Consider the following 57,671-nt stretch of genomic DNA (forward strand, 5'->3'; position numbering starts at 1 on the left):
CATGAGCACAGAGACTAAAACAGCACTAGCCACCCCGCAACCGGAGGAACATAATTCCTGCTTAGAAGGGGGCGGGAAGAAAGTGTCTCACAGGTGGGGTTAATGCCGACCAAGGGGAAGAAAAGCGCACGCGAGAACTAGCCGACGCAGGAGCCGGTTGGGATGGCGTCGACAAGCTGCGTGACGTCACCCACGTGGCCGCGCACCTCGTCCGCAGTGAGCGCATAGCCCGTATCGGAATCCTCCACAGAGGCACCAAACACCACGCCGAGCACCTGGCCCTCCGGGGTGATCATCGGGCCGCCGGAATTGCCCTGCCGGATGCTGCCGCGCACCGTGTAGGCATCGCGCTCCACGCGGCCCGTGGAGTAGATATCCGGCCCAGCGATGGTAAGGCGGTCGCGCACGCGCGCCGGTTCTGCAGTAAAGGGACCCGACTGCGGGAAGCCCAAGACGATGGCATCGTCCCCCGTCACAGCCGCGTGCTCCGCCCACGGCAACGGCTCTAGGTCCAAGCCCGGGCTATGCAACACCGCAATGTCCACATCCGAGTTGTAGTAAACCACATCCGCTTCCTTGAGCCCGAGCACGGTATCAAGACGCACCTTATCCGTACCCGCCACAACATGGGCGTTCGTGATGACGTAGTCCGGTTCCGTAACGAAGCCCGAGCCCATCAGGCGGCGCGAGCACGCCTCGGCATCACCCAGCACGTGGATAACGGATGGCCGCACGCGTTCCGCGAGCTCAGGATCCCCAATATGTACCGCGGGCGCATCCACCTCAACGCCCGAGCCGGAACGCTCCCAGGGCGAGACCAACGGCGGCAGCCCGGACTCGTTGAGGAGCGCAGCCAAGCCATTCGGCAACGCCGCCAGGCGCGAAGGCGCCACCGCATTCAGCGAGCTCAGCACGCGCGATTCACGCAGCGCCTGCCCCGGCTGGCCTCCCAAATTGGAGGCCAGGGGCAAGGACACCAACCAAATCACCACGATGGCCGCCGCAGCTTGGAACACCGCGCCAATCGACGAATCCACGCGCTGCCCCGACCGCGTACGCATGCGGTCCCGCAGCGCCATGCCAAGCGACGTCCCCACCAGCTGCCCCAGCCCCACCAGCAAAATGAGCACGCCGACGGCCAGCAAGAAGCGCACGGCCGCCTGGTCAGTCAGGCCCATCGCCAGCGGGGCCAGCACGGTTCCCAGCACCAGTCCCGCGATGATTCCCACCGCCGCGAGGACCGCTGCCAAAGCCCCCTGCCGCCAGCCCACGCGCACGGCGAGGAGCACGGCAATCACGATCAGAACGTCAACGACTAAGGACACAGAGGGGATACTTTCTTAAGGGCTGAAAGGAGCAGAACTAGCCTATCTTCTCATTATTCGAAGAGCGATCGAGTGAGTCACGCAGATCATGAACCAGATTCTTATCCCATTCCACGCTCCAGCCCGCGTGGTCCATGAGCCCGGATAGCACTCCCGCAGTAAATCCCCACACCAGGTATCCGCGTGTCCGAAACGCCGGCCCCTTCCACCGGCTAAAGCCCACCATCAGGCGGTTGGCAGGATCCACCAGCTCCCGCAGCGGGACGGTAAAGACGTCGTCGGTTTCTTCCGGACTCGCCGGCCACACGGTGCCCGGTTTATGCCAGTACGCCAAGACAGGGCTCACGGTGTTGCCGGTCGCCGGGATATCTAGCTTGCCCCACTGTTCAAGAGGGGTAACGGTGGAGCGGTCGAGGCCGGTTTCTTCTTCGGCTTCGCGCAGGGCGGCGTCGACAAGCGAAGTGTCCTCTTCATCCTTGCGCCCACCAGGAAATGCAATCTGGCCGGAGTGCGAGCGCATCGAGGGCGAACGGTGCGTGAGCAGCACCTCGCCATCCTCAAAACTCGTACCCTTCAGCAGCACCAACACTGCCGATTCGCGGCGGCGCCGAGCGGCCGGGAGGTGACGGATGAGGTGCTCTTGTACCTTGCCGGCATCAACCCCGAGCGCGGGGTGCAGCCACTCAGGGGCGTGCGCAGGAAACAGTCGGCTCATTTAAGAACCTCCTCGACGGCCTCCTCCAATTCTTTGGCGGAGGTAAAGGGTTTAATAAACTTCTCTTCCACCTTGCCATCGCGCACCACGAGGGTGATGGGGATGACGCCCGGCAGCCCGAGCTCGCCAGCAAAGGTCCCATCCTCGTCCTGGTAGCTGGGAATATCGACCTGCAGATCGCTCAAAAGCGCCGCACCGTTGGCGGCGTTGGCGTCCGCATGCACGCCGACGACATTCCACGTGGAGTGCGAGCGCGCAAGGTCTTCGAAGAAGGGCAGCTCCGTGCGGCACGGTTCACACCACCATGCCCACACCGTGACGATCTGGACGTCTTTGGCCGCCGCTGTACCGGCCGCGCCCAGGCAGGGAAGGTCCACACCAGCGATCGGCCCTTCGGGGCACTTGGGACGCTTGGCTACCTCTTGCTCCTGTACCTCGGGGACAGGGACTTCCGGCTCATCATCCTCAAGGAGATTCACCACGCCGACGAATGCGAGTGCTGCCAGCGCAACAATGGCAACGATGCTCGCCTTCACGTATCCAGGCCACCGAGAATATTGGCTCATTGCTCCACCTTAACCCCGCGACGGGCACCATGGCGCAAGGACGCAGGCCGCGCACTTCGGCTTCCGGGCGGTGCACACGCGCCGCCCGTGGAGGATGAGACGGTGTGAAAACACTGTTTGCTCCTCTTCGGGCACGCGCTTGGCGACGTCCCTCTCAATCGCCCGCGGCGTCTTTGCCCCAGTCAGACCGAGCCGCTGGCTTAAGCGCGTGACGTGGGTGTCCACCGTGATCCCCGGTAGCCCAAAGGCATTTCCGCGCACCACCAGTGCGGTTTTGCGGCCAACTCCTGGCAGGGAGGTGAGCTCGTCGATCCCTTGGGGCACCTGCCCGTCGAAATCCGCAACAAGCTTCTCCCCGATGCCCAGCAAGTGGCCGGCCTTCGCGCGCTGAAAGCCGAGTGGGCGGAGAATGCGCTCGAGATCGGAGCGGTCCGCGGCTGCGTAATCCGGTGCGGAGGGATAGGCAGCGAAAAGCTCCGGGGTCACCTGATTGACACGGGCATCCGTGCACTGCGCGGAGAGAACCGTCGCTACGAGCAGCTCCAGCGGGGAGGTGAAATCCAACTCACAGTCGGCGTCGGGATATTCCTCCGCGAGGGCTGTACGAATATGGACAATGCGCGCTGCCTCGGTATCGTCGTCATGCGGTGTGGAAAGGTCAGGGGACATAGAAGTAACTCTAGTGACGGCGGTTAGAATGGGAAGCATGATTTCACTCGTCCTCTTCGTGCCGCTGTGCCTCGCGCTCTTTGCCATTCTCATGGAGAAGCTAGAAGCGACGGCCTTCGAGGATTAACCACGGCGTGTGATTATTTTTCACGTTGGTGGAAATAGTGACTAATTACACTGTATGATGTTGTGCAGTGCCTCGTGGCGCACTGGAGTCTAGGTGCGTCAACATAAACCAAACCAGCTTGTGTCCCAGTGTATTCCGGGCTGCGCAGGCTTTAAGGAGTAACAGTGGAAGGCGTACAGGATATCCTCTCCCGCGCTGGTATTTTCCAGGGCGTCGATCCGGTAGCAGTACAGAACCTTATTGAGCAGATGGAAACCGTCCGTTTCCCGCGCGGCACCACCATTTTTGAGGAAGGTGAGCCGGGAGACCGCCTCTACATCATTACCTCGGGCAAGATTAAGCTCGCCCGCCACGCCCCGGACGGCCGCGAGAACCTGCTGACCGTGATGGGCCCGTCCGACATGTTCGGCGAGCTCTCCATCTTCGATCCGGGCCCGCGCACCTCTTCCGCCGTGTGCGTCACCGAGGTTACCGCCGCCACGATGAACTCTGAGATGCTCAAGCAGTGGGTAGCCGATCACCCGGCGATTGCCCAGCAGCTGCTGCGCGTGCTGGCCCGCCGCCTGCGCCGCACCAACGCCAACCTGGCGGACCTCATCTTCACCGACGTTCCAGGCCGCGTGGCTAAGACCCTGCTGCAGCTGGCGAACCGCTTCGGTGTACAGGAGGGTGGCGCGCTCCGCGTGAACCACGACCTCACCCAGGAAGAGATCGCCCAGCTCGTCGGAGCTTCCCGCGAGACCGTGAACAAGGCGCTGGCCACCTTCGCTCACCGCGGGTGGATCCGCTTGGAGGGCAAGTCGGTGCTCATCGTTGACACCGAGCACTTGGCCCGCCGCGCGCGCTAGGTCTTCAAGGCCGAACCTACATATGCTGCCTCCGGGCGGCTTTGGCCCAATGCAAAATCCCCCGAGAATTTCTCGGGGGATTTTCCTATGCGGTGTTTTACTTCTGAGCCGCGAGGTACTTCAGCGCAGTGCGCGTAGATTGCTCGGCGGCGTGGCGAAGGACCGGGTCGACGTCGTCATACATCTCATCGACGAGCGTCTTGACGTCGACATCCTCACCAAGGCGCCCGCGGACCTCCTTAATCTGGTCCAGGCGGTGGTGACGGCGGTCAATGTACTTACGGGCAACCGCGGAGGTGTCCTCCAAGTCCGGGCCGTGCCCTGGGAAAAGCGCTACATCCTTGCCACGCTCTTCGAGAAGATCCAATGTCTTCAGGTAGGCGCCCAAATCACCATCGGTCTCAGACAGCAGCACGGTGTGGCGGCCTGCGATGGTATCGCCGGTCAGAATGCCCTCCAGCATGGAGTTCTTCGCTTCCGCCGACCACACGAAGAAGCAGGTCGAATCTGCGGTATGGCCCGGGGTATGGACCACCTCAAGCTGAGGGGTAATGCCGTCGACGGTGATCACTTCACCGTCGACAAGCGCGTCCCCTCCGTTGCAGTAATTCGGATCGAAAGAGCGGATGGGGGCGCCGGTGAGCTGGCGCAGACGCTGGGCGCCCGATGCGTGATCATCGTGGCGGTGGGTAAGAAGAATCAACGCCACCTCGCCCGCTTTCGCGGTCACAACGTTGAGGTGACCTTCATCCTCCGGGCCCGGATCGACCACAATGGCGCGGGAATCTTCTCCGGCGCGGATGATCCACGTATTGGTGCCCTCCAAGGCGGTGTAGCTGGGGTTATCACACAGCACGACACCGACGGACTGGCTCACGGGACGCAGTTGGCTATATGCAGGATGCTCCATGGTTCTAACCCTATCCGATTACTCAGCGATTTCTACGATGATTTCAATCTCAACGGGGGAATCCTTCGGCAAGACCGCTACCCCCACCGCAGAACGCGCGTGGATTCCAGCGTCCCCGAAGACCTCACCGAGGAAATCCGAGGCACCGTTGATAACTGCGGCCTGATCCGTGAAAGAGGGATCCGAAGCTACGAAACCGACTACCTTTATCACGCGGGTAATGCGGTCAAGCCCCACGAGGCCATCGATTGCAGCCAATGCGTTCAGCGCCGCCGTGCGCGCCAATTCCTGCGCCTTGTCGAGGCTTACCTCTGCGCCGACCTTGCCGGCGGCAGGCAATTCTCCGCCCACAACGGGCAGCTGGCCAGATGTCCAGACCTGGTTGCCCACCTGGGTAGCCGGGATGTAGGACGCGAGAGGAACAGCGACGGAAGGCAGCTCGACGCCGAGCTCTTCAAGGCGGGCAAGCGCACCCATTAGGATTCCTCCAAAGGGCGCTTGAAATAGGCGACAACGTTCTCCGGGTTCATGCCCGGGGTGATGGTGACGAGCTCCCAGCCGTCCTCACCCCAGGAATCGAGGATTTGTTTCGTCGCGTGCGTAAGAACCGGCGCGGTGGCATATTCCCATTTAGTCATGGAATCAATGCTACTAAATACCGATGAGTTCGCCACCCTCAGCAAGGTAGTGGGCCCAGCTAGTGATGTGCGGGTTCTTGCGCAGAAGCGCGCGGCGCTGGCGCTCCGTGAGGCCGCCCCACACGCCAAACTCCACGCGGTTATCCAGAGCATCCGCGCGGCACTCATTGAGCACCGGGCAGTGGCGGCAAATCACCGCAGCTTTTCGCTGCTCAGCACCTCGCACGAACAGTGCATCGGGGTCACCGTTGCGGCACTTAGCTTGGGTAACCCACTCACCACGCTCAGAAGTTAGCGAGGCATTCTTTAGCATTGTGGACCGTCCTGCACCTTTGACACTGACTGTCACGGCTAGGTAACTCCTTCCAAGCTCACCCCCGTCGAAGCTGAAGATCGTGAATAACCCTCTACTCGACGGAATATTATGTACCATTGGTAAGTCTATTCACAGACCGGTATCCCTGTCTAACAGGTCACACTTTAGGGGGGTCTCCCGGATCTGCACCTGAACCACTAGTGTGTGGAGGGTGACTGTGATCAAATCCCTGGGAAAGCTCGTCCTGTCCACAGCACTGGTCGGCGTCCTCATCGCGCTGGCCATCGCCCCCGTCGCCGGCGTTAGTGGCGTTGCCGTGGCCAGGACGAACGACACGATGCAATCGGACATCCAGGATCTCACCAACGGCGAGGCCCCTGGTGTGAGCACCATCTTGGATGCCAAGGGCAACACCCTTGCCTATATCTACGAGCAACGCCGCCATCCGGTGCAGCCGGATGAAATCTCGGATGCCATGAAGCAAGCGGTCGTGGCCATCGAGGACCGCCGTTTCTATGAGCATGAAGGCGTCGATCTGCAGGGCAATCTGCGCGCTTTGTGGACCAATTTGTCCGCAGGCGGCGTCTCCCAGGGTGCATCGACGCTGGACCAGCAATATGTAAAGAACTATCTCCTCTTGGTCAATGCAACGACCGACGAGGAACGCCAGGCCGCGACGGAACAGTCCGTAGCCCGCAAGCTGCGCGAGATGCGCATGGCCACGGATATCGACGCCAAGCTGTCCAAGGATGAGATTCTGGCTAATTACCTCAACCTCGTGCCCTTTGGTAACCACGCCTATGGCGTTGAGGCTGCGGCCCGCACCTACTTTGGTACCAGTGCCGAGAACCTCACGGTGCCGCAGGCAGCGATGCTCGCCGGCATGGTGCAGTCCTCGGAGTATCTCAACCCTTACACCAATGAGGAAGGCGTCATCGAACGCCGCAACATGGTGCTCCAGGCCATGGCCGACACCGGCTCCCTCTCCCAGGAGGACGCCGATTCCTTTGCCCAGGAACCCCTGGGTGTATTGGATAGCCCCGATACCCTGGCCAATGGCTGCATCGGCGCGGGCGATCGCGGTTTCTTCTGCGACTACGTGCTGGAATACCTCGACGAAAAAGGCATCGACCGCGAGCACCTGACACGCGGTGGCCTGACCATCAAGACCACGCTTGACCCCGATGTCCAGGACCAGGCGCTCAACGCGGTGCGCAGCCATACCGCCCCGGATGCGGAAGGCGTGGCGGAGGTCATGAACGTCATCCAGCCCGGCACCAGTACCCGCAAGGTGCTGGCCATGGTCTCGTCGCGCACCTACGGGCTCGACCTCAACAACAACGAAACCCTCCTCCCCCAGCCGAATTCGCTAGTGGGCAACGGTGCCGGTTCGGTGTTCAAGCTCTTTACTGCCGCGGCCGCCTTGGAGGCAGGCTACGGCATTAAGGACAAGCTGGCTGTGCCTAAGCGCTACGAGGCGGAAGGGCTAGGATACGGCGGCGCTGCTAACTGCCCGCCCAACAAGTACTGCGTGGAAAACGCCGGCAGCTATGCCCCCACGATGACTATGCAGGACACGCTGGCCTACTCCCCCAATACCCCTTTCATCCAGCTCACCGAGCAACTGGGCGTCGAGCGCTTGGTCGACATCGCCGTCAAGCTCGGCCTGCGTTCTTATGAGGAACCCGGCAGCTACGACGGCGAGACTTCCATCGCCAACCACATCAAGGAATCCAACCTGGGTTCCTTCACACTCGGCCCCACAGCAGTGAACGCGCTGGAGCTGTCCAATGTGGGTGCGACGGTGGCCTCGCAAGGCATGTGGTGCGAGCCGAACCCCATCGAGGAAGTCACGGACTCCCACGGCAACGAGGTCTACCTCAAACACACGCCGTGCGAGCGCGCAGTGGGCAAGGAAGTAGCCAAGGCCCTGGAAAACAACATGACGGCCGATACCGAAAAGGGCACCGCTGCCGACTCGGCACGCGCTGCCGGCTTCAGCGGTCAGGCCGCCGCCAAGACCGGTACCACGGAGTCCAACCAGTCCTCGGCTTTCTTGGGCTTCAACTCGGCCGTCGCTGCCGCACCGTATATCTACAATGACGGGACCACCACGAGTCCGCTGTGCACCGGCCCCGTGCGCCAGTGCGCCAGCGGCAACCTCTTTGGCGGCAAAGAGCCGGCGGCAACCTTCTACACGATGGCTGCGCGCGTTCCCGCGGCCCAGAAGGGCACGGTGCCGGACTATGACCGCGCCTACGACTCCGGTACGGTATCGCCGCTTATCGACGGCCTGAAGGGCAAGTCCGAAAGCCAAGCCCGGTCCGCTCTGGAGAAGGCCGGCTTCGTAGTGAAAACCACCGAGGTTCCCGCCCCCGGTGTGGGCTACGGCAAAGTGGTTCGCGTCATCACCGGCCCATCCGGCGCAAAGAAGGGTTCGGAGGTCACGCTCCAGCTTTCCGACGGCTCCGCAAGCGACTCCTCTTCCGCGAACTCGGACCAAGCAGCTTGGGACTCCACCTACGGCGCACCCCCTGCCCCAAGCGGTGACGGCGCCGGCACTGGTGGCGGCCAGCCCTCGCAGTCTGAGCCGCTATTCAGCCAAGAAGACGTCGACCGCTTCACGAATGACGTGCGGAGCTTCTTCGGGCTCTAGTGCCGAGCGCTAAAGCGTGAATATCGAGCTAAAGCGTAGAACGGACTAGAGCGGGCGCGCTAGGGCGGGAACACTAGCGCGCGAGAAGGCGGGCTCTAGTTAAGGGCGGCCTTCACTGCGGTAGACAGGCGCTTGCCGTCGGCGCGGCCGGCGGCCTTAGCGGTGGCCACCTTCATGACGTTGCCCATCTGCTTGATGGTCACCGGCTCGCCGGAATCCTTCTCAACCTCGGCGATAGATTCAGCGACGAGGGTGTTCAGGGAGTCGTCGTCAAGCTGCTCTGGTTGGTAGGCCTCGAAGAAGGGGACGTCAGCAAGCTCTTCCTCCGCCAGCTCCGGGCGTCCATTTTCTGCATAGACCTCTGCGGATTCGCGGCGCTTCTTAATCTCACGAGCGATGACCTTGAGGATGTCCTCATCGGTAATCTCATGGCGAGAACCAGTCGTTTCCTCCGCCTGGATGGCAGACAGCAGAGAACGGATGGCGCTCGTACGGGCCTTGTCCTTGGCCTTCATCGAGGTCTTGAGGTCAGCACGGATAGTTTCTTTCAACTCACTCATGCCCTTCAATCTACGCCTGCCGGCCCAGGTAGTGTGGTGAGGGTGAAGATTTACCCTGTCCTTGGCGGACTCGCCGCCGCTGGTCTGGGCACTGCCGCATGGGCGCATTCAGAGCTCACCAAGTTCGAGCTCAAGGAGTACACCCTGCCGCTACTGGAGCCCGGTACGCTGCGCGAGGAGTCCGAGTTTCGTATCCTGCACGTGTCCGACCTCCACATGATTCCGGGCCAACGCACCAAAATCGAGTGGGTCTCGGGGCTTGATGCCCTTGACCCGCACTTGGTGATCAACACCGGTGACAATCTCTCCGACGAGCGCGCCGTCCCCGAGGTACTCCGCGCCCTGGGCCCGTTGCTGAGCCGTCCGGGCATGTTCTGTTTTGGCACCAACGACTACTGGGCGCCGCGCATCCCGAATCCCTTCAACTACCTGGTTGGGAAGAAGAACGAACCTTCCTACGTGAACCTGCCCTGGAAGGGCATGCGCGCGGCCTTCCTCGAGCACGGCTGGCACGACGCCAACCAGGCCCGCGTAGAGTTCAAGGTCGGCGACGTCCGCCTCGCTGCCGCCGGCGTGGATGACCCACACCACGACTTGGATGACTACTCAGAGATTGCCGGTGCGCCGAACGAGGACGCCGACCTTTCCCTGGCACTACTGCATTCCCCGGAACCCCGCGTCCTGGAGAAATTCGCCGCCGACGGCTACCAGCTGTCCCTGTCCGGGCACACGCACGGCGGCCAGCTCTGCCTGCCTTTCAAGGTAGCGGGCTCGCGCTCCATCGTGACCAATTGTGGCATCGACCGCGTTCGCGCGGAGGGCCTGCACCGTTTCGGAGAGATGTACATGCACGTCTCCAACGGACTGGGCACCTCGAAGTTCGTTCCCTTCCGCGTGTTCTGCCGCCCGTCGGCCACTCTCCTGCACATCACCGAGAAGGCCGCCTAGGGATACCCCCTCCACGCTGCCGTTTTGTCCTTTCAGGCTGGGGTGCGTTACAGTAATCCGGTACCGCTTAGAGCGAGACACCGGGATATGGCGCAGCTTGGTAGCGCGCTTCGTTCGGGACGAAGAGGTCGCAGGTTCAAATCCTGTTATCCCGACCACAAACCCGCAGGAAACTGCGGGTTCTTTTGTGTTTTCACCGAGCAGCAGGCGCCGACGGGCAGAGCCGCCTGCCCCGCCTAGAAACTCGAAGAACCACCGGAACCGGAAAAGCCCGAGCTAAAGCCACTATTGACGCCACCGCTGCTGGAGGAGCTTTCGCGGGCGGTGGTGGCATCGCTGTCCCAGGTGCTCACAACGTAGAAGGGCACGTAGCCGTGGTAGCCGGAACCGGCGAAGAAATTGGAGTCATAGATACGCGTGCGCTCCGGCCGCTCATCGGCCTCGTTGCGCTTCTGCAGCTGCGCCTGCAGGTGCTCCGAGAGCAACGCCGTGCGGTCCAAGAGCTCCAAGTAGCGCTCCATGAACTGCGGGTGGTTTGGCTCCTTGGACAAGGCCACGGCGGCGTCCTCCAGCTCCTTGGTGTGACGCTCAAGCGCCGAGTCGATATCCGCAGCCAAGTATCCTGCCTGGGCCAGGTCTTTGCCCAACTCGTAGAGCTCGAAGCGGCGGGCATCGACATCAGCGCCTTCGATTCGGCGCAGCTTTTCAATGTTGACTTCGGCGGTTTCCACGCGCTCACACAGTTCGCGCGCGTGAGCGATGGGTGCGGCATGCGAGCGGAACTGGTCATCCGGCGCGTCAGCCGGTATCGACATCAGCGAGCCTACCTGGGAGTCGATAGCGAGGAAGTCATCGCGCAGACCCTCCCAGTCCTCACGTAGGCGCTCATCTACCAGCCCCGATTGCAGCGAGTGTGCCCGGATATCGATCTCCCTCAGGCGCTGCGCCACATCGGTATAGGTCTGCGACACGTAGTCCCAATCCTCGCGCGCCTGCTGCGCCTTCTTCTGCCGGCTGCGACGAGCACCGCCGACGATGCCCGCGCCCGCGCCACCAACGCTCAGTCCCGCCGCCCCCAGGCCAATGGCCGCCCCAATGCGCCCATTTTTCGCGCTCTCATACTGGGTATCCGCAGCACGGTCCACATCGATCGCTGCCGCCGCACCCGCAAAGAGACCAGCGGGAATGTTGTCATCCCGCACGCCCGGCTTAATGGCTTCAATGGACTGCTCCAAATGGCTGTCACCCTTGCGCAGCTTCATCCGATCGGCCACGTCCTCACCCGCGAAGACGAAGGCCTGGCGCGGGTCAAGGCCTACGCCGACGAAGACCTGACCATCGGCAAACTTGTCCTTGCCAATGAGCTCCGGGTGATGATCGCGCAGGTACGCCTCCACGGAGTCGTTGACGTTTTCTTTGTTCTTGGCAAAGACCATGTAGTGCAGCCCCCTGGACCACGTCGGGGGCGGCGATCCGGGAGACATCGCCGAGCATGCGCTCTTCTTCCTCCGGGGAAAGCACATCGTCTGGGTCCATGATGTCGGCCTGCACCTCACGCTGCGCGGGCTGCATGAGAAAATCGGAGCGCTCCGGCTCATCGAAGACCGCCAAGCTCGTACCCACACCGATTCCCCCAAGCAGCAACCCGCCCACCAGGGCCGTACCAATAATCGCGCCAACGGAGGTTATTTTGGGGCCGCGGCTGGCAGCAAAAGGTTTGATATCGCGGGAGTCGGTCACGGTGAGCCTCCAATTCCGGAGCGGTCGTTTCCGCCAACTTTACCCCCACAATTGGAAACGACGCGGTGCCCCTACAGCAGCCGCGTCGCCCCTATTCCCTATCACTCACAACGGATTGGAGAAACCGTTTGCCTACCCCCTAAGTAGGCTTTGTGAGCGCCTCTCACTCTAGCACTCTTTTCATTCACAGCGGTAGCAAAATCTGGAAATGCACGTAACGTATCTTGACACTTATGCGATGTGCCGTCCGCAGACCTGTGAGCTAGGCCTTTTCTTTGCCTTCCCGCCCGGCGGGTGCGCCTACGAGCACGAAGGCCGCGACCGCGATCACCCCCAAAATAGCCAGGGCTGTCCACAGCTGCGGGGACTGCCCACCATTGCCCGCCACGGTAATGGCGGAGGTTGCCCATTGCATGGGGAAGAGGTGCACGAGCGCGCTCATCGCGGCGTTGAGATCGGTGCCGGTCGACGCCGCCTTCCACGCCCATCCCACGACGCCGACCTGTGCGACAGCAAGCACACTTCCCAGGAACCAGCCGCCCGCACCAAGCCAGCGCACCAGCGCGAACACCATGCTTGCCGACGCCACCCCAGCCCCCGCCGCCGCAAGCCCCGCCCAGGCCACCGCGGCCGCGGTCACGCCGGTAGCCAAAAGAGCCACGAGCAGGCCCACGACAACACCGATGAGCACCGCTCCGCCGAGCAGCACGAGGATACGGCGGTCGACACGCGTGAGCAGAGCACCAATAACGCCCCCGCCCAGAACCGCAATAGCCGCAAGGAGCATAGCGACGATGGGGCTCAGCAGCTGAGCGGGCTCGGCACCGGCCTCAGCGGGCCCGGCGACGGTCGGCATCGCACGCTGCGCTCCCTGCACCTTGGTCTGATTCTGCTTGGCCATGCCGTCGACCTTTTCTGCTCCTTCCACAAGCTTGTCCACGCCCTTAAGAGCCTCATCGACCTTGGCATTGAGCTCGCCAATGCCAGCATTGAGCTGTTGTGCGCCCTCCGTGGCTTGGTAGACACCATCGTGATAGGCATAGCCGCTCACGGACAACTGGTTGGAAAGCTCGCGCGAGCCATCCTTCAACTGCGTCAGTTGGTCCTGAATGGACTGATCAAATTGGAAGTTCTCCACTTGGCTGCGCAGATCACCGAGCTGCGCGCGGATGTTCTTTGCCTCCGCCGAGTTATTCCCTTCCAGGTCTTTGAGGGTGCCGTCGATTGCCTGCAGGATCTGTCCGCGAACCACCCCGAGACCGATGACTTGGTCGACGGCTCCGCCGACGCCGTCAGCCAGCTCAGTAGCACCGTTGCCCAGCTGCGCGGTGCCGGACTGCAGCTGCACAAGCCCGTCATAAAGCTCTTGCGAGCCGCCAGCCAGCTTGTCTACTCCGCCGCCGAGCTCACCGGCGCCATCCTGCAGCTCGCCGGTGCCATCGGCAAGCTGCTGCGCGCCATTAGCCAGGAAGCCGGCCTGGGCATTGGCTTCGGAGAGGGCTCGGGCGACGTCGTAAAGCTCAGCCGGATCGATGGTGCCATCGCTGGGCGCACCCGCCTGTTCCTGGGACCAGGTCTCGGCTGGTTGCCATTCGGATACGGCGGCGACGGCCGCGCCGATGATGAGCGGCAGGATGAGCACGAGGGTGAGGATAAGAGCGCGGGCGCCAATTTTCCGGTTGGCATCTGCAGGGCTGGCTAGGCGTGAGGTCATGTAAAAGAAACTATCGTTCACGCTGCGCAAAAGCGGTCAGGCGCGCGGAAAAGCCCCGCCAGGAACTAGCTTTAATGAACTAGACCGGCGGGGCTTTTGAAGCCACGAGATTAACTCACTGAGGTGGTATTACTCCTTTTCAGCGAAAAGCTCGCGCACGCGCTTGCCCAGCTGCGGGGAGACAGCATCCCAGTAAGCGTAAACGCGCTCCTCGGTCTCCGGGGACACGCCTGCCATGGCATTGGTGATGTTGTCTGCCAGACGCTCCTTGGCACCATCGTCGTAGACGTTCTCGTACAGGTCGGTGGCCTGTATGGTGTCATTGTCTTCAGCGTGATGGACGTAGGGCGCGCGAACCAGGTCGATACCTGCCGGGTCCGGGTTTACGTAGAGGTCCGGCGCGGTGGTGGTCTCCTGCTCCTTGAAGCGCAGGTTCTCATCACCGTCGAGGTAGCCGCCGCCCTTGGCGTGACGGTTCGGGGAGTAGACCGGATCCTCCGGAGCGTTGAACAGGTACTGCATCGGCCCCTCATGCTCATAGGTGTTGACCTGGTTGAGCGGCTGGTTCACCGGCAGCTGCTTGTAGTTCGGTCCAATGCGGTAGCGCTGCTGGTCGGAGTATGCAAAGACGCGTGCCTGCAGCATCTTATCCGGGGACAGGCCAATGCCCGGGACGATATTGGAGGGATCCAGGGCAACCTGCTCAATCTGTGCGAAGAAGTTGCGCGGGTTGCGGTTGAGCACGAAGTATCCGACATCTACCAGCGGGTAATCCTTCTTGGACCAGGTCTTGGTCAGGTCGAAGGGGTTGAAGCGGTACTCCTCAGCCTCCGCCACCGGCATGATCTGAACCTTGACGTCCCAGACCGGGAAGTTGCCTTCCTCGATGGCGTTGTAGAGGTCCTCGCGGTGGTAGTCCGCGTTCTTACCAGCGATCTCCGTGGCTTCGGCGTCGGTGAAGTTCTCCACACCCTGGCGAGTCTTGAAGTGGTACTTCACCCAGAAGGCATCGCCGGACTCGTTGACCCACTGGAAGGTGTGGGAGCCGTAGCCGTTCTGGTGGCGGGTGGTCTTCGGGGTACCGCGGTCACCCATGAGGTAGGTCACCTGGTGGGTGGTCTCCGGGTTGCGGGTCCAGAAATCCCACTGCATGTCAGCATCGCGCAGGCCGTTGGCGCCCAGACGCTTCTGGGAGTGGATGAAGTCGGGGAACTTGATGCCATCACGAATGAAGAAGACCGGGGTGTTGTTGCCCACGATGTCGTAGTTGCCGTCCTCAGTGTAGAAGCGCAGCGCGAAGCCGTGGACGTCACGCCAGGTATCCGGGGAGCCCTGCTCGCCGGCAACGGTAGAGAAACGGCCCATCATCGGGGTCACGGTGCCCTTCTGGAAGAGCTTTGCCTTGGTGTAGGCGGAGACATCCTCGGTAACATGCAGCTCACCAAAAGCGCCGTGGCCCTTAGCGTGCGGGGTGCGCTCCGGCACGCGCTCGCGGTTGAAGTGCGCCAGCTTCTCAATCAGGTGGATGTCATTGAGCACTACCGGGCCGTTCTGGCCAACGGTGATGCTGGTGTTCTCAGTAGCAACCGGCTGACCGGACGGGCGGGTAGTGTTCGGGCCGCCCGGGGCGCGCTGCCCCTTGTCTAGAACCTTGTCTGCCGCGGACTCATTCGAAGCGTTAGTCATGGGGTTAATGCCTCCTAGATCGGTTGATAATTTGCTTTACATTATCAATCACGGACCTTTCATAGACTACCCATAAAAAATGACCTGCGCAACAGTTTTTAAGGTTGCCAGAGGTCATAGCCTTAACACCGAGGTGTCCAAATCCCACCTCCCCGACTGGTAAGTTATGGGAGGTGAAACGACACTCCGAGCGCGACGATGCGCGCGTCACCGACCTCGCCCTCAAGGCAGGCCGCGGCGATCGCGCAGCCCTCACGGAGTTCATCAAGTCCACCCAGGATGATGTCTGGCGCTTACTCGCCCACCTCGGCGGCCCCGACATCGCAGACGATCTCACCCAAGAGACATATCTGCGCGTCATCGGCGCACTCCCCCGCTTCGCCGCCCGTTCCTCAGCGCGCACATGGCTGCTTTCGCTTGCTCGCCGCGTATGGGTAGACAACATCCGCCACGACATGGCCCGCCCACGCAAGTCCAGCACCGAGTACGAGGATGCCGCCGCCCTTGCTGCGACTCCCGAAAACGCCGGAACGTGGAGCGAGTGGATCGACGCCCGCGCGCTTATCGACGCCCTCCCAGAAGACCGCCGCGAAGCCCTCATCCTGACCCAAGTTCTGGGCTATACCTACGAGGAGGCCGCGAAGATCGCCGGGGTCCGCGTGGGCACTATCCGCTCCCGCGTGGCCCGCGCCCGCAAGGACTTAATCGACCAACGCGGCTAATCGTTATCGAGCCGTTACAAATGGGTGCGGCTGGTCACAGAACCTGCATCTACATGCGCCAAACGGCAAGTTCTGACACCCCCGCCACTGCCTATCCTTAAGGAAACCGCAGCCCCAGCTGGAAAATACCTATCGAACACACCTAATCTTTTTCGAGGCACACGTGATAAATCGATAGTCGAACCGGGCCCGCGAGGCTTTCCCAATTGCCCGCACCACACCTTGGGTAGTGATGGCATCCCCCGGCGCGTGTGAGATTGAGAGACATCTTTACTTTATGTGGAAACGCGCAGTGGCCATCTCTATGGCCTTCATCGGCGTCGTCGTCGGCGCCGGCTTTGCATCGGGCCAGGAAGCAGTCCAGTACTTCGTGGCCTTCGGAAACAAGGGCCTGTGGGGCGTTGTGCTTGCTGCCGCCCTCATGATCATTACCGGCGTGTCGATTCTGCAGCTCGGATCCTACTTCCAGGCTGACGAACACACGGCTGTCTACGACAGGATCACTGGTCCCATCGTCTCCCGAATTTTGGACTGGGGAACCTTGGCCACGCTGTTCTCCATCGGCTTCGTCATGTTCGCCGGTGGTGGCTCCACTATCAGCCAGCAATTCGAGGGCGTGCCGATCTGGGTGGGCGGCGCCGTCATGCTCGTGCTCGTCCTGCTGGTGGGTCTCCTTGACGTGGATAAAGTCAGTTCTGTTATCGGCGCGATTACGCCTTTCATCATTTTCTTCGTGGTCCTGGCCACCGGCTACACCATCATCGTGACCGACGTGGATTGGTCCTGGGCCAATGACTATGCCATCAACAACGTGGAGAGTCCCCTCAACAACTGGTGGCTGGCAGCGCTGAACTACACCGGCCTCAACGTTATGTGTGCGGTGTCGATGTCCATCGTCATCGGCGGCAACATCCTGGATAACCGCGCTGTAGGCATCGGCGGCCTCATCGGTGGCTTCTTCTACCTGCTCCTGCTCGCTCTCCTCGTGGTCTCTCTCTACATGGTGGCCCCGGACGTTCACGAGCAGGACCTGCCGGTACTCTCGCTGATCAATAACGTGAACCCAATCCTGGGTTACTTCATGACGTTCATCATCTATGGCATGGTCTTCAACACCGCCATCGGCATGTTCTACGCCATGGGCAAGCGCCTCACCCGTAAGAAGCCGAAGCTCTTCTACCCTGTCTACGCAGGCGCCTGTGTCGTCGGCTTCATCCTCTCTTTCATCGGCTTCAAGCAACTGGTCTCCAGTGTCTACCCGATTCTGGGCTGGATCGGCCTGCTCATGATTGCCGTCATGGTCATCACGTGGATTACCCAGCGTGACAAGATCACCTCTGAGTCTGACCGCCGCGTGCGCGCCCGCACCCTGGTCAAGCGCCGCCTGGACCCGCGCGAGCACTTCACCAAGAAGAACGAGCGCGAGCTGCGCAAGCTGGCAGCGGCCTCCAACATGGAAACTGAAGAGTTTGTCTCCACCGTCGCCGATGAGATCCATGAAGAACTCGAAGCTGACGATGAGATTGAATACGACCGCGAGGACCCGGATCCATCCGTGACCTTTGTGGAGCACACCAAGCCCGAGGTCCCGAAGGACTAGCGTTTCCCCGCTGACAGAAGAAAAGTCCGCTCCCAGAGTGATATCTGGGGCGGACTTTTCTTATTTATGCGGGTTCTAAAACTCGCTGCAGCTTTGCCTTTAAACTAGCAGCTCCGCAATCTGAATGGTGTTGAGCGCGGCGCCCTTGCGCAGGTTATCGCCGGAAACAACGAAGATGAGACCCTTGTTATCTTCCACCGTCTGGTCTTGGCGGATGCGCCCAACCAGGGAAAGGTCGATGCCTGCTGCCGCCAGCGGGGTCGGCACATCGACGACCTTGACGCCCGGCGCAGAGGACAGCACCTCGCGGGCCTGCTCCGGGGTAATCGGCTTCTCGAACTCCGCGTGCACCACCATGGTGTGACCGGTGAATACCGGGATGCGCACGCAGGTGCCAGAGACCTTCAGCTCCGGGATGCCCAGGATCTTGCGGGACTCGTTGCGCAGCTTCTGCTCCTCGTCAGTTTCTTCCGTGCCATCATCGACGAGGTTGCCAGCCAGCGGCAGCGCGTTATACGCAATCGGGGCGACGTAGGGGCCCAGATCCTCCTCGGAGACCTCGAGCGCCGAGCCATCGTGGACGAGCTCCACGCTGCGGTCACCGATGGACGCTACCTGCTTAACCAGGGTTTCCACGCCTGCCAAGCCGGAACCGGAAACGGCCTGGTAGGAGGCGACGCGCATGGTGGTGAGACCGGCGGCGTCGTGAAGCGCCTTCGTGACCGGCATGATCGCCATGGTCGTGCAGTTCGGGTTCGCGATAATGCCCTTCGGGGTGTTGCCCTTTTCCTGCGGGTTCACTTCCGAGACGATGAGCGGAACATCCGGGTCCTTGCGCCACGCAGAGGAGTTATCCACCACGATGGCACCGGCCTCGGCGAAGAGAGGGGCATACTCCTTCGAGGTAGCGCCGCCGGCGGAAAACACAGCGACGTCAATCCCAGCAAGGCTTTCAACGGTCTGCTCCGCCAAATCTTCCACGACAATCTTCTCCTCGCGGAAGGTGAGCTCCTGGCCCGCCGAACGCGCGGAGGCAAAGAAGCGAACCGTATCGGCCGGGAAGTTGCGCTCCTCCAAGAGGGTGCGCATCACGCGGCCGACCTGGCCGGTGGCGCCTACAACTGCAACAGTGGTCATGACCTTAACTCCTTAAACTTTAGCGTCCGGTACCAGCATAAACGGTGGCCTCTTCCTCGCCACCCAGCTGGAACTTCTCATGCAAAGCAATGGCTGCCTTATCGAGATCGGCCTCGCGGGTCAGCACGGAGATGCGAATCTCGGAGGTGGAAATGAGCTCCATGTTGACCCCAGCATCACGCAACGCTTCCGTGAAGTCGGCGGTGACACCCGGGTGGGACTTCATGCCTGCGCCGACGAGGGAGACCTTGCCCACCTGGTCGTCGTACAGCACGTTGGCCCAGTGGCCCTCCTCCTTGAGCTTGGCCAGGATCTCCATTGCCTTCGGGCCATCGGAGCGCGGGCAGGTGAAGGTGATGTCGGTGGTGCCGGACTCCAGGGAGGAGACGTTTTGCAGCACCATGTCGATGTTGATCTCAGCGTCCGCGATGGTGCGGAAGACCTTAGCTGCCTCGCCGGGGCGGTCCGGAATGCCCAAAACGGTGACCTTGGCCTCGGAACGGTCGGTGGCGATACCGGTAAGTACTGCTTCTTCCACGGGGATATCCTCCATTGATCCGGCAATCAGCGTGCCGGGGTCGGTTGAATAAGACGAGCGAACTCGAAGGGGAACGTTGAACGCGCGAGCGTACTCGACGCTGCGCAGGACCAGAATCTTGGAGCCGACGGCCGCCAGTTCCAACATCTCTTCAAAGGAAAGCTGGTCGAGTTTCTTGGCGTTATGGACGATGCGAGGGTCGGCGGTGTAGACGCCGTCGACATCGGAGTAAATCTCACACACATCGGCCTTAAGTGCTGCCGCCAGCGCCACCGCGGTGGTATCTGAACCGCCGCGGCCGAGGGTGGTGACATCACGCGATTCCTTATTGACACCCTGGAAACCCGCAACGATGCAGATCTTGCCTTCTTCCAGCGCTTCGGTAAGGCGGCCCGGGGTGACGTCGACAATGCGGGCGTTTCCGTGGCGCTCGGTGGTGAGCACGCCGGCCTGGGAGCCGGTGAAGGATTGAGCCTGCGCGCCCAAGGACTCCACCGCCATGGCAACGAGCGCATTGGAGATGCGCTCGCCGGCAGTCAGCAACATGTCCATCTCGCGCTGCGGCGGGACGGGATTGACCTGGGCCGCAAGGTCTAGGAGTTCATCGGTGGTATCCCCCATGGCGGAGCACACGACAACCACGTCGTTGCCCTGTTTCTTCGTCGCCACAATGCGCTCCGCCACCGCGCGAATGCGCTCTGCGCTTTCGAGGGAGGATCCCCCGTATTTCTGTACGACTAGGGCCACTGATGGTCCCACCTTTCCTGTCTGTGAGGGCCAATATCTGTTCACCGCCCAATACCTATAGACCGGCAGTCAACTCCTTTAGCCTACCGCCCTTTGGCTACCATCGAAACACGTACTGGGTATTAATTCCAGGTAGGGTAGAAACAGTGTTTTCAAACCTGGTCGCCATTGCGTTCGCACTGGCCTCGGCACTAGTCGTGGCCTGGGGAACTGTCATACGCCACCGCATCGTGTTGGACGCCAGCTCCCGCAGCGTCATGCGCACTGCAATTCGCACGCCCCTGTGGTGGGTTGGCACCGGTGCCGCCATTGTCGCCTATGCCTTGCAGCTCATCGCGCTCCATTTCGGCACACTGCTCATCGTGCAGCCCATCCTTGTCCTATCCCTCATGTTCACGCTGCCGCTTGCTGCGTGGTATTCCCGCCGGCCGATGCCGCCGCGGGAGATCTTCTGGTGCCTGACGCTGACCATCGCAGTGAGCATCATGGTGGTCTACGGGCGCCCCACCGCAGGCTTGACGACGCCCACCTGGTCCCAATGGTGGCCCGCCTTCGCCCTCGGCGCGCTGACACTCACCGCGCTCTTTGTGGCGGCCTATAACCGGCCGGAGGAATCCGCGCTGGCACTCGGCGCCGCCTGCGGCATCCTCTACGGCTACGTGGCGCTCGTAGCAAAAGCGGTGGTTGACGTCCTCTCCCACCAAGGCATCGCAACATTGCTAGCCAGTTGGGAGCTATACGCACTCATCGGACTGGCGGCTTCCGGCACGGTCATCCAGCAGTATTCCTTCCACGCCGGTGCCTTGGCGCACTCCCTTCCCGCCATGACCATCATGGAGCCCATCGTGGCTTTCGGCTTAGGCTACTGGGTCCTGGGTGAAAAATTTCAGGTCGAGAGCGTTGCGGGATGGTGCGTGATGGGCGCTTCACTCATCATCATGATCTCGGCGACGATCGTCTTATCGCGCGTTCCGGTCAACCCGGGAAGCACTCAGCGCGCGGAGCAAAGCCCGCGCTAGATCGCCCACTCAAAGACCACCAGCATATACGCGGAGAACCACGCTGACCACAGGACCCATGCACCACAGGCAGCCCACAGCACGCGCGGCCGCAGGGCACTAGCCGCTCGCACAACCCACGGCAGGATCAAGATAATGGCGGGCAGGAGGAGACGCGGGCGCGAGTGCATGATGCCGTCGGAAAGCAGCACATTCGCGCAAAGCGCAGCACTAAACCACCAGGCCACCGGGGTAACCCTCCCCCATGCTGCCACCAGCAGCACAGGAACGCCCACGATCACCAGGGTGGTGAGCAGGTAGCCCACGTCGTTGTTCTCAGTCAGGGTTTCCCACACGAACTGCACGGTTGCCACACCGCCATCAAAGGTGGAATTCCAATGCTCAGTTTGAATCCCGAAGTAGCCACCAGCATCTGCCAAATAACGCTGCGTCCACAGTAGATATGCCGGTAGCGGGAGCGCTGCGACGACGACACCAAGCCACGCCTGCCAGGAGCGCCGCCCATAAATGAGCACCCACAGAGCAAAGACGGCGAGGAAGTCGACGGAGGTCAACCGAACGAAGGATAAGGCGAAGCCGAATGCCGCTGCACGCCACCAGGCGTGATCATCTAAGGCTATAAGCCCCCACACCACGAGGGCACCGAAAAGGGCCTCGGTATAGGGCATCGAAAATACGATAGACATCGGTGCGCTGCTCACCACGAGGGCCGCTGCACATTGCCCACGACGCTGCGCACCCACGCGCCGCGCCAAAACAATGACTCCGGCGGCCATGACTGCAGTAAGCACGGTGTTAACAATGAGCGCGGCTATCTCCAGACTGATTCCAGTCCAGCCCAGCACCCGCAGCAGCATGGGAAAGCCCGGAAAGAAAGCCATAGTGATTTCATGGACCGGGCCATCCGTGTTGATGTCGGCGTCGAAATACCCCGCGCGTGCGATTTCCAGGTAGTACTTGGAATCCCAGGCTGTGAGCCGATCCCACATTTCCTGTTCATTAACGGCGGCAATGACGCCGAGAACAGTGATACGCACTGCGGTGCCGACAACCGCGACCAGCACAGCAACCGACAGAAGCGCTAGCCTCCCCTGCGCACCTGCCGGGGAGGCAGCAGCTGATAGGGCGCCTTCTACTGCGGTATCCGCCCGAGGTTCCGGTCTCGTCTTTGTGGAGTTTTCTTCGTGCACGCCACACATCCTATCCACACCGCACCACGTCCCAATATGTGAAATCAGTTGCCACACAATGAGAAGCGTTGTATTGTGGCTCACATGACTTTGCGGCACACTCTTCTCCTTAGTAGCCGCGGCGGGATTTAGGTTTGTAGCTTTACGGCCAGCGCCCCGTCGCGGAGCGTGGTGATGCCAACACACACCGCAGCTGGCCGTTCCCCACGATTCGCTCCACAGTTGCTCATCACAGCGACACAGCGAAACACACGCCTCACATAAGGAAGAGACCAACACTATGTCCCCCAACGATTCTTTCATCTCCGCTCCCCGCGAAATCACCACCCCAGCCGGCCCGCGCAATGACAACCAACCTGCCTGGAACAAACAGCGCGGTTCCTCGATGCCAGTTCACCGCTACCAGAGCTTCGCCGAAGAGGTCGAGCCGGTTAGCCTGCCTGACCGCACGTGGCCGGATAAGAAAATCACCGTGGCTCCGCAGTGGTGCGCGGTGGACCTGCGCGACGGCAACCAGGCCCTCATTGACCCGATGAGCCCCGAGCGCAAGCACCGCATGTTCGACCTGCTGGTCACGATGGGTTACAAGGAAATCGAGGTGGGCTTTCCTTCCGCCTCTCAGACGGATTTCGACTTCGTTCGCGAGATTATCGAGGGCAACAAGATTCCGGAAGACGTCACCATTCAGGTCCTGGTACAGGCCCGCGAGCACCTGATCCGCCGCACTTTCGAGGCATGCCAAGGCGCAAAGAACGTCATCGTGCACTTCTACAACTCCACCTCGAAGCTGCAACGCCGCGTGGTCTTCCGCAAGGACCGCCCGGCCATTAAGAAGCTGGCAACGGACGCTGCGGAGCTCATCAAGAGCATTGCCAAGGATTACCCGGACACCAACTGGCGCTGGGAATACTCGCCGGAATCCTTCACAGGAACCGAACTGGACTTTGCTGTTGAGGTCTGCGATGCCGTTGTCGACATCATGGAGGCAACTCCAGAAAACCCCATGATCATCAACCTGCCTTCCACCGTTGAGATGATCAGCCCGAACGTTTACGCCGACCAGATCGAGTGGATGCACCGCAACTTTGCTCGACGTGATTCCATCATCATGTCCCTGCACCCCCACAACGACCGCGGCGAAGGCATCGCCGCCGCTGAGCTGGGCTACATGGCCGGTGCAGACCGCATCGAGGGCTGTCTGTTCGGCAATGGTGAGCGCACCGGCAACGTGGACATCGTTACCCTGGGACTGAACATGCTGACCCAGGGAGTGGATCCGCAGATCGACTTCTCCGATCTGCCGAAGATCCGCGAGACCGTGGAATACTGCAACCAGCTGCGCGTACCGGAGCGCCACCCCTACGGCGGCGAACTGGTATTTACGGCCTTCTCCGGCTCGCACCAGGACGCCATCAACAAGGGCCTGGACGCCCTGGCACAGGAGGTGCGCCCAGGCGCGAACAACACCGAGGTTTCTTGGGAAGAGCTGCAGGAAACCACCTGGGAAGTCCCCTACCTGCCCATCGATCCGAAGGATGTCGGCCGCGATTACCAGGCGGTCATTCGCGTCAACTCGCAGTCCGGCAAGGGCGGCGTTGCTTACATCATGAAGACCGATCACGGCATCAACATGCCACGCGCCATGCAGGCGGAGTTCTCCTCCGTGGTCCAAGCGGTGACCGATGCCGAGGGCGGCGAGGTCAACTCCAAGAACATGTGGGACATCTTTGCCAACGAATTCCTGGAGCGCACTTCCCCGCTGGAGCTGGTCTCCTTCCAGGTGGACAACTCCACCACGGAGGATGAGGATGCCAAGGTAACCGCAACCATCGTCTTCAACGGTGAAAAGCGCATCGTCTCAGGCACCGGCAACGGCCCTATCGCCGCATACGCTAATGCCTTGGAGGATGTCGGAATTGATTTTGAGGTCATCGACTACTCCCAGCAGTCCCGCACCTCCGGTGACGATGCGGAGGCAGCCTGCTACATTGCCGCCGAAGTCAACGGCGCCCAGGTATGGGGTGCCGGCATCGCCGTCTCCACGACGCGCGCGTCCATCAACGCGATTACCTCTGCCGTCAACCGCGCGGACTAACGCTGACCACATCCGCCGACCAGCCGGAAGAAGCAGCAGCAGCAGAAGAAGAAGAAGAAGGAGGAGCTCGGCCTCATCACCCGACCTCCTCCTTTGCGTATAATCCCCAGCACAATCTCTTTTGCTAATGTTTCCCCTTGCAACGCTGTGCTGGATATGCACTGTTGTAGCCCACCACGGCGAGTTATATAATCAACAAAGATAATTTTTCACAAGAACAATTTGAGCATCTTGTGCGGTTAAATGGATTTAAGTCCACGCTACGACATTCCCTACTGCGCACGGTTTCACACCTAGCGAATTCGGCACGGTACGAGTAACGAAGGCGAATAGTATGACGGTCACCAACTACGTGGTCCCCCACCGTGGTTTTGGTGAACCCCGCCGCCTTACGGTTGACGCCGTCAACCCAGAGATGTTCTTACAGCTGTTCTCTTCAGCAGAAAATAGCCATCTCCCCGTTACCTTGTGTGGGCACTCCAGCTCCGGCTTCCGTGTCCGGCATGGAGGGGAAATCGTCGGCGTCATTCCCGCCTCCCAGTCTGCCGCTTATGCAGAGCTGGACTCGATCATCGGTGCGGGATTAACTCCTCAGGCCACCGCAGAGATCGCGCTCCGCGAAGATGCGGCAGAGGAATCCATCCCGGTGTTTGAGGTTCTCCTCCCCGAACCAGGCCTGTGCGTTCCCCTCAATATCCCCCCAGCCCAGCGCTGGGGCATGCTCAACGGTGACCGCGCACTGCATATCACTGATTTTTCGGCGACCACGCACTCTTTGCCGAAGCACCCCGCCCATCTCCTCGTGCGCTTGTCCAACCGCCGGCACTTTTTCCGCCGTGCCATCGAGGTTCACCTAGATGACGAACTCGTCGCCACCATTCCGCGCGATCAAGCCTCGCAGTTGAGCGATACCATCACGGGATTCAAACACGAGGGTCTCATCGCAATTGCTCGCGCCTACTTCACCCCAGATGCCGAAGCCCCAACGTTAACTCTCTACACCGAAGATGGAACACCAAACACCAGTTTTGCGGTGAAAACCGCAGGCGTCATCGCCGCTGCCGCGGGAGCGGCTGCCGCGACGGCGGCAAGTACCGCCAAGGCACACGCAACAATCGCACCTATCGGCAGCTCCAAGGCAGCGGGTGCGGCACAGACCACTGGTTCCGCTGTTACAAAGGGTGCACAAGCCCTCTCCCTGAATTCAGTTGGGGCTGCCGCGACGACTGGAACCCAGATCGCTGTCGCTGGCACCGGGCTCAAGCTAGCCTGCGCAGCAAGTGTCGCTGTACTCGTCGGCGGCACCGCTAGCTTTGTCTCCTCAGTGCGCGCAATGCATCCCGCCCATGACCATGTCACCGACTCGGTTCTGGAGGGCTATACCACGTCGCTGCCGGCTCCGAGCCCGGCCAATGATGCAGAAGCTGACAGCGAACCTTCCGCCTGGGCAGAAGAGGAGACCGAAGGCACCGCCGCAGGGATTCACCGCCCTGAGCATCACAGTCTTGCGACCACATCCCGCGCCATCGAGAACACTGCTTTCTCCGCCTCGGCAGAGCCAACTGAGCTGACCGGGCAGCCTGAGCCAACTGAACCAGCAGAGCCCACTCAACATGCAGAGCTGGCTGCGCCTGAGGAAGTGACTCCTTCCCCTCGCAGCAGCCACGAAGTGCCCGCAACGCCGGAAGCAGAGACTCAGCCCGAAGAGCCGGAGAAGAACACCCCTTCCACGCGCACGAGCGAACCTAGCTCTACGCCGACTCAGAAGGCGACCCCAACTTCGGCGGCTCCGAACACCACTCCGACGGCTACCCCACGTACGTCTGAACCAGCTCCGTCGACCACGGCTGCGCCGATAACTTCCGAGCCCAGCGATTCCCTCACGTCAGAGCCAACCACCGAGTCCTCTCCCGAGCCGAGCGAAACGCCCACCTCAGAGCCGACCACTGAGTCCTCGCCGAAGCCTGAGCACACCTCCGAACCGAGCAGCACGCCAAAGATCTCTCCCGAACCGAGCGAGACACCAACGTCGGAACTGACCACTGAGCCCACGCCCGAGCCCAGCGAAACGCCCAAGCCAAAGCCGAGCACAGAGCGCACTCCTGAACCAAGCCGCACACCGGACCCAACTCCAGAGCCAACGCCTGACCGCGACGGCTGGGTCATCATCATCGAATTCGGTTAGTCACCTCAGCGCGTAGCGCCACCCTTACTTCCATTTAGGTGGTTCGCACCGCTTCACGTGTGCCCTTTCCAGCTTCCTCGCAGTTGGGTACTAAACTGTGAACAATGACTACGACACCCGGCCCCACCAAGCCTGCAGCGCAGCCTGGCGCAGCAGGGACGCCGGCCGCGGCGTCACCGAACACCAACGCCCCGAAGCCGGGACCACGCCCGCACCAGGCTGCCCAAAAGCAGACCGGGAATGAGCAACAAACGGCCCAGCCGCACAAGGACGACAACAAGGACAAGGCCACCGCCCGCGAGGAAGCCCTCGCAGCTTTCCCCTTCGTGGCGCTGACCATCCAAACCACCGGCATCCACCCTTCCACCGGCAGACTGCTCACTGTGGATGCGCTAACCCTCAACGCCGAAGGCGAAATCGGCCAAGAGTTCCACGCCGTCATCAATCCGGGCGAGGACCCAGGCCCTAAACACCTGCACGGTCTCAGTGCTGAGGAAGTCCAGGCAGGACAGTCCTTTTCCATGCTCCTCAAACCACTGGACCGGCTCATCGATGGCCGCACTCTCATCGTCCACGACGCCCCCTACACCTGGGGTTTCATCGTCTCAGAGGCACGCCGCGCAATGACCGCCGCCGCCCGCCAAAACCGCGCGCGCAATCGCAACCGCGGCAAGGGCCGGCGCCGCCGATTCAAGGTGGGACACGTTCCCACCCCAGTGGCGATCGTGGATACCCTCGCCACGGCTCGTCGCCAAAGCGTGTGGGGCACCGATATTCGTCTGGCAGCAGTTGCTCGCGATACCGGCCTTCCGGCGCCTGACCCCACGGCCAGCGTCGAACGTGCGCAGAAGCCGGAGAAGGAGACCTCCCGCGAAGCAACCCGCCTGCTTGTGGATCTTTATCGCGCGCAAGCTTCAGGCCCACTGAGCAGTGCAGCACCGGATGATCTGCGAGCGGACCGTTTTGGGCTGCAGCGTTCCCACGTCCGCGTCGACGCTGCTGAAGCGCCCCGCCAGCACCACAACCCTGGCGCGTATGTGCCCGGCAAGGAGCTCATCCGCGGCATGGAGATCGTTGTAGCCCCGGAAATCACCGAGGACCCCGATACCATCATCGCCGCCCTAGCCCGCGAGGAGCTCAACTACTCTGAAAAGCTCACCCGAGAAACGTCCCTGGTGGTCTGCAACATCACCACCAACCTCGTGGGCAAGCCCATGCACGCTCACCGCAAGGACATCCCCCTGATGTCCGACGTTGCCTTCCTTGCCGCTCTCGAGCGCATCGAGGAACCCACGGAGTCAGAGGAAGAATCCGGGTCTAAGTCAACGGGTAGCTCGGGCGGACGCCACAGCAGCGGACAATCCAACCGCAATCGTTCCACGAACAAGAACCGCCGCCGCTCGCGCCGCAAGTCCTCCGGTACTCAGCACTCTGCCAAGCAGGAACACGCGCAGAAGAAGCACCAGGGCTCTTCGTCCGACGGATCTGCGAGTGACAAGCGCGCCCAGTCGGACTCCGACTCGAACAACCGGAACAGGGGCGGCAATAAAGGTCGCCGCCGTCGCCGGCGCGGTGGACGTGGCCGCCGCGGTAGTGGCAACCACCAGAAGCAGCAAAACTCGGGACACAACCGCTCACACAACACCGATAGCTAAGGTCCCCCGACTACTCTGGGGAACATGAATTTTAACTTCCGAAGCGCGTTTTCTTCCGCGCGCACTGCGGTTGCTACCACCGCTGCGGCGCTGGCCACCACCGCCTCGCGCGCCACGGGCCGCGGCGCGGGCGGCATGATTGGCGGACTCATCGCCAATGCCATCGACCCCACCATCATGCAGAACTTGGCCAAGCAGCGCCCGGCTATCCTGGTCACCGGAACCAACGGCAAGTCCACGACCACGCGCATGCTGGCCGCCGCAGTGCGCGCCGAACACACCGTGGCCACCAACGATGGTGGCGACAACATGGATGCGGGAATCATCTCCGCACTCTTGGCCGGCAAAGATGCAAGCCATCTAGTCCTTGAGGTAGACGAGCTTCACGTTCCCCACGTCGCGGATAATCTCAACCCCACCGCGCTGGTGCTGCTGAACCTTTCCCGCGACCAGCTGGACCGCGTGGGGGAGATCAACAAGATTGAGCGCGCCTTGCGCGGCGCCGTCGAGGCCCACCCGGACATGCTCGTCATCGCCAACTGCGATGACGTCCTCATGACCTCCGTGGCCTATGACGCGAAGAATGTCATTTGGGTTTCCGCGGGTGCCGGCTGGATGGGTGAATCCGTCACTTGCCCGCGCACTGGGGGCCACATCGTGCGCGAGGGCGAGGACTGGCACGCGGTCAAGCCGCTTGCCGACGGCCGCGAATTCCGACGCCCCACCCCCACCTGGGCAGTGACGGAGGACGGGCTGGTGAGCCCGGAGGGCGTCGATAAGCTGCGCCTTTCCCTCCCAGGCCGCGCGAACCGCGGCAATGCTGCCCAAGCCGTCGCCGCCGCGGTCGAAGCTTTCGGCGTGGACCGCCACAAGGCCATTGCCGCTGCGGAAGACGTCGATGATGTGGCCGGACGCTACTCCACCATCACGCTGGGCAAGCGCACGATTCGCCTCCTCCTGGCCAAGAACCCGGCCGGCTGGCAGGAAGCGCTGTCCATGGTGGACCGAGAGGCAGATGGCTTGGTCATCGCCGCCAATGGCCACGTCGCCGACGGTATTGATATGTCCTGGCTGTGGGACGTGCGCTTCGAAGACTTCGAAGGTATTCCCGTCAAGGCAGCGGGTGAGCGCGGCACCGACCTCGCAGTGCGTTTGGTCTATGCGGATATCTCGCACGAGCTCATCGCAAACCCACTCGCCGCTATTCAATCCTGCCCGGAGGGCCGCATCGAGGTCTTGGCCAACTACACCGCCTTCCGTGATCTGAAGAAGGCCCTCACCGCCGCAGCAGCAAAGGAGCACTCGAATGACTAGCCTGCAGATTGGCCTCATCCTCCCTGACATCCTGGGTACCTACGGCGATGACGGCAACGCCCTGGTCCTGCGCCAGCGCGCCCGCATGCGCGGCCACGAGGCTGAGATCGTGCCCATCAAGCTAGGTGAGCCGGTGCCGGATTCTCTCGACGTCTACACCCTTGGCGGCGGCGAGGACACCGCGCAGATTCTAGCCGCAGAGCACCTCATCGCCGATGGCGGCCTGACCCGCGCGGCGGCCGCGAAGCGCCCGATTCTGGCGATTTGCGCAGGCCTACAGGTACTCGGCGAGTCCTTCCGTGCGTCCGGCCGCGTGGTGGATGGTGTGGGGCTCATCGACGCCACCACCGCCTCCATGACCGAGCGCGCTATCGGTGAGGTATCCACGGAACCGACCAAGGCCGGAATCACCGCTGAGCTCACCGAGCCGCTCACCGGTTTTGAGAACCACATGGGTGCAACCATCCTGGGGCCTGCCGCCCAACCGCTGGGAACGCTCACGCGCGGAACCGGCAATGCGGATACCGCCGCCATTCTGGACCTCTCCGACAGGGCCGTCCAGCGCGGTGCCGAGGGCGCGGTACAGGGCAGCGTTATCGCCACCTACATGCACGGCCCCGTCTTGGCGCGCAACCCGCAGCTGGCGGATCTGCTGCTGGCCAAGGCCATGGGAGTCGCGCTCAGCGAACTTGAGCCCTTGAACATCCCCGCCATTGACCAGCTGCGCACCGAGCGTTTTAACGCCTCGGAGCCGCCGCGCTCGCAGCGCTAGATATCAATAGAAGTAACTAACTGAACCGATTGACCACAACCTTCGGCACACGGTACCGTAGGCAACGGACGCACTAAGGTGCTCCACTTCCGAAGCTCGTGTTGTTCACACGAGCTTTCGCGTATCCAGGGGGTGTTCCTATATAGTTTGTCAACCTCGCGGGTGGATTAGCCGGGGTTATTCGGCAGGGCGAAGGCGATCCCTCGCCCACTTTTCGGCCTCTTCAGTCGCAGCGGTAGACGCGTCCAGAGCGTTCACGATGCTCCGTTGCTGGCCACCATCAAGACGATCCTACTGCTCGTTCAAGGCCGCGACGATGATCGCCTGGGCGTGCACGCTGACCCCAATCTGAGTGTTCCCGATACTGCCCAGGAGCAGCGAGCCCATATGACTACTTGTTCAAGCCGGTTAGAATCCAAGCACTACCCGGATTATCCAGAGAAAAAGTGAGAGCAACTGTCGTTGACTCCATGATTAAAGAAGACGGACTTGATGGAGAACACAGATCGAGAGCCTGTCGAGAGAACCTCACCCATTGTTCGCTGTCGCCCTTTCCTCTAAGAAAGAGGAAGTTTTCGTGATCGGAGAAGCCGTGTTCTGGAACAGGGGGATCATCAGCCATAAGTGTTTCTTTGACTGTTTGATACGGAGTATATGGGCACACGAGCGAAAACTCAGTCCACTCTGGTCCGTAGAGTTCCTCCAGTGTGATGGACTCAGTAACGGGCATTGCATGTCCCGATCGTCCTAGGGACGCGAGATGAGAAGCCAATGGGTCATCAAAACTACAAGAGGAGAGTAATAGGGAGACAATACTAGTGAACCCTATCCGCGCCATCATGCGTCTCATTAACATAAACCCCTTCTCGTGCCTATCCTAGGAAAGTGGAGATAGCAGTCCAATGCTAGCCCAGAGGGCGCACTGGTTCAGAGCAGAAGCTTCGTCGCCACTACTTGCGAAAGCAAATCCAAGAAATCGACCTTGGGCATTGTTATACAGGTCCATGCTGGTCTCATCCGCTGGCCCCTGAGCGACAGTTTCGTGGTTAGTAGCAATGCGTTCAGCTGCATCTGCACCGATTCTCATCGTCATCAGGGCATTCCACGAGCAGTGCCGAAAAACATCGCCCTTTCCATTGTGGAGTGATGTGGCGCCAGGAAACCGGTTCTGCGCTTCCATACTCGCGGTTGTGGCTGCCTGATTGGCGATGCCGCATGATACTACATCGACCAGCGCGATGCAGGACAGCATTTCAAGGCCCTGGATATATATCCGGTAGGGGTCCGACTGGGCGGTCGCAAAAGGCGCTACCTGAGGATTGATGTCAGTGACCCTGGCACGTTCAACTGCAGCAATGATTGCGCGTTGTTCATTAGCTGACAGGGATGCGAAGTAACCGTACGGGTCGGCTCGAAGTAGAAAGCCATCTTTACCAAACAGTTCAGTGCGCAGATTGGATCTTTGCCCTACTTGGAAGGATTTCAGCCTACAAATATGACCCAGATTTCAAGGATTTCGACTGGGCAATCAAGTATTTCGGAAACCGACTAGCCCATGCGAGTAGTCCCCACAGCAAGATTCGTGCCGCAGGAACAGGTCGGGACGTTTATGCGAATCATCTTGGCAGCTACCGCAGTTGTTTTTCCAAACCCGAAATCCCCATGAGTCCTACCGATATGGAAGCTCTGGCGAAAAAGTTCAACGGTTAATTCTCTATTTTCTGAAGCGCCGGTTTAAACCGTTAGGCGGCCGCTCAACGCACGCGAAAGCGTCAGCTCATCGACGAACTCAAGGTCGCCGCCCAGCGGCATGCCGGAAGCTAGGCGCGTGATTTTCAGTCCCGGGAAGTCTCGTAGCAGACGCACAAGATAAGCTGCGGTGGCCTCGCCCTCGGTGTTGGGATCGGTGGCGAGGATGACCTCGGTGATGTCCGGGGAGTCGTCGTAAAGCGGCTCCTCCGGGGTGGAGTCCGCCAGCTCTCGGTCCGGTAGCACGCCGCCGAGGCGCTGCAGTAGTTGCGAGATGTTGAGATCCTTCGGGCCCACGTTCGCCAACGGATCGAGTGCGCCGCCGAGCACGTGATAGCGGCCGTCATATTCGCCGGTGCGCTCGATAACCTGAATGTCCTTGGGCTCTTCCACCACGCAGATGGTGGAAGCATCGCGCTGCGAATTGATGCAAATACGGCAGACTTCCTCGCGGGAAATATTGCAGCAGATGCGGCAGAAAGTCACACCATCACGCACTGCTCCCAGCGCCTTCTGGAGGCGATCAATCTCCTCTGGGTCTTGATGCAGTACGTGGAAGGCGATGCGTTGCGCTGACTTCGGGCCAATACCCGGCAGGCGCGAGAACTCATCGATGAGATCCTGCAGAGGTCCTTCAAACACGCAATGCTCCCCTCACTCAACAATCCCCTAGACCGCGACGGCCGGAGACACAACTAAAGGCCGCGCCGCCCTCCGCAAGAGGGCAACAACGGCCTTTAAGTCTAACGCGCGACTTACTGGTTGCCGCCGAAGACATCCTGGATGGACGGACCATCGTAGTTCTGCTGGGACTGCCCCATGCCCTGGGACAGCGGGCCAATCTTCTCCTGGGCCAGGCGGCCAGCAGCAGCGTGAGCCTCCTTGAAGGCGCCAACGATGAGGTCCTGAAGGGTATCGATATCCTCCGGGTCGACGACGGACTTATCAATGGACACGCTCTGCAGCTCAGCGCCACCGGTCATGGTGACCTTCACCAGGCCATTGCCAGCGCTACCCTCAACGGTGGCGGCCAGGATTTCCTTCTGAGCCTTCTCCAGCTCAGCCTGGACGCGGGCGGCCTGCGCCAGGATCTCGTTCATGTCATTTGCCTGCTGCATCGGGTCGTTCTCAGTCATGCTAAAAATCCTTTCACACGGTTATTTTCACTACGGGCCAAGTGTACAGATGCCACGCTAGAGCCGCCGCGCTCCCAACTCCTGTGCGAGAAGCTCCATCGCGACTTCCGTGGCATTGCGGTGGTCCATCTCGCCGGCGTTCTGCGCGGCCTCCATCATCTCGCGTTCCTCATCCGCGCGGGTGTATTCCGGCTGCGAGGCGGGAGCTTGTTGAGGCGCAGACTGTTGCGGCGGGACAGGTGCTTGGCCTGCGCTTTCCGGCGCCCCACCCATCCCTGTCGGCGGACCGTAGTTCTCCGGTGGTGCTTCGAACTCACCCTCGTCCGGGCCCGGCTCCGGCGGCAGCGGAACGCCGTTGCCAAACTTGGGAACCTTGGAAAACTCTTCATCCCGCTGGGCTGCTACTTGGCTCGCTTGCGCGATGCGTGATCGCCATTGGCTGCCACGGGCCTCCCTCTTTGGGGGCACTGCTGCCCCGCGCGGGGCAGCTTCCGGTCGCGTGCCTGCCTCCTCGCGCGCACCGTGCTGAGACTGGGGCTGATCCGCCGTCATTTCAGACGACGGCCCCTGCTGCCCGATCCGACGCGGCGCGCCCCACGGGTCATCGCTAGCGTCGCCGCGTTCCTTCGCCTCGGGCTCGCTGGTCTTGTCGACCTCATCAGATTCTGTTGCGGCTGCGGAAGCTGGCGCAGTTTCGGAAGAGTGCGAATCAGTAGCGTTGTCCTGAGTCTCCGGACTCTCTGCCTCCTCGTCGGGCTCGGCGGCCTCACGTGGCGGTTGGTTGGGGTTCCACTGGGTACGTTGAACTGGCTCAGTCACCGTGAACCCGTGGGCCTTCGGGTCGGTGCCGATGACACACGTGACCTTCAGGGTGCGGTTGAGCTCCTCCTGAAGGACGGTCACGATGACCTCGTTGGTGCCTGGAGAATTGATGCGTTCCGCCAGCGCACCGGTGGTGTGCCCAAGAACCAGGGTGTCATCACGCACGCCGAGGACACGGGCTTCGGCAAGCATGATTTCAGCGACCTTGTTGCGACGGCCAATGGTGGCGCGCAGGTCCGACCACCGCCCGCGAATCTCCGCGGCTGGGTCGTGCGGCTGCTCAGGCTCAGGATGCTGTTCTTGAGCCTGTTCTTGTTGTTCCGTCTGCTCCTGTTGCTGCTGTTCCTGTTGCTGGCGCTCCGGCGGCTCTTGGCGCTGTTTAGCCTGGTCTGGCTGCGGCTCAGGCTGCGCCTCCGGCTGTGCAGGACGCTCTGGCACTTGGGGCTGCGAGTCCTCGGGGGCTGGGGGCTGCTGCACCTGCTGGACTGCTTCCTGAGCCTTGTCGGCCTGCTGCGGTTGCTGCAGTGGTTGCTGTTGCTGGGCCTCTTGCTTTGCTGCTTGACGGCTGCGGCGCTGCGCGATGATCGCCGCAGCGGCGGCCGCGGGATCCTGGGCGCTGGCGACCACAGATTGCTGGCGCTGTGCAGGCGCGGTGGGCTGCCCTGCGGGTGCCGAAGGCTGCGCTCCCGCACCTTGCGGGGCAGCGGTGGGTAGCTGACCGGCCGCTGCCGCTGCGGGGGCGGCACCAACGATGAGGTGCGCACACAAAATTTCTAAAAGTAGCCGTGGGGACGTCGCTCCCCGCAGGGAGGACACGCGCTCGTTGACGGTTTCCGCCAGGTAGGCCAGCTGCGGGCCAGAGAAGCGCTGCGCCTGGGCAGTCAGTACTTCCCCGCGGTCAGTCGGAGCCGAGACCAAACCTTCCTCCAACGCGGATGGCACGGCCTGCAAGATCATCAAATCCCGCAAACGATCCAAGAGGTCAATAGCAAAACGACGGGGATCGTGGCCGGCTTCAATGACATCGTCGACAAGCCGGAAAAGCCCCGCTTTATCCTGGCTAGCCAGAGCCTCAATCGTGTTATCCAGCAAGCCCTCGTCCGTGACACCCAGAAGCGGACGGGCTACCTCGTAGGTCAATCCATCAGGGCCGGCACCCGCCAACAGCTGGTCCAGGATGGACAAGGTATCGCGCGGCGAACCGCCGCCGGCCTGGATGACCATGGGGTACACGGTGTCATCCACGTGGACGTTCTCCGAGGCCACGGTGCGCTCCAACAGCCCCTTCATCGCCGGCGGGGTCAGCAGGCGGAAGGGATAGTGGTGGGTACGCGAGCGGATGGTGCCGATGATCTTTTCCGGCTCCGTCGTGGCAAAGATAAAGATCACGTGCTCCGGTGGCTCCTCTACCACCTTGAGCAAGGCATTGGCACCGGAGGCGGAAATCATGTGGGCCTCATCGATGATGAAGATGCGGTAGCGCGACTCCGCCGGCGCGTAGTAGGCGCGATCACGCAACTCGCGCATATCCTCCACACCGTTGTGGGAGGCGGCGTCGAGCTCCGTGACATCGAGGTTGCCCGGGCCGCCCGGGGCCAGCGAGACGCAGGAATCGCACACACCGCACGGCGTTGAGGTTGGCCCCTGCTCACAATTCAGCGAGCGGGCCATGATGCGCGCCGACGACGTCTTTCCGCAGCCACGCGGGCCGGAAAAGAGGTAGGCATGGTTAATACGCCCCGCATCAAGGGCGGCGGACAACGGCGTGGTGACCTGCTCTTGGCCTACCACTTCCGCGAACGTTGCTGGACGATATTTCCGGTAAAGAGCCACGGTTAGTCAGTCTAGCGTCTCGCCCCGACACGTCACTCCGAGCGCTGCCAATCCAGTAGATCGATGCCTTGCTCCGCCACCGCCTGCTGCAGCGCCGGCACGCCTTCCTCGACGGCGTAGGCGTACTCGGCGTCGCTCAGCATCAGCAGTTGGCAGACCAGTGTCAGGCGGCCCTCCTCCGCCACCTGCGGGGTCTGGCCACCCCACAGGTACGGGGCGATGAGCATGCCATGACGCACGCTCACGTGGGCGAAGCGCTCGTCCCCTTCAGCAAAAAGTTTGGGCAGGAGCAAACCCGGCTGCGCGGGCAGCAAGCCTGCTGACTCTGTGAGCAATGCCGCTGCCGCACTCACTGCAGCAGCCGCTTCAGCCTGGTTGGTGCGGGCGACGGTGAGGAGCTCGCAGCGCACATCGATCCCCTGCTCGGCGTGCGCCAAGCCGGTATCGACGTCGGCGAAGCCACAAGTGACCGCAAGGGACTGCTCACCCTCCAGCGAAGCTAAGCCCAAGCGCTGCCCCTCGACATTCTTAAACGCCAGTTCAGCGGGAATAATCTGGTCGAGCCAGTAGGCCGTCTCGTCAGAGTTGATTGCCTTATGCCCCCAGCTTCTCCAGTGCGGCGAGCAGCACACAGGTGGCCACGCCATCCATTGCTGCCTCAACCTCTTCCTGCGGCGGCAGGGACGGGGCCAAGCGAATGTTGTGGTCCTTCTCGTCCTTGCCGTAGGGGAAGGCCGAGCCAGCCTTGGTCAGGAGAATGCCGGCATCGCGGGCCAGCTCCCACACGCGGGTCGCGGTGCCCTCCAGCACGTTCAGGGAGATGAAGTAGCCACCCTCCGGGTGGGTCCAATCAGCGATTTCGTGATGGGTGAGGTTCTTATCCAGGATGCGCAGAACCGCTTCGAACTTTGGCGCCAGCAGCGCAGCGTGGCGGCGCATAACCGCACGCACGCCCTCGGCGGACCCAAAGAACTCGTAGTGTGCCAGCTGGTTAATCTTGTTCGGGCCAATGCCGCGGATTCCGGCATGTTCCAGGTACCACTTCAGGTTGTCCGCGGAGGATCCGAAGAAGCTCACGCCGGAGCCAGCGAAGGTGATCTTCGACGACGAGGACATAGCCCAGAAGCGGTCCGGGTTACCTTCCTGCTCTGCAATCTCCAGAATCGGCAGAACCTCCGGGAAGTCCTCGGTCAGCGTGTGCACGGCATAAGCGTTATCCCACACGATGCGGAAGTCCGGTGCACCGGTCTCCATCGCTGCAAGGCGGCGAGTCTTCTCTTCAGAGATGACAGCGCCCGACGGGTTGGAGAACATCGGCACAACCCACATGCCCTTGACCTGCGGGTCCTTGGCCAGCTCCTCTACCGCCTCGATGTCCGGGCCGTCTTCTTCCATCGGCACCGAAATCAGCTCGAAGCCGAAGGATTCCGTGATGGCGAAGTGGCGGTCATATCCCGGGGTGGGGCAGATCCACTTGATGGTCTCTTCCTTAGACCACGGCTTCTCAGAGCTGTTAGTGCCGAAGGTGTAGGCCCACAGGATGAGGTCATACATGATGTTGAGGGAGGAAGAATCCGCCGCGATGAGGAGCTCCGGATCCATGTTGGTGAGCTTGCCCCACAGTTCACGCAGCTCCTTGATGCCCTTCTGGTTACCGTAGTTGCGCAGGTCATTGCCTGCGGCATCGGTGTAGTGGCCGCGGCCCGGCAGGACGAGCAGATCATTGGACAGATCAAGCTGAGCCTTAGACGGCTTTCCTCGGGTCAAGTCAAGTTCCAAACCCTCAGCCTTGAGGGCCTCGTAGTCCTTGCGTACCTGCGCGGCAAGCTCAGTAAGCTCGGACTTTTCAAGATTAAGAAGAGACATCCGTCTTCCTTCCGGGACGTAGTGCGGACATATGGCAACCATACTAACGCCCCGTTACATCCCCCGTGTTAAAGCACACAAAATAAAAGGGGACCCCGCGCACCCGCCAGAGCCTCCTGACCCTTGCTGCATTCCTGCCCTGGGGGAGTTCAGAGGATGGACGCCACGCGGAATCCTGCGGTCTAGCCTAGCGTGCCTTGCTTGTCGACGCCAAACCGCTCCCCCACCGCCCGGCTCCCGCTCCGCTTCCAAGCGCACTTCTTACCTCGCGCCCCTAAACCCTCAAGTTCTTCGCGCTGACCTGGCGATTTTGCTTCATTAGGGGGCTCATGTAATGTTTCTCAGCGGAGGATTCGACTAGCGGCCTATGTCACACGCCTGGAACGCGTGCGGGAGTCACATCCCTCAGGGGTTCAAATCCCCTATCCTCCGCCACTGGGAAATCCCGGGCTTCACAGCATCACGCTAAGAGGTCCGGGATTTCTCGCATTTAGCACTGTAGACCCTTAAGCCTTAAGCCGCCCGGGCAAAGGAACCAAAGTAGGGGAACCATTTGCGGGACCCCAAACGGAAAACCCCAGGTGATTACATGTGATTCTTCGCATAAGGTTTCAGTACTTTGGTTTCTTTGCAGCCCGTCTGCCAGCCGTGCAATCCAACCCAAACGCTGTTAATCGAACTCGGGAGCCTCGTAGCCGTCTTCCTTGAGCCACTCCACGTGTGGCGGGGTGTTCATGCCCCACTCGGTGCGGGCAAGCAGGAAGGCCTCTTTCACCTCGGCCTCGCCATAGCCGCCATCGCGCAGGTACTGGCGGAAACCGTTAGGCCCCGGTTCTTTGATCCAGAGCCACACGTAGTCATCCAGTGTGCTATCCCCCAGGATGTCTTCCATGCCCGCCGGCAGCAGCTCACGCCCGGCGCGCACGCGCTCCTCCAAGTCCTCTTCGAAGAAGTCATAGAGGTAGTCCAGACCGTCTTCCAGATGGGCGTACTCAAAGGCTTCCATGCTGCTCCGTTCTACACCGTTCCATCCCAGACAAAGGGCTCCCGTGAAAGCTTATCGGGGATAAAGCGTTCGAGGAGGTCCGCGGCGGTGTTAATCCCTTCGGTGTCATATCCCAGCGAGCGGGCGAGTAGGCGAAGCACATCGCCCATCTCCCGCCCTGGCTCCGCGAGTAACTGGCGGAGAGTTACTGCCCCATCGCGCTTGGACAGGCGGACGTTGTCCGAATTCAGCACGAGCGGGACATGAACGAACTCCGGCTCCGGATAGCCCAGCTTGTGCGCCAGGTAGGCCTGACGCGGGGCGGAAGACAGCAAGTCATCGCCGCGCACGATCTGATCGACACCTTGGAAGGCATCGTCAACGACAACCGCCAAGTTATAGGCCCAGTCCATACCCTGGCTCGGATCCGCCGGGGGCTGGCCGCCACGGCGCAAGATGAAGTCATCCACCTCCCCGGTGTACTCGCCGGCGAAGGCGTCATGGATGGTGAAGGAGGAGACGTCAGCACGCAAGCGTATGGCGGGCACGCGGTTCTGGGCGGCGAGCTCGGCGCGTTTGGCCTTGCGCTCGGCGTCACTGAGATCGCGGCACGTTCCCGGATACTGCCCAGGAATAGTATGCGGCGCACGGGAAGCTTCCTGGATATCTTTGCGCGAGCAGTAACACTCAAAGGTAGGAAGCTGCGCCAGCGCCGCCTCATAAGCCGCATAGCGATCCTGCTGGTAGATGACTTCCCCGTCCCAGTCCAGGCCGAGCGCGGCAAGGTCCTCCAACTGGCGTTGTGCCGACTCCCGGGAGGAGCGCTGCGTGTCAATGTCTTCCACGCGAACAAGGAAGCGGCGCCCACTGCTTCGGGCGTAGAGCCAAGCCAGCAACGCCGTGCGCAGGTTACCCAGATGCAGATCTCCGGACGGGCTCGGGGCATAGCGCCCAGCGGGGCTGAGAAAATCCATGGCAACCAGTCTACGAGGAGTCCCGCGCGCGTCGGGGTCCTCTACTAGAATCTCCCCCATGGCTTCTGATGCGACGTATCCCCTGCTTGATTCTGCCGACGCCGAGAAGATGCTCGCCTTCGCGCGAGCCCAGGCGCCGGGGGTTTCTCTCCCCACCGATGAATCCGCCCACATTGATGAGCAGATCAACCGAGTACTCGCAGATGACAGGTTCTTGGGCAGCGTGGAGGACGCCGTCCCCGCCGCCCAGTACCTAGAAGCCCGCGAAACCCTTCGCGTGGCTGCCGGCACCATCGAGAACATCGACGATTCTCTCACCATTGCCTCACTGGGCGCGCTGACCGGACAGCCTGCGCTCGTGGCTACCGGCTATACCCGCGTGGCCCGCGCATGGCTGGATAACAACAACACTGAAGCGGCAGAGAAATTCGCAGCCAAGGCCGCTGCAGCTGGCGACGACACGGCGTTGAATGAAATTGCCGCAGCGCGCACCGCGGCCAGCCAAAAAGACTTCTCTGAATCCGCCCCCACCAGCGCGGAGGTGTCCTCCGGCTCCGCCAGCAACACCTCAAGCACCGACAGCAATGTATCACTGGCCGTGCTCCAAGAGCGCCTAGAATCTGCCAAGAGCGGTGAAGCGAGTGCAGTGAAAGGACACGCTGCTGAATTCGTGGCTATCAACGACGCCGTCACTGGAGGAGATTTCGACGGCGCAGGGGCCACGATGGGTGACATCCTCCGCACCATCCTCGAGTCCGCCGTGGGCGCGCTGTGGGCATCTAATTCTGCCGCCGACTGCGAGCGCGTGGCTACGCAATCTTTCACCATCCTCTCCAACGCACGGGCGGACGAGGAGTACCAGCAGCTCCCCGCAGTGATGCTAGCCCGCTTCTATAGCGATGCTGCACAGCACTCTTCTTCAGACTTAGAGCAGCGCGTGGCCTGCTTTGCCGCTGCTGCCCGCGAGTTCCAACGCTGCGGAGACCTCGATGGCGAGCTCCATGCTTTGCTCAAGACCGTGGCCCTCGATGTTCGCCACAGCGATCCAGAGGAGGCCTATGACATCTTGGCCTCGCGCTACGTGGATTCGCTCAAGCTCCAGAGCCTTCCCGTATCCGCCAAGTGGACCGTCCTGTATTCCGAAAGCCTCCGCTTGCAGGCGCAGGACATGTTTAAATCCACCCAGGTTTTGCTCGATTTCTTGGACCGGCACTCTGTCTCCGAAGCCACGACGCCGTCGGAGCAAAACGCCATGGCGGAGGTCGCCGAACTTTTAGGTGATCGCTACTCTTCCGCCGACGCAACAGACCGCGCGCGCAAGATGTACCACCTTGCGTTCAACCTCTTTGCCAAGGCCAATAATGTGCGCGCTCTCGAGGAGCTGCGCAAGAAGGCCTAAGCCCCGCGGTGCACGGGGCCTAGGCTTGTCACGCTTGGCCGCCGAACCACTGCCGGTTCGCAGGCAGCCACAGCAGCACAATGACCACCGCCGATGCGATGGACGCGGGCATGACCGAACTCGCCGGAATGAGCAGCACCACGATGGCGCTGATAACGGTCAGCGCAATCCGCGCGGACTGCTGCGCGTGCAGCACATAGGTGGTGAGGGCACACACCAAGAGAACCAGTACGGCAAGTAACACGCCGAGCTCAGTGGAGAGCTGGTCCGTGCGGCTTACCGCCGCCGGGCTGTTTTCAAAGGCGATGAGCCGGCAGATGTTGTATACCGCGTAGCTCGTGATGAAGACCTCCAGTACCGCTGCAATCTTCAACGGCCACGGTGCCCATTGCGCCTTCATATCGGCGGCACGGCGGGTCTGACGGACAGAATCGGTGACTGCACCGTAGCGATAGTCCGGTGCGGGCGCGGCAGGCGAGCCTGTCGGCGGGGTTCCTGGGGGTTGTGGGCTACCGAAAGTCATGACACATCCTGCGCAAAGACGCCGCGTTGGCTCAGCAACCAACGAATGGGATCCAGAACGCGGTAGGGCGCAATGCCGCTGCGGGCTAGCTGGCGGCCCGTCGGGGCCTCACCCAACGCGGAGACCACGAAGAAGCTACCGCCGCGCGGAGCTGCCGAATAGATCTTGTTGATGAGGTCATTAGCACCCAAGAAGCGCAACAGCGATTCGGCTTCAAGGTGGACCATCCAGCGGTCCGAATCGCGGAAGTTCCACCCGGTATCCCGGCGGAAAGCGGAGCCGCGGTTGGCCATGAGTTTCTTCCAACGCACGTCATCCACCTGCTCAAGTTTCTGCACCGTGTCGAACTTCGAGATGGTCACGGCCAGTGGCGGCGGGGTATCCGTATCGAGCAGCGCCAGCAGGTTGTCCAGAACCCGCAGGGAATCCGCACCGAGCTCACCAATATTGGGAATCAGACCGTGGATAAAGTCCTGAATTTGCTGCACACGCAGCGGGTCAAAGAGGAAAATCACCAAATCCGCGTGGGAGAAGAAAGCGAGGTTCTCGCGGTCGGCTTCGTTCTCTGGCGGGTTCTCCAAGTCTTCGCCCGCCACGTCGCGGAAGACCAAGTAATTCATGCGCTCGTGTCCCTGTTCATCAGGCCACTTACCGAGCTCAAAAATCAGTGGGTCGCGCTGGTAGGCGTCGGTAGCCACCGCACTTGGCGTGGGGTCCATGGCACGCATCTCCTCAAAGAGCGGCTTCTCATAAACCTCGGCGTAGCGCTCGCGCGTGGATTCATCCGCCGCTTGGACGGAGCGGTTGTGCTTGTGCGCCAGCTGCTTGAGCTGCTTGATCATCACCGCGGTGTAGAGCGACTTACCGGAGTTACGCGCGCCGGCCATCGCCACGCAATGTGTCACGGCGTCGGTCCATCCCTGCGGCAGCTCCCGGTTGGTGTATGGGCTTACCGTCACACCATCCTCGAGCGGTTTAAAGGTCCACGGGCAACGTGCCTGGCTCATTAGTTCCTCTCTTTCAGCATGGCAGTGACGCGGTCAGTCAATTCCGAAAGCTCCGTGTTCGCGCCGGATTCGAGCTGCTTGACGACGTCCCCGTCGATCACCGCGTACGCCACATGAGCCGGGGTTCCGTTGATTCGCGCGAGCTCCAGCTCCTGGCGTCCGATAGCGCTCGTGATGAGCACGACGGTGGGCACCTGGGTTTCCAGCATGGAAGTCACGGGAGAATCGGTGACGTAGATGACCAGCGAGGACGTGGAGGTGAGAGTCGGCAAGCGCCACGGCCGCTGACCTACACGCTCCGCTCCACTATCAATGACGTCCGCGATGAAACGGGTCAGCTCATCCACCTTATGGGTCTCGATGCTGTCCTGCCCATCAGTGGCGCGGAAGTGCCGGAAGGCATCCGAGAGCGCATCGATATATTTGGCGGTCGCCTCGACGATCTTCGGTGTGACATTGATCTGCATGGAGGCGGAACCATCGACGACCACGGTGACATTATCAAGGCCTGCGACATCCAGCTCCGCGCGACGCATCTTGGAGCGCACCTCGCGGGCGGAATCGGTGATTCCGGCGCCTTCGGTCGTGCCGAATGCTTCTAAGTGGTAGCTGCCGGATTCCGGGGTGACCTCGGCGAGGCGTTCGGCGGAGTCCTCGGCGGCGTCGATAAGCACGCGCGGGAACGTCACCGAATCACTCGAGTTGCTCACCGTCAGGCGGACCTCGCTGCGCAGGCCGAAGGTCCCATTCCGCTTCGGGCGCACGACGATGGTGGCGCGCTCGGGCAGGGAGTGCACCATGATGGAGAGGTCGTGGACGCGCACGGCATCAACGCCTTCTCCCAAAATCGCCAGCTCCATGGAGGCGCCGCCGGTTCCCATCTCGAAGGCTTCGACGCGCAGGATGCCGTCTGAGCCGATGCGGCGGGACTCTCCGTCCCGCAGTGTGTATTTAGCCATGACGCTTATTTCCTTCTCTTACCTTCCGTGGAATCCCATGTTTCGACCGTGCTCACCGAGAGCTGCTCCCCGGTGTTGCCATGCTGTGTTCGGTTCAAAATGCGATGGGCCCGGTCGTTGCTGCATGGGAGCTGAGCGCTCCGCCAGCAACTGTGTCGTGCCATCTAGCAACATGGCGACGCGCCCCGTGGCATAGCGCTCGCAATGATCCAGTGCGATGATTCCGGCGAAGTGCGTAGCGGTGAGGTATCCGATGTGCTCGAGCTCGCGGTCCTCCCAGGGCTGCAGGGCATCCTCTGCTAGGAGGTTGAAATCCCGCGGGAAGTAGAAAACCCAGGAGGCAACAATCGCGGACATCAACAGCTTGTCCAACCCCTCACCCAACGAGTTTTTATCGAGGTAGGCCAGCTGGATGGAGCGACCACGGTGGGTATCAAGGTGCTCGATCCACCAGCGCGGATCGAATTCCTTGAGCCTATGCCACTCCTCGGCGCTGAGCCCAGGAACGTTGGCGTTGCCGCCCGACGCCGTTGCCGGCGCGGTGTCTGCACCAGCTGACGGCGCGGCCTCCGCCTTCGTGGCAAAAGGGTTCTCCTGCGCCGTGTTCGGCTCAGGCGCATCGAGGGGATTTGGCGGAGTACCCGCGGGTCCATGACCCGGGAGCGCAAAAGGTGAGGAGTCTGCGATAGGTGCTCCGAAATCAGCTGGGTCCTGACCCCAAGAATCGTCAAAGCTCTGCGCGTCTCGCTGTGCAGGTTCGCTACCCGTTGCAGCGTTCTCCTCTGCTATGGGTGTCGAAACAGTGCGCTGCTCGGCCTGCTCTTGCTGTGGCTCCGGAGCCGCAGACTCAGCTTCTTCCGCGGCATTTTCTGCATAGGAGCTGACGTCTGGCAGGGCCTCATCGAGGGCGAACACGACCGGATTGCCGGGGATCGCCGTCTCCGCGAGACGCTGCTTCTCGCTCGGCGGCACCACGAGCATGGTGGAGGTGCTCAGCGGGAACTCATTGATGGCGGCGGCTTTTTCAAAAGTGGAGAAGCCGAAACCATCCTCCCCCACCTCGCGGGCGGTGGCAGCAATCCACAGCGCTGCCTGGTTATCAGGGGCCACGAGGATGACCAGGCCGTTGCGGGAATTCAACACTGTGGCCATGGCAGAAACCAGCGCACGGTTGAAGCTCGGATTCGGGTTCGGGGCTACCGCCTTGAACGGTGCGGGAAGCTTCTCTGGGTAGCGGAATTCGCCATCCAAAAACTCTTCCAACAACACGTCCGAGTGCAACGGTCCGCGCGCTGAGATCTTTTCCGGAATCTGCACCTTATCCACCTCGTAGATGGAAAAAGGTGCTGGGATGTCAGGAGAAAACAGGACCGTCGCCGGTGCCGGCGGGGTTCCCGTGCGCGAAATCGAGGTGTAGGTAAAGACGTTGCCGCCGCGGCCGGTCGCATCCAGGCCCGCGGGGACGGATACCATGGTGACCCACTTTTCCGCCTCAGGGGTGAGCGCAAAGACCGCTGTACGGCGAACCAGTTCCGCGCGCTGCTGGGCAGAGGGGAAATCCGGGATCGTCGTGCCGTTGTTGAGAGAGGTCGGCACGAAGGACACGAGCTCAGCCAACTCTTCTTGGGTGATATCACCGGCCTTCTGGCCTACACCCCAGCCACCGGCGCGGCCATTGGCACGGGAAAATGATGCATAGCTAAAGGCGCCGCCCATAACTACTGGCCTCCTTGAAAGTACTGATCCTGCGAATAATCCTGCCCGTAGTTCTGCTGGTCGTAGTTCTGCTGCTCATACTGCGCCTCATAGTTCGGAGCCTGATTCTGCACGGGTGGGTACAGCCCCAGTCGGTAGGACACATCGCCTTCTACCACCACAGCTTTATCTGATGCGCTCAGCGTCGAGGAAGCATCGCTGTAGCTTTCCGAGAAACCACTGAAGGCATCATCACCACCGAAGCTGTCGAACGAGGTATCAACCTGGCTATCAAAGCCCTCGACGGCGAACAGGCGGATGAAGCCGCCGCGCTGAATGCGCTCGCCTAATGCCACCGTGAAATCTGGGTGCTGCCCGCGCATCGGGCCCAAGCCATGAGCCACGTGCGTGGTGCTCTGCAGATTGGTCTCCACAATGCCGAGCGCCTCGCCGTCTTCGGGGAAAAGCGGCAGGCGGTCAGCTCGGTAGACCACCTGGCAGGAGAACTGGCGCTTATCGCCGTTGCCCAAGCTCCAGAGGAACACCCTGGCTTGGCCTTGGGAGGAATCGACCTCAAAGTCATAGGTCACTGGGCGCAGACCTTCGTACTGGATCACGCGCTCATTGCCCTCGGTGCGCTTGCCTGCGAAGACCGCATAAGGCTTCAGCCGCACGGTATCACCGTGCTGATCGAGGTGCAGGCGGATGCCTCCCTGGAGGTCGTAGTCCTCTTCGCGGATCTGATCGTGCTCGCGGTTGGTGGAGTACTCCACCGCCGTTGCACCCTTCGGCCAATCGAAGGTAATGAGCTGGCTGTCCACGCGCTCAATGAGCCGGAACTGGTCATCCTCAATGGACTGCACGCGCTGCAGCACCTTGGATTCACCTACCCAGGCATCAGCATCGTTGAAGTTCACTGGGGTGATGTAAACCTCGTACCAATCTGGCGGCCACGGCACCGTGGTGGTTTGGAAGGAGCCCGGTTCGGACACACCGCGGGTCTCACTGATAGCACTCGACAGTGCGCTTTCGACGTAGGTCTTCGGCACTGCGGACGTGCGCAGGTCCGCCTGCGGGGCGGTGGGCGTGAGATAAATCTTTACCTCGCCGGTCTTGGGCGAGTACCAATCCACCTCGATGGTGTCCTGTCCGTATTCGCTGCGGCGCTCGCAACGGGAGAGCTCCAGCTTCTCCAGCTCGCTGGCGAGCTTCACGGAGCGCTGGACTGCGACTTCGTCTTGGCTTTGCTCAGTAGCGCCGTGGAACTCCGCCTGGCCCAGCAAGGAGATGACGACGGTCTGTCCGGTCTCTTGCACCGGAATAGTCGCCTTGCGCCCGCTGCTGTCCACGTCTTGTTCGAAGCGCGGGGACAGCTTTTCCTTCTCGCTATCGCGGCAGGCATAAACCATGGCGCTCGAGTGCCCCGGCAGCAGGTCCCAAGACACCTGAATGGCGCCCTTGATGGTGGACACCTGAACGTTCACCGGCGGGAAGACCACGCCCGTGTCTCCCATGAATACCGGCTGGCTGTTGACAAGCTCACGAAGGTCGCGGCCCTTATAAGCCCATACCGCGTAGTGGCGCAAGCCTGTCTCGCCCGGCTCGTGTTCACGGTAGGCGGTTCCCTTCGTGTAGACGAGGGTGTCACCGGCATCCGGGGACGCCACCATCTCTGCGTCATCGGCGACGACTCGGTAGAACACCACCTCATCCGGCGCGTGCTCGAGCTCCGGCCACCACAGGCGCACCGGATGGCGCTGATCGGAATCCTCCGGCTCCGGTTCTGGCTCTATGCCGTAGCCAGGCTCTTCTTGAGATTCCTGCTCCAGCGCCGCCTCTTGCGGCACCTCGACTTCAAACTCGATGCCGGGGGCTTCCCAGTTCGGGTCCTGGCGAAACTGGTACTCCGCCTTAATCCCGAAACCAGGGATGGTGATGTAGTCCTCTTCGTTAACCTGAGTCTTTTGCTCTTCCTCTGCCTGCAGTGCCTCCCACTCGGCGAAGAAATCGTGCGGCTGTGCCGCTGCTTGCGCCGGTTGGGGTTGAGCCGCGGAACCTGTCTGCGCTACACCGGCGGCTGCAGCGGCACGCTGTGCTTGCTCGCGTTGGCGGGCCTGCGCTTCAGCCTGTGCGGCGCGCTCGCGTTCTGCGCGCTCCTGTGCCGCGCGTTCTTGCGCGGCACGTTCTTGCGCTGCCCTCTCTTGTGCCGCGCGCTCCTGCGCAGCACGTTCCTGGTCCACCGCAGCATTGCGCGCCTGCGCGCTCAGCTCCGGGTGCTCGACCGCTTCGCCGTTATACGCGGCGGCAATCTGCTCGGCGAACTGCCTAAACGGCGCTGATACAGCTGCACGCACATCATCGGCGTTTACGCGCTTGAGCTGGTGCAGGGACTTAAGCTCACTCAGCGGCACATCCGCAATCGAAGGTTTCTGATTGTGTGTCATCAACGTTCCTTAAGAAGGTCTCGTCAGAAAGTTTCGTCGAGGTCTGAGAGGTCCGGCGCTTCCGGCCGGCCAAACGACGGCTGCGCAGTCGGGCTTTCGCTATTGCTCTGCCCCGGCGACTTGAAGCCCATGTGGTCCATGTCATCCAGATCATCCAAGGAGAAGTCCGAGGAATCCTTAAAGGACGGAGCACCAGACGCCGCATCCGGGATCAGGTACTTGAAATCAGTGATCCTTCCGTACTGCACCACGGTCACAGAACGTGAGAGCTGACTGGTCAGTGCGGTCTGGCTGTCCACCTCCACGATGCGGGTGCGCGAGCCGTCGATTTCGGTATATCCTTCAGCGCCGCCCGCATTGGTCAGCGCATTGGGGCTAAAGGCCTGAAGAGCACCCTTTTCCTGGTTCATGCCGTCGAGGAACTCGGCGGTGCTCTGAACGCGGCTGCCGCCTTCCTCGCGGAAGGTCACGCGACTGAGGTATTGCTGCAAGCTGCGGGCCATGCGTGGATCCGTAATGACCTTCTGCCATTCCTGTTGCTTGAGGTCGCGGTCCTGCATATAAGGGTGGTCAAGGCTGCGCGATAGGTTATCTAACGCAGTGCTGGAGCCGAGGCCAGCCATGCCCCACATCTCATTGAGCGCCACGGCCGAGTGGCCAGTGCGGTTGCGCTCAAAGGTGTCATTCATGTCATCGAGGAGGGACTTGAGCGAGCGGTGTGCCCACTCCGTCTGGAAAATGTGGGAGCGGATTTCATCCGTCATGCGCACGGCATCATCGCGGTTGAGCACGGCCTGAGCAATGCGAGCGTTCTCCGGAAGGCCCGACTGCGGCGTCCGCAGGTGATCGCTCGACGTCTCCTTGCGCCCAAAGGGCGCGTAGATAGCGCGGCCCAGCAATGCCGACCAGCTCAGGAACTGGTTATAGGCATTAGAGATACGCGAGATTTCGGCCGAGGCCGTCGCCAGATTCTGCGCGGCGATCTCTTGGTTGCGGTTCAACAGCTTGCGGCGCTGCACGTAGTCAAAGATCTCACGCTGAGCCTTGGTAAAGACCGCCCAAGAACACACAAGGAAAAGAAGAACAGCCAGGATGATGCCCACGACGTACCACGGCCAGTCGAACCACTGCAGGTACTCACCCAACGGCAAGTCCGGGTTGTAGCGGCCGGCCACCATGTAGGTCATCAGAGCAAGCACTACGAAGAACACAATCCACATCGTGCGCAGCTTTCGGGTCAGCGCTTTGTTCTCCGCGTTGAAGTCACGCGCTTGGAAGCTGTTGGCCAACTCTTGCAGTTCACGTGCCTTGGCGTGTGCGTCGCGGTACTTCTGCTGGGCGTGCCCCAGCTTCTCCCACAGGCCCTGGCCCACCTTCCACGCGAAGGTGGTGCTGTTCTTTGCTCGCCACGAAGCAAACTCGTGCTTCTTGCGGCTGACAGCTTCATTGCGGGTCTGCTGGCTGGTGTACTCAATATCGGCGGCGAAGCGCTCGGCACCCACCGGATCGAAAGGCGCGACGGTTGCTTGGGACTCGTGCGTATAGCCCAGAGTGCTGGTCATGAGCGGATGGAAGCCCTCGAAAGAAGCGCTGACATCCTGCACGGACTGGCCACCGTATTGCACGATGTACATGTTGCCCTGGTTATTGCGCAGTCCCTTGGTGTCGATGCTGTCGCGCCAGGATCCATCGACAAGCCCCAGCGCATAATCGTGATAGGCCTCCCACGTGCGCGAGAGTTGCGGCTCCTGGCCCAAGGAGAACTGCTGCTCGCGGGCAACTCGCATGGTGTGCTCACTGGCTTGGCGCAGCTCGTCGACGCTCGTCGCACCGCTGCCCTTACCGGAGTGCCCGGCCAAGACGACCTCCACGCTGGAGTCCGCACCGTAGAGCATCTTCTGCAGGAAGGTAGCCGCGTTCTTGTTCATTGCACCGCGCTGGCCCTCGACCCAATCCTGCGGCTTGCCCACCACGGTGGACCAGTACAAACGCAGGTTATCCTTCAACGCCGCCCAGCCGCTGACTTTGTGGGACTGCAGCTCCTCATAAGCGGTCGGAGCGCTCACCAACGGGGAAATCTCCTGGTTGATGAACATCTGGGCGCACTGATCCGTCAGCTGCTCCGGATTGGCGTAGTGCACGGCGCGAGAAATGTTATTGACCTGCGGCTGCGGTAGGCGCTGGCCGGGATCGAAGACGGCCTTCCTGACCTTGTCCTCAATATCACCGGCATCGATGGTGCGGTGGAAGGCACGCACCAAACGGAAGCGCTGCCGGTCACCGGTCTCGATGACGCGATGCGTATCCGGGTCCAGCACTGCCGGCTCGGGCATGCCGCGCCACAAACCGAAGATGCTGGCTACGGCTGGGGCTGCAAACTGTGCAAGCTCGAAACCGTTGGCAGTGCGCTTGATGGGGCGAATACGCGAGGAGGCCGGGGTTCCACCCTCCTCTGGGGAGAGCACGAGGTTACTCCAGCCCTGCAGCGGAGCGATGTCCACGCTCTCACGCGGCAGGGCGGAGAGCAGCAAACGCACGCGCAGGTTGGAGGCTTGAATCAGGCGCTGATCGACGGCCCCGACCCACTCCGTGAGCTTGGCGACGTCCTGCGGCTGTGCCGCATCCATCGGGTCAATGGTGGCGAGGAGGACGTCCCCGCTGAAGCTGCGGAGGGCATCGTCGAGCGTCGACAAGCGCGCCGTGCCCTCCTCCGTGAAGGAGCGCACAACGGCCCCGTTGGTGGGGTGGGCATAGTCAATCCAGAGGAAGTCCTGCAGGAGGCCAACCGCACGCAAATCGCTAAGGCGCGAGCGGATATCATCCGCCGTGGCGCCGTGTCCGAAAAAGATTACGTTCGTCATTAGAAGGTGTCATCCAGGTCGTTGAGGTTGAATTCCGGTGCGACGTCCTGGCCAAAGCCGGAATCGGAGCTACGCACCTGCGGGGCAGGCTGGGCGACGGGATTCTCCGCCACAGTCTTGGCCTGGTTCAGGTAATTGCGGATAACCGGAACTACCTCGATGACGTCCAGCGCCAAGTCACGGTAGTACGGCGTATGCGATGCGACCTCGCGGGAGCGTACCTCCGCAAAGGGCTTTTCCTTCCGTCCCTGTCCCGGCAAGGAATTGGTGTGGCCCGGCACGAAGTGGTCCGCACCGCGGGTGAACTTATCCAGCTCCTCCACGAAGGATTCGTAGCGGTCCTGGATGGAGGTACCCATGACTCCGCGGTTCGGAGCTTCACCGGATGCCAAGAACTGCGCGAGGCGGTGAACCACCGGGTGCGTGGATGCACCGGAATGGGCGAAGTCCAGGCCGTCGTCGAAAAGCCCGCGCAACAGCTGGTATGGGTAGAGCGAGGAAGCGAATCCGTAGCGCCCGGTTTCCTGCACCTTCGCGTAGGCGATGAAGATGGACTCCAGAACCGAAGGCATCCAGTCGGACTTCTTGATCATGCGGCGCGGCGAGATAAGCAGCGGATCCGGGAAATCAACCCAGCCGTTCACGCCACCATCCGTGTCATCGAAAATGTGGGCTGCCGCATTGGCTGCATCGGCGTTGGAAATGTAGACGCGGCCGGTAATGCGTCCGATGATCCAGCCCGCCACCATGGCCTGACGCTCCGTCTTCGTCAGCGGCAGGGCTGCCGGCAGCGGACGGGTGCGGCGCTCCGACCACCAGGAACCATCGAAATTGTCCTGCTTCTCGATGTCCTTGGCGATGTAGTTGAACATCGAAGAGAAGACGATCGGCGAGTAGTTGGGGTAGGAACCGAAGATCTCGATGTGCTGAACGTGATCCGACATGTTTAGCGAGTTGCGCAGAGCCACCGTGGAAGGCCCGTCAATCTCCGGGCGGCTGAGCACCGACTCCAGCTGGGAGGCAATGCCAGTTTCTGCGGAGCCAAGCTCCGCAAATGGGATATCAGAGAAGGAGTAGGTGTACTGCACGGACTTGCCGTGGATGCGCTGAACCATGTCGTCGTTAACAGCAGCCAACGGGCGGGCATAGCTCAGGGCCAGCTGGAAAGCCTCGATGAAGCGGCGCTGGCGCTCAGCGTGCTCGACCTCGTTGATGTCCGGGGTAAGAGTGAGGTAGCGGCGCAGATCCACCGAGTTGAACTTCTGGAACTCATAATCACGGCGGTTAATCCACTGGCGCGAGCGCTCCAGCAGATCAGTCGGGCGGATCTTAGCGTGGTAGTGCGCGCGCTGCGATTCGCGGGACTCACCACTTTGCGGATGGCGCGAGAGGTACTTGGACACCCAACCAGCACGGTTGGAGTAGGCATCGTTGGTACGCTTCTGCGGGGCCAGGGTGTCATTCGGCGCCTGGGCCGCATCGAGCGACTCCCATTCACCGCGGATGACCGCACGCACCGCAAAGGGATAAGCCTGCTCGTAGTTGGTGACATCCGAGGTGGACTGCTGGCCCTGGATGGTACGCAGCATCTGGTCCCGGTAGTCTGAGATGAAGGTGTTGACATCAGTCAGCATGATCTCGTTCTCGGCACCCTTGAAGCGGGTTTCCACGACCTCATCGAGCTCTGTTGGCCACGAGTTGACCTCGTCTGTGCGGACGTCGGCCAACTTGTTGGTCTCCGGGCGCTTTGACACGGCCTTCTCCAACACCGCGTGGGCATCCCCCAGCTCGCGCTTAAGGTGGAAGAGGTTCTCATCGGCATAGTCCTGCAGGACATCCTTGAGCAGGTGCGCAATGGCCATAAGGGCGTAGCTGTAGAACTGGTTGAAGTACAGACCCATCAGAGCATTAACCGTAGGAGTCGGGTCCGTCATCTGGCCCTTGCCAGTCAGCGGGCTGAGGATTGGATCCGCGCCTTCCGGCTTCGCCAACACGCGGGTGTTCTGGTAGTAGCCAGAGTACTCAGACAGGCACGGCAGGAGACGGTCAGAGTTGGTGAGCACATCCGTGATCTTGGAGAGCATCTCGCGCACATAGGGCACGCCCACCGCAGCCAGCTCCGACTCCACGGTGGCGAGGACACCATCGCTGAAGAAGTTGGCGTAGCGGTAAACAATGTCATACGCAGCATTGTTCAGAACCGATGCGATGGCCTGCTCATTGCGGGGATCGGCCATGTTGCCCTCAAACTCTTCGCGCCATTCGTTGACGTTGCGGCCCTGGCCCACCGGAATGAAGTTCTGCAGGTGCTTCGCGGCGCTGTCCGCGGCTTGCTGGGCTTGGCCACCGAACACACTGTTGAGCCAGTTCCAGACGCTACCGCTATCGATCTGTCCGCCCTGTGCCCAGGAAGGATCAAGCGTCATAGAGCTAAAGGCGCTAGGCAGGCGCTCCTCCAACTTCTTCGCAATCTGCATCTCGCCGGCCTCGGGGTTCTGCGGATCGAGGTGGCCGTTGAAGAGGCGCTCGAAGGCGCTGCGGGCAAGGCGCTGGGAAGAGTATTCGGCAAAGCGGTCACGGCCCATCGAAACCTGGGCATAACCCAGCGAACCCCAGGGCAGGCGCCCCCACGGCGTGCCGTCCGGGCGATCCCAACCGAAGAAACGGCGGCCGCCATCACCGGCCGGGGTGTTAGTCAGCGCGTAGGACACGAGGTTATCGCTGGCCTTGGTGGAAGCCATCAGCCCCGCCAACGCGCGGCCCAAGCCGCGGTAGATGGACATGGCGGAACCATCGCCGAAGCGAGCGCTGGTGGTGCCCATCTTGGAACCAATGGGGAAAATACGGCCGAAGGTCTGCCCCTCCGGCGGGGTTCCCATGTCGAAGGCCTCAAAGATAGCGCGGTCGTGATCATACGCATTACCCATCTGTGCGGCGACAACCTCACCGAACATAGCCAGCGAGTTCGGCCACGCGCCGGCCATGTCATCCGCCTTGTTATCGGCGAAGATTTCCGGGGTGTACATGAAGATGAGGGTGCCCTGCGGGTTCACGTTCGGAATAGTGGTGAGTACACGGCACACATCCAAGAACATCGAGGCGCCCGCGCCACCTGCCATGGAGGAGACAACGAGGACAACCGGCTGGGAATCACCGGTATCGGTGTCCAGCTTGGTCTGCTTGTAGTTGAGGCGGTTGAGCTCCTGGATTGCCTCCTGCGTGAACATCTCATCCACCGCTTCCTTGAGCGACTGGCGGATCTTCTTGAGATTCGGCAGGGTCAGCATACGGCCAATCGCGCGGTACTGGCCGGCGCCATCAGCCAGCTTCACGTCATTGGTAGAGGGGTTGCGGGTGGCCCACGTTGCGATCTCACCGAGCTTGCCGGCACGGCCCAGGATGCTGGACACGCCCTCATCGAAGGTGTTGTAGTTCTGGCGAGCACCAATGCCCACGTAGTGGCCGCCATTCTGGGTAACATTCGGCAGCTTCTGCGGGCCTGCCTCCTCCTCGAGCGGCACATCGATGTTGACGAACTGCCAGGCCTTGGGCAACTCGGTCATGTCCGGGTCGATGCTTCGCAGCTCGGCCTTGAGCTGGTCCATCATGAACGCCAGTGTCTTGGCGCCGGAGCCACCGCAACCGACGACGAGGAACTTCTTCATCTTTAACTACCTTTCGAAGGGGAGGTTCGCTTCTGTGCTGTTTATGTCTGTTGTGTGCTGCTCTGCCGGCTTAACCCTGGGAGCCAAATCCCGGGGCTGGGGGCCAGCCGCCGTTATTACCAGGGTTACCAGGATTGTCTGGGCGCTGCTGGCCTGGTTGGCCAAAGCTCGGGCCGCCGCCGAAACCAGATCCACCACCAAAGTGTGGTGCTCCGCCGAAGCCGGGGCGTCCCGGCTCTTCAGCGCGACCTGGCTGGTTCTGAGGTGACGGTCCGGAAGGCTGGGACTGGCCGAAACCGCCAGGTTGCGGCGCCTGCTGGCGCCCACCCGGGTGGGGAGCGCCCTGCTGCGGTCCACGTTGCGGCGGCGGACCGCTCGGCGGCTGGGAGACGGGCTGGTTCTGCTGGACCGGCTGCCCCGGTTGGCCTGCCTGCGGCGGCGTCTGTGCCTTCTCAGCCTTTTCGGCTGGGAATTCGACTTGGTCAAAGAGTTGCAGGGCCTGGCGGCTGATCTCCTTCGACATCTCGTCGTATGCGCTGGCCTGTGCCAACGTATCGATGGTCATGACAATCTCGCCAGAATCGCGGTCCTTCTTGTTACCGATGAAGAACCACGTGTTCTGCACCGCAAGCGGCAACACTGCCCGGCAACCGGACTTCTTGCCCTTGCCGGAGATAGTGCCATCGCGCTGGACCTCCACGTGGGCGGCAGTGAAGGGGCTCAGTCCCATCTTTACCTTGGCATCATTGCTGCCCAAGCGGGCAGAACGTGCAGAGGCTTCCACCGGAACGGCACCTTGGAACTCATCCTTGGACACCGCAAACGGGCGGCCGGTGTCGGTACGCACGAGGTTCGCACCATCACGGCGTACCGGGATGGTCTTCGTAAACATGCGGGGCTTTTCCGGAATGCGGCCGCTAAACCACTTCATGAAGTACAGAATGGCCAGCGGAATCAGCAGTGCCAGCAGTACCGCCAAGACAAAGGAGAGGCCGAAAGCAGACTTGCTCAGTGGTGCGGTCATGGAGCCCTGCAACGTCAGCGGCAGCTCCATCTGCTGGTTGTCCTCAGCAGACTGCAGGTTAATGACCGGCTCCACGCGCAGTGGTCCATCCGCCATCTCTTCCACGCTGAGAGTCACCGGGATGGTTGCCTTCTCATCCTTGGAGAGCTCGAGTGCAGAATCTTCCGAGTTGTGCTGAGAACTCACTGCAACGGAAGGAACTCCCGCGGGAAGCATTCCGCCATCAGAATCCATGGTCTGGTCTGCCACCCACACCTTGCCGGGGCCGGTCACGGGAACGTCGACGGTAATCTCTTTCTCCGTCATGGTAATTGTCTGCGCCGAGCCCACCGTCGGCATATTGACCGGGGTAACCGTCAGCGGCGTTTCCGCGTTGATGGGGTCCAGCTTCGAGCCCGGGCGCTCACCCGTTTCTTTGGTGGTGATCTCCACGCGGGTTCGCAACTGACCGGATGCCGCGTTTTCCACCTTGTCTAGCGGAATATCTACCTGCTGTCCATCGGTGATCGGCGCATTCTCTACAAGGGTGACCGGGGTGCCGTCCTCTGGTACGAACTCCGCGTAGAGGGTTCCCTCACCCTCCAGCGCACGTGGCTCGCCCTTGCCATCAACCAACTGTCCCTTCAGGATCTGGTCCGAGTTAATGCCGCCTTCTACCTTGGCCCCGTCTTCGGTCTTGAGGTCCAGGTTAAGGCCCGGCACCATAACGACGGAAGCAAGGTATTCGCCGTCCGTACCCTCAGCCGCCTTGTAACCAAAGGTCCATGCTCCGGCCCAGGAATCGCCATCCTTTTCCATAGCGATATCAACCATGCCCGGCAGCTTGTTGTTCTCCGTCACGGAGACCTTCGCGCCGGCGACGCTCGTGGTATCGGGTGTGAGCTCCACCGTTTCGCCATCGGGACCAGTCAGGGTCGGTATGAGGTCGCCTTCACCCACCGAATTCTTCGGCACCGCGGACAAACGCACAGGGGACACGGAGTTATCAAGGACGAAATCAAACTGGTCCTTGAAGTTACCTTCCTTGGTTACGCCACCCGAGGTAGGGATGAGGTTACGGAAGGCCGCGAACAGCGCTGCTGGGTCCTCACCCGCGTCAAAGAATGCACCGTTCGGGGCACCCTGGCCACAGTCTTCACCCTCCGCCATGCGGGTGAGCTGGCGGACTTGATCCTGGGCTTCCGCAGCTGGCACGAGGCCCACGTTAAAGAGGCGGATATTGGAGTTACGGAACGCGGTGACAGAGGAATTGACCTCACACAGCTTGTCCTGCGCGCCCTGAAGATCGTTGGCCTCGGCGTCGGTGTAGTACTTACCATCGGTAAAGAACACGATGCCGCGGCAGCTACTACCTTGATGAGAAGCGAGTTCCTTCAACGCGCCTTTGTAGGCCGCGCCATAGTTGGTCTCTAGATCCGCAACGCGATCCTCCTTGCGGAACTTATCCAGTTCGCCCTGCAGGGCATCAGCGTTACCGGAGACATTGGTCCACCCGCCATACTCGGCAGGATCGCTGTAATAGTCGGATCCGAAGCCAGCGAGTTTCACGTTAATGTCTGCGCCGTTGTCTTCCCCGAGGTGGGCCAACTGCTTCACGATGTCCGCCGTGGCATCAACGCGGAAGGCATCGGCATCCGTCGGCTGCGAGCCCTCATAGCCCACCAAGGACGCTGATTGGTCAAGAACAAAGAGCAGGTCCGCAGACTTCTCGCTGGCAATACAGGAGCCAAAATCGGAGAGGTTCTTTTGTGAGACTTCTGAGAGCGCAGATTCGGAGCCGATTCCCTCAGGGCGCTCTTCCGGAGGCGGCGGAGCATCCTGCGCCACCGCTCCCAGGCTGCCACCGAACCCAGTGATGGCCATCGCAGCGGATAAAGCAAGTACTCGTGTGAACTTCTTCATTAGGCGCCAACCGCCTTTCCTACGTAGAAGGCGATTTCCACCGCAGCGACAATGACAAGGACAAAACTTCCGCCCATGATGATGCGGTAAAGCAAAGTTTGCGTGGTGTCCTCAACATAAAACGTCTCGGCTTGGCGCTGCGTGTTCTTCAGCGTGTACAGGCCCAAGAGGATAAAGGACACGATTCCGGCCAGCAGCCATCCACCGATAGCCAGGACAAAGAACAGAGTCTGCGTCGGCGAAGCAATAAGCGGCGCAATGACCAAGAGGATCAGTGCGATAACTGCGGAAACGCCAGCAGCAATGAGCAGCGGCCACGGCCCCTTCGTCGGACTCGTCGGTGCTGCCACCTGACGGCGATAATCCGGTGCAGGCGAGGACTCACCAAAACCATCAGACGAGCCCGGCGCACCAAAAGAGCCACCTGCCCCTGAA

The 57,671-nt window shown here is 61.4% G+C and carries 44 protein-coding genes, 2 tRNA genes and 1 other RNA gene (1 of these 47 running past the window's edge); 14 read left to right on the forward strand and 33 right to left on the reverse strand.

The features are described from left to right. Positions 1-137 precede the first annotated feature (137 nt). From HMPREF2896_RS00975 to nth, 4 genes are read right to left on the reverse strand one after another with little or no spacing between them, the layout of a single operon-like run. Complete coding sequence (locus HMPREF2896_RS00975; RefSeq protein ID WP_070645395.1) at positions 138-1,325, reverse strand: MarP family serine protease; 1,188 nt, start codon at positions 1,323-1,325, stop codon at positions 138-140. 37 nt (positions 1,326-1,362) lie between these two features. Further along, positions 1,363-2,040, reverse strand: coding sequence for an NUDIX hydrolase (locus HMPREF2896_RS00980; protein ID WP_070645397.1), 678 nt, complete (start codon positions 2,038-2,040; stop codon positions 1,363-1,365). Further along, on the reverse strand, positions 2,037-2,606 hold the full coding sequence (locus HMPREF2896_RS00985; RefSeq protein ID WP_070444213.1) for a TlpA family protein disulfide reductase: 570 nt from the start codon (positions 2,604-2,606) through the stop codon (positions 2,037-2,039). The genes HMPREF2896_RS00980 and HMPREF2896_RS00985 overlap by 4 nt, the downstream gene beginning before the upstream one ends. Before the next feature lie 9 nt (positions 2,607-2,615). Beyond that, a complete protein-coding gene (gene nth, locus HMPREF2896_RS00990; RefSeq protein ID WP_246823953.1) occupies positions 2,616-3,275 on the reverse strand; it encodes an endonuclease III in 660 nt (219 codons plus the stop codon). Between the two features lie 291 nt (positions 3,276-3,566). On the opposite strand from nth, the gene glxR reads away from it, so the two are divergent. Next, positions 3,567-4,250, forward strand: a complete 684-nt coding sequence (glxR, locus tag HMPREF2896_RS00995) for a CRP-like cAMP-activated global transcriptional regulator GlxR (protein WP_010189962.1) — start codon at positions 3,567-3,569, stop codon at positions 4,248-4,250. Between the two features lie 97 nt (positions 4,251-4,347). On the opposite strand, the gene HMPREF2896_RS01000 is transcribed toward glxR, so the two are convergent. The 4 genes from HMPREF2896_RS01000 to HMPREF2896_RS01010 are packed head-to-tail and all read right to left on the reverse strand — an operon-like array spanning position 4,348 to position 6,111. Further along, positions 4,348-5,160 carry an MBL fold metallo-hydrolase gene (locus tag HMPREF2896_RS01000; RefSeq protein WP_070645401.1) on the reverse strand — a complete coding sequence of 271 codons (813 nt, stop codon included), beginning with the start codon at positions 5,158-5,160 and terminating at the stop codon, positions 4,348-4,350. Positions 5,161-5,178: 18 nt separating this feature from the next. After that, complete coding sequence (locus tag HMPREF2896_RS01005) at positions 5,179-5,637, reverse strand: RidA family protein (RefSeq protein ID WP_010189964.1); 459 nt, start codon at positions 5,635-5,637, stop codon at positions 5,179-5,181. Next, the gene (locus HMPREF2896_RS12600; RefSeq protein ID WP_010189965.1) at positions 5,637-5,798 is read right to left on the reverse strand and encodes a Sp36 family protein; all 162 of its coding nucleotides are present in this window, start codon (positions 5,796-5,798) and stop codon (positions 5,637-5,639) included. Before HMPREF2896_RS12600 ends, HMPREF2896_RS01005 begins: the two co-directional genes overlap by 1 nt. A 13-nt stretch (positions 5,799-5,811) precedes the next feature. Beyond that, the gene (locus HMPREF2896_RS01010; protein WP_070444216.1) at positions 5,812-6,111 is read right to left on the reverse strand and encodes a WhiB family transcriptional regulator; all 300 of its coding nucleotides are present in this window, start codon (positions 6,109-6,111) and stop codon (positions 5,812-5,814) included. Between the two features lie 214 nt (positions 6,112-6,325). On the opposite strand from HMPREF2896_RS01010, the gene HMPREF2896_RS01015 reads away from it, so the two are divergent. Continuing rightward, positions 6,326-8,770: a transglycosylase domain-containing protein gene (locus HMPREF2896_RS01015; protein ID WP_246823954.1), complete on the forward strand. Its 2,445-nt coding sequence runs from the start codon at positions 6,326-6,328 to the stop codon at positions 8,768-8,770. A 95-nt stretch (positions 8,771-8,865) separates the two neighbouring features. Here HMPREF2896_RS01015 and HMPREF2896_RS01020 read toward each other — a convergent pair whose 3' ends face one another. Continuing rightward, the gene (locus HMPREF2896_RS01020; protein ID WP_010189970.1) at positions 8,866-9,330 is read right to left on the reverse strand and encodes a GatB/YqeY domain-containing protein; all 465 of its coding nucleotides are present in this window, start codon (positions 9,328-9,330) and stop codon (positions 8,866-8,868) included. 42 nt (positions 9,331-9,372) lie between these two features. On the opposite strand from HMPREF2896_RS01020, the gene HMPREF2896_RS01025 reads away from it, so the two are divergent. Then, entirely contained in the window at positions 9,373-10,278 is a 906-nt protein-coding gene (locus tag HMPREF2896_RS01025) for a metallophosphoesterase (RefSeq protein ID WP_070444218.1), read from the forward strand. 81 nt (positions 10,279-10,359) lie between these two features. Further along, positions 10,360-10,436, forward strand: a tRNA-Pro gene (locus HMPREF2896_RS01030). Positions 10,437-10,514: 78 nt separating this feature from the next. Here the strand turns inward: HMPREF2896_RS01030 and HMPREF2896_RS01035 are convergent. The 3 genes from HMPREF2896_RS01035 to HMPREF2896_RS01045 form a co-directional block, all read right to left on the reverse strand. Continuing rightward, entirely contained in the window at positions 10,515-11,714 is a 1,200-nt protein-coding gene (locus HMPREF2896_RS01035) for a hypothetical protein (protein WP_246823955.1), read from the reverse strand. A gap of 566 nt (positions 11,715-12,280) precedes the next feature. Further along, complete coding sequence (locus tag HMPREF2896_RS01040; RefSeq protein ID WP_070717011.1) at positions 12,281-13,732, reverse strand: hypothetical protein; 1,452 nt, start codon at positions 13,730-13,732, stop codon at positions 12,281-12,283. A gap of 129 nt (positions 13,733-13,861) precedes the next feature. After that, the gene (locus HMPREF2896_RS01045) at positions 13,862-15,418 is read right to left on the reverse strand and encodes a catalase (protein WP_070717014.1); all 1,557 of its coding nucleotides are present in this window, start codon (positions 15,416-15,418) and stop codon (positions 13,862-13,864) included. Positions 15,419-15,591: 173 nt separating this feature from the next. On the opposite strand from HMPREF2896_RS01045, the gene HMPREF2896_RS01050 reads away from it, so the two are divergent. Together HMPREF2896_RS01050 and HMPREF2896_RS01055 are read left to right on the forward strand one after the other, a co-directional pair. Further along, positions 15,592-16,140, forward strand: a complete 549-nt coding sequence (locus HMPREF2896_RS01050; RefSeq protein ID WP_070444226.1) for an RNA polymerase sigma factor — start codon at positions 15,592-15,594, stop codon at positions 16,138-16,140. A gap of 277 nt (positions 16,141-16,417) precedes the next feature. Beyond that, entirely contained in the window at positions 16,418-17,740 is a 1,323-nt protein-coding gene (locus tag HMPREF2896_RS01055; protein WP_070444228.1) for a YkvI family membrane protein, read from the forward strand. A 99-nt stretch (positions 17,741-17,839) separates the two neighbouring features. On the opposite strand, the gene HMPREF2896_RS01060 is transcribed toward HMPREF2896_RS01055, so the two are convergent. Both HMPREF2896_RS01060 and HMPREF2896_RS01065 read right to left on the reverse strand, forming a co-directional pair. Continuing rightward, positions 17,840-18,877: an aspartate-semialdehyde dehydrogenase gene (locus HMPREF2896_RS01060; protein ID WP_070444230.1), complete on the reverse strand. Its 1,038-nt coding sequence runs from the start codon at positions 18,875-18,877 to the stop codon at positions 17,840-17,842. A gap of 19 nt (positions 18,878-18,896) precedes the next feature. Next, complete coding sequence (locus HMPREF2896_RS01065) at positions 18,897-20,162, reverse strand: aspartate kinase (RefSeq protein WP_070444232.1); 1,266 nt, start codon at positions 20,160-20,162, stop codon at positions 18,897-18,899. Between the two features lie 146 nt (positions 20,163-20,308). On the opposite strand from HMPREF2896_RS01065, the gene HMPREF2896_RS01070 reads away from it, so the two are divergent. After that, positions 20,309-21,181, forward strand: coding sequence for a DMT family transporter (locus tag HMPREF2896_RS01070; protein ID WP_070645414.1), 873 nt, complete (start codon positions 20,309-20,311; stop codon positions 21,179-21,181). On the opposite strand, the gene HMPREF2896_RS01075 is transcribed toward HMPREF2896_RS01070, so the two are convergent. Further along, complete coding sequence (locus tag HMPREF2896_RS01075; protein WP_070717017.1) at positions 21,178-22,380, reverse strand: mannosyltransferase family protein; 1,203 nt, start codon at positions 22,378-22,380, stop codon at positions 21,178-21,180. The two genes, HMPREF2896_RS01070 and HMPREF2896_RS01075, sit on opposite strands and share 4 nt — an antisense overlap. Positions 22,381-22,651: 271 nt before the next feature. Here HMPREF2896_RS01075 and leuA point away from each other — a divergent pair, with 271 nt between their 5' ends. From leuA to HMPREF2896_RS01100, 5 genes are all read left to right on the forward strand, one after another. Next, on the forward strand, positions 22,652-24,466 hold the full coding sequence (gene leuA, locus HMPREF2896_RS01080; protein ID WP_070717020.1) for a 2-isopropylmalate synthase: 1,815 nt from the start codon (positions 22,652-22,654) through the stop codon (positions 24,464-24,466). A 334-nt stretch (positions 24,467-24,800) separates the two neighbouring features. Further along, positions 24,801-26,651, forward strand: a complete 1,851-nt coding sequence (locus tag HMPREF2896_RS01085; protein ID WP_070717023.1) for a hypothetical protein — start codon at positions 24,801-24,803, stop codon at positions 26,649-26,651. A 104-nt stretch (positions 26,652-26,755) separates the two neighbouring features. Continuing rightward, the gene (locus HMPREF2896_RS01090; RefSeq protein ID WP_070645422.1) at positions 26,756-28,306 is read left to right on the forward strand and encodes a DNA polymerase III subunit epsilon; all 1,551 of its coding nucleotides are present in this window, start codon (positions 26,756-26,758) and stop codon (positions 28,304-28,306) included. 24 nt (positions 28,307-28,330) lie between these two features. Then, positions 28,331-29,620: a Mur ligase family protein gene (locus HMPREF2896_RS01095; protein ID WP_070645424.1), complete on the forward strand. Its 1,290-nt coding sequence runs from the start codon at positions 28,331-28,333 to the stop codon at positions 29,618-29,620. Then, on the forward strand, positions 29,613-30,392 hold the full coding sequence (locus tag HMPREF2896_RS01100; RefSeq protein WP_070645426.1) for a type 1 glutamine amidotransferase: 780 nt from the start codon (positions 29,613-29,615) through the stop codon (positions 30,390-30,392). The genes HMPREF2896_RS01095 and HMPREF2896_RS01100 overlap by 8 nt, the downstream gene beginning before the upstream one ends. A gap of 877 nt (positions 30,393-31,269) precedes the next feature. Here the strand turns inward: HMPREF2896_RS01100 and HMPREF2896_RS13165 are convergent. The 7 genes from HMPREF2896_RS13165 to ffs form a co-directional block, all read right to left on the reverse strand. Beyond that, complete coding sequence (locus HMPREF2896_RS13165; RefSeq protein ID WP_371325732.1) at positions 31,270-31,644, reverse strand: DUF6973 domain-containing protein; 375 nt, start codon at positions 31,642-31,644, stop codon at positions 31,270-31,272. A 482-nt stretch (positions 31,645-32,126) separates the two neighbouring features. After that, the gene (gene recR, locus HMPREF2896_RS01105; protein ID WP_010190001.1) at positions 32,127-32,783 is read right to left on the reverse strand and encodes a recombination mediator RecR; all 657 of its coding nucleotides are present in this window, start codon (positions 32,781-32,783) and stop codon (positions 32,127-32,129) included. Positions 32,784-32,896: 113 nt separating this feature from the next. Further along, a complete protein-coding gene (locus tag HMPREF2896_RS01110) occupies positions 32,897-33,277 on the reverse strand; it encodes a YbaB/EbfC family nucleoid-associated protein (RefSeq protein WP_010190004.1) in 381 nt (126 codons plus the stop codon). Between the two features lie 57 nt (positions 33,278-33,334). After that, the gene (locus HMPREF2896_RS01115; protein ID WP_083311433.1) at positions 33,335-35,932 is read right to left on the reverse strand and encodes a DNA polymerase III subunit gamma and tau; all 2,598 of its coding nucleotides are present in this window, start codon (positions 35,930-35,932) and stop codon (positions 33,335-33,337) included. 32 nt (positions 35,933-35,964) lie between these two features. Continuing rightward, on the reverse strand, positions 35,965-36,579 hold the full coding sequence (locus tag HMPREF2896_RS01120) for a suppressor of fused domain protein (protein WP_080550381.1): 615 nt from the start codon (positions 36,577-36,579) through the stop codon (positions 35,965-35,967). Beyond that, entirely contained in the window at positions 36,527-37,798 is a 1,272-nt protein-coding gene (locus HMPREF2896_RS01125; protein ID WP_010190010.1) for an aspartate aminotransferase type Ic, read from the reverse strand. The genes HMPREF2896_RS01120 and HMPREF2896_RS01125 overlap by 53 nt, the downstream gene beginning before the upstream one ends. Before the next feature lie 81 nt (positions 37,799-37,879). Beyond that, positions 37,880-37,978: signal recognition particle sRNA small type (gene ffs / locus HMPREF2896_RS01130), an RNA gene on the reverse strand. A 166-nt stretch (positions 37,979-38,144) separates the two neighbouring features. Between ffs and HMPREF2896_RS01135 the strand changes: the two genes are divergently transcribed. Next, positions 38,145-38,233 (forward strand) — tRNA-Ser (locus tag HMPREF2896_RS01135). 235 nt (positions 38,234-38,468) lie between these two features. On the opposite strand, the gene HMPREF2896_RS01140 is transcribed toward HMPREF2896_RS01135, so the two are convergent. Beyond that, entirely contained in the window at positions 38,469-38,804 is a 336-nt protein-coding gene (locus HMPREF2896_RS01140; protein WP_070444250.1) for a hypothetical protein, read from the reverse strand. Between the two features lie 11 nt (positions 38,805-38,815). Beyond that, positions 38,816-39,757 (reverse strand): tRNA glutamyl-Q(34) synthetase GluQRS, encoded by a 942-nt coding sequence (gluQRS, locus tag HMPREF2896_RS01145; RefSeq protein WP_070444252.1) that lies wholly within the window; start codon positions 39,755-39,757, stop codon positions 38,816-38,818. A gap of 58 nt (positions 39,758-39,815) precedes the next feature. On the opposite strand from gluQRS, the gene HMPREF2896_RS01150 reads away from it, so the two are divergent. Further along, positions 39,816-41,156, forward strand: coding sequence for a hypothetical protein (locus HMPREF2896_RS01150; RefSeq protein ID WP_070717031.1), 1,341 nt, complete (start codon positions 39,816-39,818; stop codon positions 41,154-41,156). 28 nt (positions 41,157-41,184) lie between these two features. Here HMPREF2896_RS01150 and HMPREF2896_RS01155 read toward each other — a convergent pair whose 3' ends face one another. From HMPREF2896_RS01155 to HMPREF2896_RS13020, 9 genes are all read right to left on the reverse strand, one after another. Next, complete coding sequence (locus HMPREF2896_RS01155; RefSeq protein ID WP_010188427.1) at positions 41,185-41,679, reverse strand: hypothetical protein; 495 nt, start codon at positions 41,677-41,679, stop codon at positions 41,185-41,187. Continuing rightward, positions 41,676-42,686, reverse strand: a complete 1,011-nt coding sequence (locus tag HMPREF2896_RS01160; protein ID WP_010188426.1) for a TRAFAC clade GTPase domain-containing protein — start codon at positions 42,684-42,686, stop codon at positions 41,676-41,678. The genes HMPREF2896_RS01155 and HMPREF2896_RS01160 overlap by 4 nt, the downstream gene beginning before the upstream one ends. After that, complete coding sequence (locus HMPREF2896_RS01165) at positions 42,686-43,645, reverse strand: hypothetical protein (protein ID WP_010188425.1); 960 nt, start codon at positions 43,643-43,645, stop codon at positions 42,686-42,688. Before HMPREF2896_RS01165 ends, HMPREF2896_RS01160 begins: the two co-directional genes overlap by 1 nt. Positions 43,646-43,663: 18 nt before the next feature. Further along, entirely contained in the window at positions 43,664-45,361 is a 1,698-nt protein-coding gene (locus tag HMPREF2896_RS01170; RefSeq protein WP_070524552.1) for a GAP1-N2 domain-containing protein, read from the reverse strand. 2 nt (positions 45,362-45,363) lie between these two features. After that, positions 45,364-47,784, reverse strand: a complete 2,421-nt coding sequence (locus HMPREF2896_RS01175; protein WP_070717034.1) for a SaeA-related protein — start codon at positions 47,782-47,784, stop codon at positions 45,364-45,366. 23 nt (positions 47,785-47,807) lie between these two features. Beyond that, on the reverse strand, positions 47,808-50,645 hold the full coding sequence (locus tag HMPREF2896_RS01180; RefSeq protein WP_070717038.1) for an AAA family ATPase: 2,838 nt from the start codon (positions 50,643-50,645) through the stop codon (positions 47,808-47,810). Further along, a complete protein-coding gene (locus HMPREF2896_RS01185; protein WP_070444263.1) occupies positions 50,645-54,310 on the reverse strand; it encodes a tubulin-like doman-containing protein in 3,666 nt (1,221 codons plus the stop codon). The genes HMPREF2896_RS01180 and HMPREF2896_RS01185 overlap by 1 nt, the downstream gene beginning before the upstream one ends. Before the next feature lie 70 nt (positions 54,311-54,380). Next, positions 54,381-57,236 carry a vWA domain-containing protein gene (locus HMPREF2896_RS01190; RefSeq protein ID WP_070717039.1) on the reverse strand — a complete coding sequence of 952 codons (2,856 nt, stop codon included), beginning with the start codon at positions 57,234-57,236 and terminating at the stop codon, positions 54,381-54,383. Next, positions 57,236-57,671: the 3' portion of a PMP-22/EMP/MP20 family protein gene (locus tag HMPREF2896_RS13020; protein ID WP_012714759.1), read on the reverse strand. It continues 248 nt past the right edge of the window; only the last 436 of its 684 coding nucleotides appear in the window; its start codon lies off the right edge, out of view — the gene reads right to left on this strand; it ends in the stop codon at positions 57,236-57,238. The genes HMPREF2896_RS01190 and HMPREF2896_RS13020 overlap by 1 nt, the downstream gene beginning before the upstream one ends.

The organism is Corynebacterium sp. HMSC069E04, assembly GCF_001813175.1.
Lineage (GTDB): Bacteria > Actinomycetota > Actinomycetes > Mycobacteriales > Mycobacteriaceae > Corynebacterium > Corynebacterium aurimucosum.

What these genes read in the sequence shown, in the direction of transcription:
- HMPREF2896_RS01155 (WP_010188427.1), bottom strand. Translation starts at nt 41,679, where the DNA reads ATGACTTTCGGTAGCCCACAACCCCCAGGAACCCCGCCGACAGGCTCG.
- HMPREF2896_RS01125 (WP_010190010.1), bottom strand. Translation starts at nt 37,798, where the DNA reads ATGTCTCTTCTTAATCTTGAAAAGTCCGAGCTTACTGAGCTTGCCGCG.
- HMPREF2896_RS00980 (WP_070645397.1), bottom strand. Translation starts at nt 2,040, where the DNA reads ATGAGCCGACTGTTTCCTGCGCACGCCCCTGAGTGGCTGCACCCCGCG.
- HMPREF2896_RS01020 (WP_010189970.1), bottom strand. Translation starts at nt 9,330, where the DNA reads ATGAGTGAGTTGAAAGAAACTATCCGTGCTGACCTCAAGACCTCGATG.
- HMPREF2896_RS01095 (WP_070645424.1), top strand. Translation starts at nt 28,331, where the DNA reads ATGAATTTTAACTTCCGAAGCGCGTTTTCTTCCGCGCGCACTGCGGTT.
- HMPREF2896_RS01175 (WP_070717034.1), bottom strand. Translation starts at nt 47,784, where the DNA reads ATGACACACAATCAGAAACCTTCGATTGCGGATGTGCCGCTGAGTGAG.
- gluQRS (WP_070444252.1), bottom strand. Translation starts at nt 39,757, where the DNA reads ATGGATTTTCTCAGCCCCGCTGGGCGCTATGCCCCGAGCCCGTCCGGA.
- leuA (WP_070717020.1), top strand. Translation starts at nt 22,652, where the DNA reads ATGTCCCCCAACGATTCTTTCATCTCCGCTCCCCGCGAAATCACCACC.
- HMPREF2896_RS01040 (WP_070717011.1), bottom strand. Translation starts at nt 13,732, where the DNA reads ATGACCTCACGCCTAGCCAGCCCTGCAGATGCCAACCGGAAAATTGGC.
- HMPREF2896_RS01090 (WP_070645422.1), top strand. Translation starts at nt 26,756, where the DNA reads ATGACTACGACACCCGGCCCCACCAAGCCTGCAGCGCAGCCTGGCGCA.
- HMPREF2896_RS01185 (WP_070444263.1), bottom strand. Translation starts at nt 54,310, where the DNA reads ATGAAGAAGTTCCTCGTCGTCGGTTGCGGTGGCTCCGGCGCCAAGACA.
- HMPREF2896_RS01045 (WP_070717014.1), bottom strand. Translation starts at nt 15,418, where the DNA reads ATGACTAACGCTTCGAATGAGTCCGCGGCAGACAAGGTTCTAGACAAG.
- HMPREF2896_RS01180 (WP_070717038.1), bottom strand. Translation starts at nt 50,645, where the DNA reads ATGACGAACGTAATCTTTTTCGGACACGGCGCCACGGCGGATGATATC.
- HMPREF2896_RS01000 (WP_070645401.1), bottom strand. Translation starts at nt 5,160, where the DNA reads ATGGAGCATCCTGCATATAGCCAACTGCGTCCCGTGAGCCAGTCCGTC.
- HMPREF2896_RS01010 (WP_070444216.1), bottom strand. Translation starts at nt 6,111, where the DNA reads ATGCTAAAGAATGCCTCGCTAACTTCTGAGCGTGGTGAGTGGGTTACC.
- HMPREF2896_RS00985 (WP_070444213.1), bottom strand. Translation starts at nt 2,606, where the DNA reads ATGAGCCAATATTCTCGGTGGCCTGGATACGTGAAGGCGAGCATCGTT.
- HMPREF2896_RS01085 (WP_070717023.1), top strand. Translation starts at nt 24,801, where the DNA reads ATGACGGTCACCAACTACGTGGTCCCCCACCGTGGTTTTGGTGAACCC.
- HMPREF2896_RS01060 (WP_070444230.1), bottom strand. Translation starts at nt 18,877, where the DNA reads ATGACCACTGTTGCAGTTGTAGGCGCCACCGGCCAGGTCGGCCGCGTG.
- HMPREF2896_RS01005 (WP_010189964.1), bottom strand. Translation starts at nt 5,637, where the DNA reads ATGGGTGCGCTTGCCCGCCTTGAAGAGCTCGGCGTCGAGCTGCCTTCC.
- HMPREF2896_RS01075 (WP_070717017.1), bottom strand. Translation starts at nt 22,380, where the DNA reads ATGTGTGGCGTGCACGAAGAAAACTCCACAAAGACGAGACCGGAACCT.
- HMPREF2896_RS01160 (WP_010188426.1), bottom strand. Translation starts at nt 42,686, where the DNA reads ATGAGCCAGGCACGTTGCCCGTGGACCTTTAAACCGCTCGAGGATGGT.
- HMPREF2896_RS01140 (WP_070444250.1), bottom strand. Translation starts at nt 38,804, where the DNA reads ATGGAAGCCTTTGAGTACGCCCATCTGGAAGACGGTCTGGACTACCTC.
- HMPREF2896_RS01170 (WP_070524552.1), bottom strand. Translation starts at nt 45,361, where the DNA reads ATGGGCGGCGCCTTTAGCTATGCATCATTTTCCCGTGCCAATGGCCGC.
- HMPREF2896_RS01165 (WP_010188425.1), bottom strand. Translation starts at nt 43,645, where the DNA reads ATGGCTAAATACACACTGCGGGACGGAGAGTCCCGCCGCATCGGCTCA.
- HMPREF2896_RS01035 (WP_246823955.1), bottom strand. Translation starts at nt 11,714, where the DNA reads ATGGTCTTTGCCAAGAACAAAGAAAACGTCAACGACTCCGTGGAGGCG.
- nth (WP_246823953.1), bottom strand. Translation starts at nt 3,275, where the DNA reads ATGTCCCCTGACCTTTCCACACCGCATGACGACGATACCGAGGCAGCG.
- HMPREF2896_RS01190 (WP_070717039.1), bottom strand. Translation starts at nt 57,236, where the DNA reads ATGAAGAAGTTCACACGAGTACTTGCTTTATCCGCTGCGATGGCCATC.
- HMPREF2896_RS13165 (WP_371325732.1), bottom strand. Translation starts at nt 31,644, where the DNA reads ATGCTGTCCTGCATCGCGCTGGTCGATGTAGTATCATGCGGCATCGCC.
- HMPREF2896_RS01150 (WP_070717031.1), top strand. Translation starts at nt 39,816, where the DNA reads ATGGCTTCTGATGCGACGTATCCCCTGCTTGATTCTGCCGACGCCGAG.
- HMPREF2896_RS01120 (WP_080550381.1), bottom strand. Translation starts at nt 36,579, where the DNA reads ATGGCGTGGCCACCTGTGTGCTGCTCGCCGCACTGGAGAAGCTGGGGG.
- HMPREF2896_RS01100 (WP_070645426.1), top strand. Translation starts at nt 29,613, where the DNA reads ATGACTAGCCTGCAGATTGGCCTCATCCTCCCTGACATCCTGGGTACC.
- HMPREF2896_RS01055 (WP_070444228.1), top strand. Translation starts at nt 16,418, where the DNA reads ATGTGGAAACGCGCAGTGGCCATCTCTATGGCCTTCATCGGCGTCGTC.
- HMPREF2896_RS12600 (WP_010189965.1), bottom strand. Translation starts at nt 5,798, where the DNA reads ATGACTAAATGGGAATATGCCACCGCGCCGGTTCTTACGCACGCGACG.
- HMPREF2896_RS01110 (WP_010190004.1), bottom strand. Translation starts at nt 33,277, where the DNA reads ATGACTGAGAACGACCCGATGCAGCAGGCAAATGACATGAACGAGATC.